Source organism: Streptomyces sp. NPDC001410 (assembly GCF_042895235.1).
Classification (GTDB): domain Bacteria; phylum Actinomycetota; class Actinomycetes; order Streptomycetales; family Streptomycetaceae; genus Streptomyces.
Map to the genome: position 1 here is coordinate 1 of NZ_JBIAWE010000029.1, position 56,293 is coordinate 56,293.

The 56,293-nt window shown below is 68.5% G+C and carries 51 protein-coding genes and 4 pseudogenes (1 of these 55 cut by a window edge); 25 read left to right on the top strand and 30 right to left on the bottom strand.

Annotated features, from left to right (window positions below; translation table 11 throughout):
- On the bottom strand, nt 1-373 hold a 373-nt coding region (locus ACFY3C_RS42240), incomplete at its 3' end, for a hypothetical protein (protein WP_390774673.1).
- Nucleotides 374-458: 85 nt separating this feature from the next.
- Between ACFY3C_RS42240 and ACFY3C_RS42245 the strand changes: the two genes are divergently transcribed.
- Nucleotides 459-1,115: a class I SAM-dependent methyltransferase gene (locus ACFY3C_RS42245; RefSeq protein WP_390774674.1), complete on the top strand. Its 657-nt coding sequence runs from the start codon at nt 459-461 to the stop codon at nt 1,113-1,115.
- A 249-nt stretch (nt 1,116-1,364) separates the two neighbouring features.
- Here the strand turns inward: ACFY3C_RS42245 and ACFY3C_RS42250 are convergent.
- The 3 genes and pseudogenes from ACFY3C_RS42250 to ACFY3C_RS42260 all read right to left on the bottom strand — a co-directional run.
- Nucleotides 1,365-2,093, bottom strand: a pseudogene (locus ACFY3C_RS42250) (DUF6192 family protein); the annotation flags it as partial.
- Nucleotides 2,094-2,117: 24 nt separating this feature from the next.
- On the bottom strand, nt 2,118-2,300 hold the full coding sequence (locus tag ACFY3C_RS42255; protein ID WP_390774675.1) for a hypothetical protein: 183 nt from the start codon (nt 2,298-2,300) through the stop codon (nt 2,118-2,120).
- A gap of 147 nt (nt 2,301-2,447) precedes the next feature.
- A complete protein-coding gene (locus ACFY3C_RS42260) occupies nt 2,448-4,349 on the bottom strand; it encodes a lamin tail domain-containing protein (protein WP_390774676.1) in 1,902 nt (633 codons plus the stop codon).
- A 584-nt stretch (nt 4,350-4,933) separates the two neighbouring features.
- Here ACFY3C_RS42260 and galE point away from each other — a divergent pair.
- Nucleotides 4,934-5,929, top strand: a complete 996-nt coding sequence (galE, locus tag ACFY3C_RS42265; RefSeq protein WP_390774677.1) for a UDP-glucose 4-epimerase GalE — start codon at nt 4,934-4,936, stop codon at nt 5,927-5,929.
- 627 nt (nt 5,930-6,556) lie between these two features.
- On the opposite strand, the gene ACFY3C_RS42270 is transcribed toward galE, so the two are convergent.
- Complete coding sequence (locus ACFY3C_RS42270) at nt 6,557-7,030, bottom strand: MarR family winged helix-turn-helix transcriptional regulator (RefSeq protein ID WP_390774678.1); 474 nt, start codon at nt 7,028-7,030, stop codon at nt 6,557-6,559.
- A gap of 76 nt (nt 7,031-7,106) precedes the next feature.
- Between ACFY3C_RS42270 and ACFY3C_RS42275 the strand changes: the two genes are divergently transcribed.
- Together ACFY3C_RS42275 and ACFY3C_RS42280 are read left to right on the top strand one after the other, a co-directional pair.
- A complete protein-coding gene (locus ACFY3C_RS42275) occupies nt 7,107-7,481 on the top strand; it encodes a cupin domain-containing protein (RefSeq protein ID WP_386581619.1) in 375 nt (124 codons plus the stop codon).
- 240 nt (nt 7,482-7,721) lie between these two features.
- On the top strand, nt 7,722-8,351 hold the full coding sequence (locus ACFY3C_RS42280) for a nucleoside deaminase (protein WP_390774679.1): 630 nt from the start codon (nt 7,722-7,724) through the stop codon (nt 8,349-8,351).
- Nucleotides 8,352-8,480: 129 nt separating this feature from the next.
- On the opposite strand, the gene ACFY3C_RS42285 is transcribed toward ACFY3C_RS42280, so the two are convergent.
- The 3 genes from ACFY3C_RS42285 to ACFY3C_RS42295 all read right to left on the bottom strand — a co-directional run bounded on the left by ACFY3C_RS42285 (nt 8,481) and on the right by ACFY3C_RS42295 (nt 9,859).
- On the bottom strand, nt 8,481-8,657 hold the full coding sequence (locus ACFY3C_RS42285; protein ID WP_390774680.1) for a transposase: 177 nt from the start codon (nt 8,655-8,657) through the stop codon (nt 8,481-8,483).
- Nucleotides 8,658-8,764: 107 nt separating this feature from the next.
- On the bottom strand, nt 8,765-9,241 hold the full coding sequence (locus tag ACFY3C_RS42290; protein WP_390774681.1) for a transposase: 477 nt from the start codon (nt 9,239-9,241) through the stop codon (nt 8,765-8,767).
- 114 nt (nt 9,242-9,355) lie between these two features.
- Nucleotides 9,356-9,859, bottom strand: a complete 504-nt coding sequence (locus ACFY3C_RS42295; RefSeq protein ID WP_390774682.1) for a hypothetical protein — start codon at nt 9,857-9,859, stop codon at nt 9,356-9,358.
- A gap of 395 nt (nt 9,860-10,254) precedes the next feature.
- Here ACFY3C_RS42295 and ACFY3C_RS42300 point away from each other — a divergent pair, with 395 nt between their 5' ends.
- On the top strand, nt 10,255-10,578 hold the full coding sequence (locus ACFY3C_RS42300) for a hypothetical protein (RefSeq protein WP_386581608.1): 324 nt from the start codon (nt 10,255-10,257) through the stop codon (nt 10,576-10,578).
- 568 nt (nt 10,579-11,146) lie between these two features.
- Complete coding sequence (locus ACFY3C_RS42305) at nt 11,147-11,650, top strand: hypothetical protein (protein ID WP_390774683.1); 504 nt, start codon at nt 11,147-11,149, stop codon at nt 11,648-11,650.
- A gap of 53 nt (nt 11,651-11,703) precedes the next feature.
- On the opposite strand, the gene ACFY3C_RS42310 is transcribed toward ACFY3C_RS42305, so the two are convergent.
- From ACFY3C_RS42310 to ACFY3C_RS42345, 8 genes are all read right to left on the bottom strand, one after another.
- Nucleotides 11,704-12,336, bottom strand: a complete 633-nt coding sequence (locus ACFY3C_RS42310) for a BlaI/MecI/CopY family transcriptional regulator (protein WP_390774684.1) — start codon at nt 12,334-12,336, stop codon at nt 11,704-11,706.
- Nucleotides 12,337-13,618: 1,282 nt separating this feature from the next.
- Complete coding sequence (locus tag ACFY3C_RS42315; protein ID WP_390774685.1) at nt 13,619-14,530, bottom strand: NAD-dependent epimerase/dehydratase family protein; 912 nt, start codon at nt 14,528-14,530, stop codon at nt 13,619-13,621.
- On the bottom strand, nt 14,527-15,669 hold the full coding sequence (locus ACFY3C_RS42320; protein ID WP_390774733.1) for a cytochrome P450: 1,143 nt from the start codon (nt 15,667-15,669) through the stop codon (nt 14,527-14,529). Before ACFY3C_RS42320 ends, ACFY3C_RS42315 begins: the two co-directional genes overlap by 4 nt.
- Before the next feature lie 2 nt (nt 15,670-15,671).
- Nucleotides 15,672-16,367: a glycosyltransferase gene (locus ACFY3C_RS42325; protein ID WP_390774686.1), complete on the bottom strand. Its 696-nt coding sequence runs from the start codon at nt 16,365-16,367 to the stop codon at nt 15,672-15,674.
- The gene (locus tag ACFY3C_RS42330) at nt 16,364-17,842 is read right to left on the bottom strand and encodes a class I adenylate-forming enzyme family protein (protein WP_390774687.1); all 1,479 of its coding nucleotides are present in this window, start codon (nt 17,840-17,842) and stop codon (nt 16,364-16,366) included. Before ACFY3C_RS42330 ends, ACFY3C_RS42325 begins: the two co-directional genes overlap by 4 nt.
- Nucleotides 17,842-18,582 carry a glycosyltransferase family A protein gene (locus tag ACFY3C_RS42335; RefSeq protein WP_390774688.1) on the bottom strand — a complete coding sequence of 247 codons (741 nt, stop codon included), beginning with the start codon at nt 18,580-18,582 and terminating at the stop codon, nt 17,842-17,844. Before ACFY3C_RS42335 ends, ACFY3C_RS42330 begins: the two co-directional genes overlap by 1 nt.
- A complete protein-coding gene (locus ACFY3C_RS42340) occupies nt 18,579-19,607 on the bottom strand; it encodes a 3-oxoacyl-ACP synthase III family protein (protein WP_390774689.1) in 1,029 nt (342 codons plus the stop codon). The genes ACFY3C_RS42335 and ACFY3C_RS42340 overlap by 4 nt, the downstream gene beginning before the upstream one ends.
- 49 nt (nt 19,608-19,656) lie before the next feature.
- A complete protein-coding gene (locus ACFY3C_RS42345; RefSeq protein ID WP_390774690.1) occupies nt 19,657-20,067 on the bottom strand; it encodes a hypothetical protein in 411 nt (136 codons plus the stop codon).
- Nucleotides 20,068-21,219: 1,152 nt separating this feature from the next.
- Here ACFY3C_RS42345 and ACFY3C_RS42350 point away from each other — a divergent pair.
- The 3 genes from ACFY3C_RS42350 to ACFY3C_RS42360 are packed head-to-tail and all read left to right on the top strand — an operon-like array spanning nt 21,220 to nt 23,803.
- Nucleotides 21,220-21,447 (top strand): alpha/beta hydrolase, encoded by a 228-nt coding sequence (locus tag ACFY3C_RS42350; RefSeq protein ID WP_390774734.1) that lies wholly within the window; start codon nt 21,220-21,222, stop codon nt 21,445-21,447.
- A gap of 44 nt (nt 21,448-21,491) precedes the next feature.
- Complete coding sequence (locus ACFY3C_RS42355) at nt 21,492-22,637, top strand: hypothetical protein (RefSeq protein WP_390774691.1); 1,146 nt, start codon at nt 21,492-21,494, stop codon at nt 22,635-22,637.
- Nucleotides 22,634-23,803 carry a hypothetical protein gene (locus tag ACFY3C_RS42360; protein WP_390774692.1) on the top strand — a complete coding sequence of 390 codons (1,170 nt, stop codon included), beginning with the start codon at nt 22,634-22,636 and terminating at the stop codon, nt 23,801-23,803. The genes ACFY3C_RS42355 and ACFY3C_RS42360 overlap by 4 nt, the downstream gene beginning before the upstream one ends.
- A gap of 1,475 nt (nt 23,804-25,278) precedes the next feature.
- Here ACFY3C_RS42360 and ACFY3C_RS42365 read toward each other — a convergent pair.
- Complete coding sequence (locus ACFY3C_RS42365; protein ID WP_386581588.1) at nt 25,279-27,105, bottom strand: alkaline phosphatase family protein; 1,827 nt, start codon at nt 27,103-27,105, stop codon at nt 25,279-25,281.
- Nucleotides 27,106-27,535: 430 nt separating this feature from the next.
- Between ACFY3C_RS42365 and ACFY3C_RS42370 the strand changes: the two are divergent.
- Nucleotides 27,536-27,901, top strand: a pseudogene (locus ACFY3C_RS42370) (HAD-IA family hydrolase); the annotation flags it as partial.
- A gap of 354 nt (nt 27,902-28,255) precedes the next feature.
- Complete coding sequence (locus ACFY3C_RS42375; RefSeq protein WP_390774693.1) at nt 28,256-28,759, top strand: hypothetical protein; 504 nt, start codon at nt 28,256-28,258, stop codon at nt 28,757-28,759.
- A gap of 117 nt (nt 28,760-28,876) precedes the next feature.
- On the opposite strand, the gene ACFY3C_RS42380 is transcribed toward ACFY3C_RS42375, so the two are convergent.
- From ACFY3C_RS42380 to ACFY3C_RS42390, 3 genes are all read right to left on the bottom strand, one after another.
- A complete protein-coding gene (locus ACFY3C_RS42380; protein ID WP_390774694.1) occupies nt 28,877-29,131 on the bottom strand; it encodes a hypothetical protein in 255 nt (84 codons plus the stop codon).
- Nucleotides 29,132-29,478: 347 nt separating this feature from the next.
- On the bottom strand, nt 29,479-29,913 hold the full coding sequence (locus ACFY3C_RS42385) for a hypothetical protein (protein ID WP_390774695.1): 435 nt from the start codon (nt 29,911-29,913) through the stop codon (nt 29,479-29,481).
- A gap of 57 nt (nt 29,914-29,970) precedes the next feature.
- Entirely contained in the window at nt 29,971-31,290 is a 1,320-nt protein-coding gene (locus tag ACFY3C_RS42390) for a serine/threonine-protein kinase (RefSeq protein WP_390774696.1), read from the bottom strand.
- Between the two features lie 103 nt (nt 31,291-31,393).
- Here ACFY3C_RS42390 and ACFY3C_RS42395 point away from each other — a divergent pair, with 103 nt between their 5' ends.
- The 6 genes from ACFY3C_RS42395 to ACFY3C_RS42420 all read left to right on the top strand — a co-directional run bounded on the left by ACFY3C_RS42395 (nt 31,394) and on the right by ACFY3C_RS42420 (nt 34,537).
- Nucleotides 31,394-31,804, top strand: coding sequence for a restriction endonuclease fold toxin-2 domain-containing protein (locus ACFY3C_RS42395; RefSeq protein WP_390774697.1), 411 nt, complete (start codon nt 31,394-31,396; stop codon nt 31,802-31,804).
- A 28-nt stretch (nt 31,805-31,832) separates the two neighbouring features.
- Nucleotides 31,833-32,267, top strand: coding sequence for a hypothetical protein (locus ACFY3C_RS42400; RefSeq protein WP_390774698.1), 435 nt, complete (start codon nt 31,833-31,835; stop codon nt 32,265-32,267).
- Nucleotides 32,268-32,505: 238 nt separating this feature from the next.
- Nucleotides 32,506-32,823: a hypothetical protein gene (locus tag ACFY3C_RS42405; protein WP_390774699.1), complete on the top strand. Its 318-nt coding sequence runs from the start codon at nt 32,506-32,508 to the stop codon at nt 32,821-32,823.
- Between the two features lie 36 nt (nt 32,824-32,859).
- Nucleotides 32,860-33,534: a Type 1 glutamine amidotransferase-like domain-containing protein gene (locus tag ACFY3C_RS42410; RefSeq protein ID WP_390774735.1), complete on the top strand. Its 675-nt coding sequence runs from the start codon at nt 32,860-32,862 to the stop codon at nt 33,532-33,534.
- 273 nt (nt 33,535-33,807) lie between these two features.
- Complete coding sequence (locus ACFY3C_RS42415) at nt 33,808-33,993, top strand: winged helix-turn-helix domain-containing protein (RefSeq protein WP_390774700.1); 186 nt, start codon at nt 33,808-33,810, stop codon at nt 33,991-33,993.
- An 82-nt stretch (nt 33,994-34,075) separates the two neighbouring features.
- Complete coding sequence (locus ACFY3C_RS42420; RefSeq protein WP_390774701.1) at nt 34,076-34,537, top strand: transposase; 462 nt, start codon at nt 34,076-34,078, stop codon at nt 34,535-34,537.
- Here the strand turns inward: ACFY3C_RS42420 and ACFY3C_RS42425 are convergent.
- Complete coding sequence (locus tag ACFY3C_RS42425; protein WP_390774702.1) at nt 34,524-34,934, bottom strand: hypothetical protein; 411 nt, start codon at nt 34,932-34,934, stop codon at nt 34,524-34,526. The genes ACFY3C_RS42420 and ACFY3C_RS42425 overlap by 14 nt on opposite strands.
- A gap of 880 nt (nt 34,935-35,814) precedes the next feature.
- Between ACFY3C_RS42425 and ACFY3C_RS42430 the strand changes: the two genes are divergently transcribed.
- The 3 genes and pseudogenes from ACFY3C_RS42430 to ACFY3C_RS42440 all read left to right on the top strand — a co-directional run bounded on the left by ACFY3C_RS42430 (nt 35,815) and on the right by ACFY3C_RS42440 (nt 39,269).
- Complete coding sequence (locus ACFY3C_RS42430) at nt 35,815-36,444, top strand: hypothetical protein (RefSeq protein ID WP_390774703.1); 630 nt, start codon at nt 35,815-35,817, stop codon at nt 36,442-36,444.
- 313 nt (nt 36,445-36,757) lie between these two features.
- Nucleotides 36,758-37,588 (top strand): annotated as a pseudogene (locus tag ACFY3C_RS42435) (IS5 family transposase); the annotation flags it as partial.
- Nucleotides 37,589-37,736: 148 nt separating this feature from the next.
- The gene (locus ACFY3C_RS42440) at nt 37,737-39,269 is read left to right on the top strand and encodes a hypothetical protein (RefSeq protein WP_390774704.1); all 1,533 of its coding nucleotides are present in this window, start codon (nt 37,737-37,739) and stop codon (nt 39,267-39,269) included.
- A gap of 23 nt (nt 39,270-39,292) precedes the next feature.
- Here the strand turns inward: ACFY3C_RS42440 and ACFY3C_RS42445 are convergent.
- Nucleotides 39,293-39,472 (bottom strand): annotated as a pseudogene (locus tag ACFY3C_RS42445) (IS5/IS1182 family transposase); the annotation flags it as partial.
- Between the two features lie 1,070 nt (nt 39,473-40,542).
- On the opposite strand from ACFY3C_RS42445, the gene ACFY3C_RS42450 reads away from it, so the two are divergent.
- Nucleotides 40,543-41,067: a hypothetical protein gene (locus tag ACFY3C_RS42450; RefSeq protein WP_390774705.1), complete on the top strand. Its 525-nt coding sequence runs from the start codon at nt 40,543-40,545 to the stop codon at nt 41,065-41,067.
- A gap of 262 nt (nt 41,068-41,329) precedes the next feature.
- A complete protein-coding gene (locus ACFY3C_RS42455) occupies nt 41,330-41,944 on the top strand; it encodes a hypothetical protein (protein ID WP_390774706.1) in 615 nt (204 codons plus the stop codon).
- A 1,126-nt stretch (nt 41,945-43,070) separates the two neighbouring features.
- Here the strand turns inward: ACFY3C_RS42455 and ACFY3C_RS42460 are convergent.
- A complete protein-coding gene (locus ACFY3C_RS42460) occupies nt 43,071-43,367 on the bottom strand; it encodes a zeta toxin family protein (protein WP_390774707.1) in 297 nt (98 codons plus the stop codon).
- Between the two features lie 135 nt (nt 43,368-43,502).
- Here ACFY3C_RS42460 and tap point away from each other — a divergent pair, with 135 nt between their 5' ends.
- Nucleotides 43,503-45,680, top strand: coding sequence for a telomere-associated protein Tap (tap, locus tag ACFY3C_RS42465; protein WP_390774708.1), 2,178 nt, complete (start codon nt 43,503-43,505; stop codon nt 45,678-45,680).
- A 6-nt stretch (nt 45,681-45,686) separates the two neighbouring features.
- The gene (gene tpg, locus ACFY3C_RS42470; protein ID WP_390774709.1) at nt 45,687-46,241 is read left to right on the top strand and encodes a telomere-protecting terminal protein Tpg; all 555 of its coding nucleotides are present in this window, start codon (nt 45,687-45,689) and stop codon (nt 46,239-46,241) included.
- A 46-nt stretch (nt 46,242-46,287) separates the two neighbouring features.
- Here the strand turns inward: tpg and ACFY3C_RS42475 are convergent, their stop codons facing one another.
- From ACFY3C_RS42475 to ACFY3C_RS42490, 4 genes are read right to left on the bottom strand one after another with little or no spacing between them, the layout of a single operon-like run.
- Nucleotides 46,288-48,141 carry a TniQ family protein gene (locus ACFY3C_RS42475; protein ID WP_390774710.1) on the bottom strand — a complete coding sequence of 618 codons (1,854 nt, stop codon included), beginning with the start codon at nt 48,139-48,141 and terminating at the stop codon, nt 46,288-46,290.
- On the bottom strand, nt 48,138-49,391 hold the full coding sequence (locus tag ACFY3C_RS42480) for a TniB family NTP-binding protein (RefSeq protein ID WP_390774711.1): 1,254 nt from the start codon (nt 49,389-49,391) through the stop codon (nt 48,138-48,140). The genes ACFY3C_RS42475 and ACFY3C_RS42480 overlap by 4 nt, the downstream gene beginning before the upstream one ends.
- Entirely contained in the window at nt 49,388-51,436 is a 2,049-nt protein-coding gene (locus ACFY3C_RS42485) for a transposase (RefSeq protein ID WP_390774712.1), read from the bottom strand. Before ACFY3C_RS42485 ends, ACFY3C_RS42480 begins: the two co-directional genes overlap by 4 nt.
- Nucleotides 51,429-52,127 (bottom strand): TnsA-like heteromeric transposase endonuclease subunit, encoded by a 699-nt coding sequence (locus tag ACFY3C_RS42490; RefSeq protein ID WP_390774713.1) that lies wholly within the window; start codon nt 52,125-52,127, stop codon nt 51,429-51,431. The genes ACFY3C_RS42485 and ACFY3C_RS42490 overlap by 8 nt, the downstream gene beginning before the upstream one ends.
- Nucleotides 52,128-52,413: 286 nt before the next feature.
- On the opposite strand from ACFY3C_RS42490, the gene ACFY3C_RS42495 reads away from it, so the two are divergent.
- The gene (locus ACFY3C_RS42495) at nt 52,414-53,616 is read left to right on the top strand and encodes a hypothetical protein (protein WP_390774714.1); all 1,203 of its coding nucleotides are present in this window, start codon (nt 52,414-52,416) and stop codon (nt 53,614-53,616) included.
- Here ACFY3C_RS42495 and ACFY3C_RS42500 read toward each other — a convergent pair.
- From ACFY3C_RS42500 to ACFY3C_RS42510, 3 genes are all read right to left on the bottom strand, one after another.
- Nucleotides 53,596-54,126 (bottom strand): hypothetical protein, encoded by a 531-nt coding sequence (locus ACFY3C_RS42500; protein ID WP_390774715.1) that lies wholly within the window; start codon nt 54,124-54,126, stop codon nt 53,596-53,598. The genes ACFY3C_RS42495 and ACFY3C_RS42500 overlap by 21 nt on opposite strands.
- 519 nt (nt 54,127-54,645) lie before the next feature.
- The gene (locus ACFY3C_RS42505; RefSeq protein WP_390774716.1) at nt 54,646-55,119 is read right to left on the bottom strand and encodes a hypothetical protein; all 474 of its coding nucleotides are present in this window, start codon (nt 55,117-55,119) and stop codon (nt 54,646-54,648) included.
- A 343-nt stretch (nt 55,120-55,462) separates the two neighbouring features.
- Nucleotides 55,463-56,293: the 3' portion of a hypothetical protein gene (locus ACFY3C_RS42510; RefSeq protein ID WP_390774717.1), read on the bottom strand. Its footprint extends 210 nt past the window's final position; 831 of the gene's 1,041 nt are visible here — the last part of the coding sequence; its start codon lies beyond the right edge, outside the window; the stop codon is at nt 55,463-55,465.

Sequence of the window (56,293 nt, forward strand, 5' to 3'; positions counted from 1 at the left end):
GCCACAACGTCCATTGCCCACCGGCAGGAACGGCCGCAACCGTTCCCACTCGGCATCCGTCAGATCGCCCCGCCCCGTGCTCGTGCTCGTGCTCGCAACAACGACCCAGGCACGGGGCAGTCACATGATCGCCCGGACAGCTCCTAACTGGTGCACCCTGGAACCCTCCTTCCTTCCACACGCCACCGCCGCCCACCTCACGCGCCAGCCCGGGAACACGCTGACCCTGACCGTGCCCGACGACGTTCAGCATCTGGGGAAAACCGTGCACGGCGACGCCGAGGAACTCGCCCGCACCGACGCCGTGCTCCAGCGACGTCACACCGCATACCAGGCCCGACGCAGCACCGAGGAACACCACAGCGCCCTGCACCTGCTCTCCACCTGGCAGCACATCCTGTCGCTGTCCGAATATCCGGAACAGAGTGCTTGCTGCCGGGACTTGGTGGAATGGGTGGATGAAGATCCTGTCGCCTCGTGTCCTGCGAGCCCTCGAACGGTTCAATGCCGCCTATCCGTGGGATCACAACGCCCACTACCACCGCTGGATCCTGCGGCAACTGCCGAGACGCTTCAACCACGCCCTGGACATCGGATCCGGCAGCGGTGACCTCGCCAGGCTCCTGGCCAGACGTGCCGCCGCCGTGAAGGCAGTCGATTCCGATCCGGTGATCACCGCCCAGGCCCAGGAGCTGACTCCTGCTGCGCTTCCCGTGACGTTCACCGTCGCGGACGCAGTAGCCGAGTTCCCTGCGGGCTCTTACGACGTCATCACTTGCGTCGCCGCGATCCACCATCTGCCCTTCGTCCAGGCGCTCGCCTGTTTCCGCCGTCATTTGGCGCCGGGAGGGACCTTGGTGGTCGTCGGCCTGTCTCGCGCCCAGACCCCTGGGGACCACCTGCTCGGTGTCGTCGCCATTCCGGCCAACGCCGCCATGGGCTGGCTGAAGAACAGAGGCCGTCCCACGGCCCGGCCCGTCTCCATGACGGCCCCTACGCGCTCAGCGGACATGACTTTCGACGACATCGTCCGCGAAGCCAGAGACGTCCTCCCTGGGGCGCGCCTGCGAAGACGGCTGTTCTGGCGCTATACGCTCGTATGGAATCACCCGTGAGCTGACTGGGACCTCTTCGACCAGTTGTCGCCGCGGAGGGTCTTGTGGGTTGGGCGCCGGGTCATCATGGTGATGAGTGCCCAGTACCAGGTGGGCCTCGGAGTGCTGCGGGAGACGTTCGTAGTCGCGTGCGTTCATGCACCAGCCGATCGTCCGCTCGACTTTCCAACGGCGGGGCAGGACGACGAAGCCCTTGCTGCCCTTGGGCCGGGAGACGATGCGCAGGCAGAGCCAGAGGTATTCGCGGGCTCAGTCCACGAGGTCGTCGGCATCGCCTCGGTCCGCGGTGGCGAGCTGGGTCCATTCGTCGTCGGGGTAGCGGGCCAGGTGAGGATCGAGCGTGCCCGTGCCCACCCGGGTCAGCCGGCCGAGGTTCTGCCGGAACTGCCGCTTGTCGTACTCGATCCAGTCTGCGGGGTCGTCGGAGAACATGAACCCGTCCTGCCGTGTCCAGGTGGTCGGCGTCAGGTGATCGGCGGCGACGACGTCGCGGACGTGCCGGATGCCCCGGCCGACCTGCGAGCGGGTCAGGCGGGTTGCTGCCATGAGCTGGTAGGTGCGCAGGCCCGCTGGCCTCGCTTCCATTGGGGCGACGCGGACTAGGTCGCCGTAGTGCTCGGCCAGCGGCCGGGCCTGTCGGCGTAGCGGCACGGCAGTGGTCAGCTCCGTGACGACCCGCACCCTCTCGGCCGGGGTGACGTGCTCGGTCACCGCCGGCCGCTTCGGCAGATCGGTGGCGAGCTGCGCGGCCACCTCGTCGTCCCGGGTCAGGTCTGCCACGGCCTGGACCCTCTCATCCACGGTCACCGGCCGGTCGACGCGCTGGCCAACGACCCGCTTCGCGCCGTCCGGCGTCCACTGCCGAGCCCCCGTGCGCGGGTTGAACGGCGCGTCCTCCATCGCAGCCCACCGCTCGTCCTCGTCCGCTACCGACGCGAGGATGCGGTGAACGGTGAACGACACTCCCTCCTTGCGGCGCTCCTTCGGCCACCGGTTGGCGGTTTAGCGCCAGCCCTCCACCGTCCGGCGCTCAACGCCGATGTCGTCCGCGAACAGCTGCAACGACTCCGTCAGGGTGCACAGGTCGTCCGTGCCGTTCGGAATCGCCCCGCCCACCGACCGCATCGGCTCGATCTCCAACGCCATGCCGCCCAAAGCGAACTGCGCGGTCCCGGGGACAGACACGACGAAGCCCCTGGCAGTCAGCGGGTGGTCTTGTCGGCACCCCGTCTGCCAGGAGCTTCATCGCTGCGTACTGCTTGGGTGCGTCACCTTGGAGGCGGCCCCGTGAGTGAGCCGTCCTGCGTGAGCCGTCCTGCGTGGTCGGCGGGATCAGCAGGGGAAGGTGCCGCTGTAGATGGCGTGTCCGTAGGAGGAGCTTCCGGAGCCGAAGCCGTAGATGCCGTCGTCGCTCCAGACCGCTTCGCGGAAGCCGTTGACGCAGGTCGACGTCGGCGCGATCGCGAAGCCCTCCAGGTTGTCGGTCGGCATGACGGCCGGGTTCGTGTAGGTCACGTCCGTAGCGACCGCGCCGCCGGCGTTGACCTTCAGGAAGGTGTGCGTCTCGCCGCAGGTGTTGTCGCAGGTCGCGATGATCCGCTGGGTTCCGGCGTCGAACATCACGTCCATCACGGAGGCCTTGCCGGTCGCGATCGTGCCGAACGTGGTGAACGTTCCGTCGGAGTTCAGGCCGTAGACGTGCAGCGTGCCGTCCCACTCCAGGCCGGCGAAGAACAGGCCCGACCCGTGCAGCGGGTAGTTCGCCGGGTTGTAGGCGGCGCCGGTGAGCGGGTCGACCCAGCCGTTCGCGGTCAGCCAGCTGTCCGGTACGTAGCCGACGCCCTCGAAGCCCAGGTTGGCGTCGTCCTTGCTGCCGGTGTTGAGCTGCGGGAACTGCGAGGACATGTCCCACTGGTGGATCGGCGTGAGCGTCGAGCCGGTCGCGGCCGGGTCGAACTCCATGATCGTGTCCTTGGGGACGGTGTTGTGGGTGTTGTCACGCTCGGAGGTCACGTAGATGTGGCCGTTACCGCCAACCGTCAGCCCCTCGGAGTCCGGCTCGCCGGAGCCGCCCAGAAAGCGAATCTGCTTGCCAGTTGCGCTCCATGACGCGTCCGGGATCCACTTGCCGTTGCTCTTGACCAGCTTGAACAGCCAGTCCTTGTTCTTGGCGGCCCACAGCACCGACGGGTTCGCAGGGTCGAACGCCAGACCGCTCAGGTCCCGGCCTTCAGGACCGGTGGACGTGGTGAACGCGCAGACGTTGTCCGCGATCGTGACGTCCAGCCCGCCCGGCCACGCCAGGGTGCCCGCCGGGGTGGAACCCGTACCGGAGGGCGCCTCGGGGGTGCAGCCGCTGGTGAGCGAGCCGCCGCCACCCAGCAACTGGCCGGTCTGACCGCCACCGCCACCGCCACCGCCACCGCCGCCTGAGCAGGAATTCGCGCTGCCGAGCGTCGCGGTCGTGGAGGTCTGGAACCAGCCGGTGCCGTTGGCGCAGCGCTCGTCCGACGGCTTGGCGCCACCGGCCGCCCAGGTCACCGAGTCGACCGTGTTGCCGTTGCTGTCGAGAAGGAAGGCCGAGTCGTTGTCACCCAGACCGATGGTGGAGTTGAACGTGACATAGCCGCCCGCGGGAATGCTGGTCGCGCTCGGCGAGGAGGACGAGACCGATGCCGCGGAGTGGCCGGTGTCATTGTCGACGTACTTCCACGACCCGATGCTGACCGCGCTCGTTCCGCCGTTGTACAGCTCCACGGTGTCCGCGCCGTCCGAGGTGACCTCGTTGATCCGCACCCGGCTCGCCGGCGGGATCGACGACGGGCAGCCCGAGGCGTTCGAGGCGCCGAACGTGGACGCCGCGGTCGTCGTCACCCACCCCCCGGATCCGTCGCCGCCGCAACGCGCCATCGCCGGCTTCGCCCCGTTGGTTGCCCACTCAACGCGGTCGACCACCGTGCCGCTGGACGTGTAGATCACCAGCTTGTCCGAATCACCGAGCCCCTTGGGCGAGTTGAAGGTGACGAAGCCGCCGGCCGGGATCGTGCTCGAGGAAGGACTGAACGACTGCGGCGAGAAGCTGTCGTCGGACATCTTCCAGCCACTGATGCTCACCGCGGTCGAGCCGGTGTTGTACAACTCCACCGTGTCGTTGTTCGACGAGGTGACTTCGTTGATCCGAACCTTCTGATAGTCGGCCGGGTCCGCGGCAGCCGCAGGCTGAGCGGCAAGCATGCCTGTGACGAGCAGCCCTGAAAGCGTGAAAGCCGCGGCGCATACAGAGGCGACGCCGGCACGCGAGTGTGAGGTAGACACGAGGCGGGACTCTGGCGACGCGATCTTGAAACAGCGTGTACGTCAGCTGAATTCCAGCTGCTGGCCACCGGAACGCCCGGCGCCCGTCGCCACCCGGCGATGCGACGGCACCGCCGAAAACGGTCACGAACACCAGCCTGGACTACACAGACCTGGCCGGTGTCGAAAGTCGTGAACAAGTGCTGTCGGAAGTCAGGTTCTGGCTCAAGCTCAGTGGTGGACCGTCGCCGTGCAGCGGATCGGTCCGGTGACGACTGAGAACGGGCACGTCAGCGGCTGAGTGCCTGATTCCGAACCCCGGAGCAGGCCCTGTCGCGCTGCGGACCAAAGCCTCGGCCCGCCGGCTGCGTCGGAGGCGGCGGGCCGGGCGCTGGCGCCAGCATGTGTCCGTGAGCCGGTCCCGGCTGTGGCAGCCGAGCTGTCGTGCTCTCCCACCCGGCTTCTCCGCTAACCTTGCCGCCGGTCACCAACTGGGGTGCCAACGAGGCCGGGAGAGAAACTTCGTGGTGAAGGTCCTTATCGCCGGGGGAGCCGGTTACATCGGCAGCACGGTCGCCTCGGCCTGCCTGGACGCAGGCGTCACCCCCGTGATCCTCGACAGTCTCGTTCGGGGCCGCCGTGAGTTCACCGAGGGCCGCACCTTCTACGAGGGTGACATCGCGGACGGGGCACTGGTCGACCGGATCTTCTCGGAGCACCCGGACATCTCCACCGTGGTGCACTGTGCGGCGCTGATCGTGGTGCCCGAGTCCGTCGCGGACCCGATCGGCTATTACGAGGCGAACGTGGCCAAGAGCCTGGCCTTCGTCAGTCACCTGCACCGCAACGGCTGCGACCGCATCATCTTCAGCAGCTCAGCCTCCATCTACCAGGCCGAGGACGGCTCGCCCGTCGACGAGGACTCGCCGCTGGCGCCGCAGAGCCCTTACGCACGGACCAAGGCCGTGTGCGAGGAGATGTTCGCCGACATCGCCGTGGCAGGGCCGCGCGTGTTGTCTCTTCGCTACTTCAACCCGGTCGGGGCCGACCCTCAGCTGCGTACAGGGCTCCAGCTCAAGCGGCCCAGCCATGCCCTGGGCGTGCTCATCCAGGCACACGAGGAAGGCCGTCCGTTCCCGGTCACGGGAACGGACTACCCGACACGTGACGGCTCGGGCATCAGGGACTACGTGCACGTCTGGGATCTCGCCGCGGCCCACATCGCGGCGATCGAGCGTTTCGACTCCATCCTCGTGGGACCGAAACGCTCGATCGCGATCAACCTGGGCACTGGCTCGGGCACCACGGTTCGGGAGCTTTGCGCCGCGTTCAACAACGTGGTCAACACGCCCCTGGCAACCGTCGACACCGACCGGCGGCCCGGTGACGTCGCCGGCAGCTACACGAAGAGCGACCGGGCGGCCGAGTTGCTGGGGTGGACGCCGATGCTGTCCCTGGAGGACGGCATCCGGTCTGGCCTGGACTGGATGCCGGTGCGCGACGAGCTGTTGAAGGACTGAAACTGCGCTCTGCTGCCAGCTCGGTGTGGCCGGGCTGCGGCGGAAGAGGCGTGGCCGTGCTCACGGGCGGAGCCGGCATGCTCAGTCGCGTTCGTGCTCCCGTGAGGTCTACTGGCCGCTGCAGCGGACGTTCCGGCGGGTGATTCGCCCGGTCATCAGGGGATCAGGGCGGACTGCATTACGACGCTGCCAGCAATCGCTGAACCTGCCGCGATCAGTGCTACCCCCACTCACCCGCGACGGCAACCTCTCGCGTGCGGGCGGTACTCGGACACGCGGGGTGCCCGACGGGGGAACATCCCCACCTGCTGACGCGTACTCTCCAGCCGCAGCGGAGATCAACTGGGGAAGGCCCTACTTGTCTCTTTCGCGTCCGCCGGCGTCTTTGCTTGCTTGACGCTCTGCTACGCGCTTACACCCCCGAGGAGGTCACGGTGGCGGCCGCCCGGCGGACCAGACCGCCGCTCTGAGCACTCCGCGAGCCGCTTGCCTGTGCCAGCCCGTGTACCAACCGCCCGTATACGTATGGCGATTGGCTGCATGAGCTTGGTGCGCAACGCCCTCAGCCCGCGGTTGACTCGCTGCAGTCGTTGCGACCGTGACCCTTCACCACGACGCCGTCCTGTTTCACCAGATGGGGCGCCATGGCGGGATCGAATCTCCCGCCAAAGTGCGGATGACTGCCGCGAGTTCGGCTCGGGGAACCTGTTGGCCGACTTCGTGGAGTTGCTTGGTCAAGTGTGCCTCTAGTTCATGCAGGATCCGTCCGGCCACAGCGAGGTGCTCCACTGCCTTCTCGGTCAGGACAACGAGTTTGCGACGGCCGCCGGCAGGGTGTGGTCGACGCTCGACGTAGCCCCGCTTCTCCAGATCGTCGATGATCTGGCCGGCGGCCTGCTTGGTGACCCCGAGTTGCTCGGCCAGTTCGCTGCTCGTCGCGCCGGAGCCGCGTAGCGCCTGGAAGACGAGCCCGTGCATGGGGCGCAGATCGGCATAGCCAGCGGCGTCAAGACGGCTCACGAACTCGGAGAGGACAAGCTGGAAAGCCATCCCGAGCAGGAAGGTGAGCTCGGCACGCTCGAGGGGGTCATGAGTCTCCACCGGTCCATCTTGACACACTTGAATAAAGTCACTTTACTGGCCGCGAGTAAAGACGCTTTACACGGGAGGCGCGCACATGCACGTGATCAGCGAGAGCGAGCAGCGGACTACCAAGACGCCGGCCGGCTCGATGTTCGGCCTGGCCGCCCCCAGCCAGGGCAGTGCCGAGGTCAGCGCCTGGCGGGTGGAACTCGGCGCGGACTCCGCCACGCCGGTGCACATCATCGACCGCGAACAGGTGTGGATGCCTCTGTCGGGCGAGTTCGAGATCGAGGTGGAAGGCAAGGCCGGCCGCGCCAAGGCCGGTCAGGCCATCATCGTGCCCGCTGGTGCGGTACGGCAGCTGAAGGCCGTGGGTGGCCCGGCAGAGGCTCTGGTCGCCATGGCCGTGGGCGGCAAGGCGATGATGCCGGGCCGCGAGGACAAGATCCCGCTTCCGTGGGCCGAGTGACCCCTTCCCCGTGAACAGCCCGACCAGGCAAACCCCCGATGGATCTGGTCGGGCTGTTCCTCTCTTCGAGCTCTGTCCCGCCACCCGTACGTGACCGCGAGTCCAGAGACATCGGACATCGACCACAACCGGATCAACTCGACTAAGTAGCTGATTTCCAACGTGGGCGGTGAAGCCCAGACGTCCGGGTTGATAACTAACGGAGTTCTGAACGGGCTTCGCGCCGGGCAGAATCGCTGCATGCCTGGTGACGAACCGTCGGCGCTGCCAGCGATCTGGCGACTGCCCTTCGAGCTGGCTTGGGAGGCGTTCAGGGCAGGCAGTCGGCCTATCGGAGCCATGTTGATCAATGCTGACGGTGAGCTGGTGGCCAGCGGGCGGAACCGCAGCCAGGAGGCAGTCGCCCCACCTGGGCAGCTTGCTGGGGCAGCTATTGCTCACGCGGAAATCAATGTGCTGGCTCAGCTGTCGTCCCGGCGCCGGTATGAGGACCACGTTTTGCTCACCACGCTTGAGCCGTGTCTGCTCTGTAGCGGCGCTCTCCTTCACGCTCATGTTGGCACTGTGGTCTATGCCGCCGCGGACCCCTTGTGGCGCGGGATCGAGCAGGTGCCCTCCGTGGGTGGTGCCATTGCAGCACGCTGGACCCGCCGGGAAGGGCCTGCGCAGGGGCCCCTCAGCGTGTTCGGCGCGGTGCTCATGCACCTCTGGACTCTCTTTCACGCGCCGGAGACGCGCGAGCCGGCACGCAGCGACGGATTGGCCGCACTGGCGCGGCAGTGCCTTGCCACGCCCGGCTTCGCCGAGGCCGAAACGGCGGAGACTGCCTATCAGCTCGCCTTGGCGCGGATCACGGACGTCGAGCTTTAGCGGGAGGGCTTCTCTGCCCATGAGGCAGTGGGGCCTTTGCGGGCCAGGCGTCGGGTCATTTTTCCAGCGGCGGGGCAGGATGACGAAGCCCATGGTGCCTTTGGGTCAAGAGACGATGCGCAGGGTGAGTCAGAGGCGGTCGCGGGCCCAGTCCACGAGGTCGCCGGCGTGGCCGCGGTCGACCCATACCTGGGTGATCTGCGGCTGGGTCAGACGCAGCCGCCTGAACACGTGGCGGGCGGCGTCGCGGTCCTGGATGTCGGCGGGTGTCACCGTGATCATCACGGGCAGGCCGAGCGTGTCCACGGTGATGTGTCGCTAGCGGCCGTTGATCTTCTTCGCGGCGTCGTAGCCGCGGGTGTCTCTGCCGACGGTGGAAGCGCCCTTGACCGACTGGGAGTCCACGATCAGCGTCACCGGGTGCGGGCAGCGGCCCTTGCCGGTACGGATCCGGCGCCGCAGCTGGTCACGGTTGTAGGTGACGACCCCGGCCCGGTTCCACCGTCAGAAGAACCCGCAAACCGTCTCCCACGCGGGGAACCCACAGGCAGAGCCCGCCATTTCGCGCCGTTGTCGACGATGCAGCGGACCCCGTCAACGATCTCCTGCAGCGGCCACTTCTCAGGGTGCCCGCCGGTCTTGGTCTGGTAGGCCGGGACCGGCAGCAAGGGTTCGAGAAGGGCCCACTCGGCAACGGAGGTGTCGGGCGGATAGCGGCGGCGACGGGAGGCAGCGGGATGACGGACTCGGCAGAGGTGATCGGCGATGGGGGCTATTTGGAGAGCTGGGCGAGGGTGGCGCGGACCCCCGGTGAGCTGGGCGATGGCGAGCTGGGCCCATTCGTCGTCGGGGTAGCGGGCCAGGTGAGGATCGAGCGTGCCCGTGATCACCCGGGTCAGGCAGCCGAGGATCGCGGGCGAGGTACGGCCGGGCCTCGTTCGAACTCGTCCGGACCCGAATCCTGACCCAGCCGTGAGCTTTGTCAACAGCCCGAAGGGCTGGCCTCACTGCCAGAGGTCAGCCCCATCGCGCCCGCTGGGATCCATCGTCAGGAGGTCTTCGTGCAGGCCCGACAGGGCTCGCCCAGTCGGGGAGCCATCTTCACTCGACTCCATGACGACCCAGCCGACATCCACACCCGACGCGTTCACATCGCCGCCGGCATCCAGCTCGTCAAGCGTCGCGGACACCGCCTCATAGGCAACAGCTCGGACCAGGCGAACAAGGTCCTCCCTGTCCGACCCGGCGGCAAGAAGACGCTGGGCGGCAGGCAGTTGATCGAGTGAGCCCGGATCGGACCAGCCGTCAATCGCACCCCGCCACAGACTCCGCAGCAGCACAAATCGCGCGAGCTGCGGAAGGTCTTCCAGGACCTCCGACTTGATCATGTCGACAGGATCGGTCACGCCGAGTGCGCTGAACTGGGCACCCAGCCACTCCGCAGCGGCCTTACGCGGCACGTCCAGGCTGTTCAGCCATTCCTGCCATGTTGGTTGAGGATCACTCACCGCAACAGAATGCCCTACGGTCGGGGAGACGGGCGATCGGTCGGTTGGGTGCGGAATGGAACGCCTGGGCGCACCAGCCAGCTACCCCGGTGACTGCATGGACCTCGTCACCTGCGAGCCTCTTCCCAGCGGTGCGGGAGCATCCGTGGCCGTAATTGGCGACCGTGCGATACCGAGGGATAGTCTCGCGCTCGCATTGATCACCATCCGCGACTCAACAACGGGGATTCCCAGGCATGTCGACGCCTCCACCGCAGTACCAGAATCAGCCGCCGTACGGGCAGCCGCAGCAACCCTACGGGTACCCCCAGCAGCCACAGGCGCCGTACGGACACCCCCAGCAACCGCAGCCTCCCCGTGGGCCGCAGCGACCGCAGCCGGGCGGTCTGGGGCGGATGCTGAGGTCCGCCGTCATCGTCATAGCGGTGTTCGGCGCCCTCGGCTATTGGGTCTGGGACTACAACACCGATCCCAACGGCGGCAAGGCGAAGAAGGAGGCCGAGGCGGCGTCGCACAACCCCACCATCGGCGACTGCGTCAAGGTCGAGGACCCTCAGGGCAGCCCGGTTCCGACGGTCGTCGACTGCGACTCTCCCGAGGCCGAGTACAAGATGGGCGACCTGGTGGTCGCGAACCAGCAGTGCGGGGCCGAGTACGACTACGGCATCAAGGTCACCCGCCGGGGCAGCGGCTCCACGATGTGCTTCACCAAGCTCTGAGCCTCTGATCCCGTTCGGGGCCGCCGTTCGCAGGAGCGGGCGGCGGCCGCGCGGGCCCTCGGACCAACCGGCCTCCCACCCGCGGGACGTCTGGAGCGCCTCGCCCGGTACGCCGTTGAGTAACTCGGCGAGTGCCGTTGCCGTGTCGGTGTCGGGAGCGCCGGCCAGCCACCAGGCGCCGGACTCCAGCTGGAAGGGACACAGTGAAGCCCTCCAGAGCGGTCGTAGGCCGTGGCCTTCACACCAGTGCCGGTGTTGGCGTTCGGCCGTCATCCTCATGCTCACGCGCCCCACGCACGCCGACCCGGCTCGCTGGGCCGGACCCTGTGGTGCGGGAGCGGCGCCCTGGCTGCGGCCTCCCTCGTCACCGGCGGCGTTGTTCTGGCCCTGTCCCAGACGGCCGAGCGGAACGAGTGGATCGCCGGGGCGGTGTCGACGTAGTCAGGTTGTGGCCGCGAGACAGCTCAGCGTGCAGGGGGCACCAGGGGTGTGTATGGCTTACTGGCCTGCGGCGCAGTCGATAGCTGTAAGCGAGCCAGTCAACCGCAGACCACCCAGGACACACACCATGAGCCATCAGGTCCAGCAGGGGCGCGGGCTCGTGCCCGTGCACTACCACCGGTTCCACATCACCGACGAGGACGGCCCCGCCGGCCCTGACCTGCCCAGCGGGCACAACGGTCTCGTTCAGGTCCAAGACGGCATCGCGGCGGTCCTCACCGGCATCCACACCGGCGATGTCGACGTCACCGTCACCTTCCACACCGAAGCCCCGCAGCCAGGGGACACCGGGTGGGAAGAGATCGTCGAAGTGTCACTGCACTCGGTATCTGCAGAACTCACGGTGCGAGGTCTCATGGCCGACCTCGACGAAGAGTTGCCCGTGCTGTCCTTCAACGGCCCAGGCGACTACCGGCTACGCATCCATGCCCGTGGCCGGGACACCGCCATCGATCTTGCCCTGGACGAGATCACCGAGTGGTACCTCATCCAGGTATGGTCCGCGCCGGGGCAGGAGGCGTCGGTGCTCCGCCAGACCGACAGCTACGGAGCCTGCGTACGGGCGCGCTGACCAACGCCACACGGCAGACGAGCACGCTCGTGCGAACCTGCACAGGCCCGGGCCTATCCGGCAGTTTCGGGCTGGGCATCGCCCGTGGGTGTCGTCGGCTCCGGGGGATTGGCAGCGGTGTAGAAGACGGACCTGCCCTGCCTGGTCCGCTGAACCAGGCTCTTGGCCACAAGGTTTTCGAGAGTGGTGCGCACAACATTGGTCGCGATGTTGCGGTCGGGGTGCGCGTGGCCGAGTGCCTCGGCGACCTCCGCCGAGGAGCGGGGTTCGCTCTGCTCGGTGAGGTGGCGGTGGATGAGGTCGACCAGGGTGGGCCGCGTACTCTTCGCTTCCGCCTTCTTGGCTGCGGGCTTCGCGCCGGGTTGCTTCTTGGCCCTGGGCTGTTGCGCAGTGGCGGTCTTCGTCGACCGGCGAGCGCCAGACGCAGGCGTGGTCTTCTTCCTGGGGGAAGGCACAGAGGCGCTGTCGGCGCTGGCAGGCTCAAGGGCTGTTGCGGGGACACCGAGGGCCTGTTGGATGCTCACCAGCACGGTGTGGTCATGCTGCAGTGTGGCCAACTGCTGCTGTAGTGCGGTGAGTTCCGCCGTGATCCGTTCCTGCTCCTTGATGTTGCGTTCGAGGTCGCTGGCCACCTGGCTGATGTACTGCGAAGTCAACTCTGTGGCGGTATCTGTGCCTTCGGACATCTTTCTCTCCTCGGTTCGTGGCCGGACTGAAGCCCCTCAGGGGGCCGTTGCCGCGGGTCAGGGAAGATGATCCGGGCCGCAGCTCGCCCTGGTGCAGCGATAATACGGGCCGGAAGCCCTGTTTCTGCTGTGCGAGCAACGCCTTCCGGTGTAAGGGGTCTGGTGTGGGGGTCTGCGGCGAGGGCGGCGCCATCGGATGGTCAGCCGCGGATGGCGCACACCTGGCGCGACGACGGCACCGACCAGACCATCCACGACCTGCTGCGCTGGCAGGTGCGGGAGAAGGCGCGCCGGATGGCGGACCCGAGCCTGGTGGTGCTCGACGCCCAGAGCGTGCATGCCGCGGCCGGGGTGCCCAACAGTCGACGGGGCGTGATGCGCGATCCCGGATTCTGCGCCCTGTACTGTTCGGCAGCATGTCGTGCCAGGCCGTGTGCTCGGCGGATCCCGCCTGGGTGCGAGTCGGCGGGGCGGCCGGCGTTGGCGAGGGTCAGGAGGCAACGTAGGTCACCCTGTGGATCCCGGCCACGGGCCCCGTCCTACTTGCGTGGGCGGAGAGCCGCGACACTGATCTTGCGGCTCGCGACGGGTGCGGCCCACACGGTGCTCTTCCGTGCCGTCCGCGCCGCAGGGGCCCTGTTGCCGCGGCCCGCGCGATGCAGCCCGACATCCGCGAAACCCGCTGGTCGACCGTCAGGGGGCTGCCCAACCGCGACGGAGACGGTGTATCCCGTAGGTCTGGCAGGGCTGGTCGCGGCCGTCATGGAGGGGCAGACGTCGGAGTGGCCTGTCCTGCTGCACTGATCCCCGGACCGTCGCACGTCGTGGCCGAGGGTTTGGGGTGGTCGAGGTGGAGAGCGGCATTGCGGTTGCTGCGCAGGCGTTGCCAGCGGCGACATGGGTGAGCGGGTGGCGCAGTCTGCCAGGGCGACGACGTGCCGGGCAGTGCCGACGCCACCCTGACGGGTGATCACCGACATGGGTGACCATCCGGAATACGGGGGTGACTTCGCTCGGTGAACCGTCACTGGGGGAGACATCGGGGGGCGTTGCGCCAGGTATGAAGAGGCTTCTTCGTCTGGGTGCGGCGCCGGCTCTAGCGCTTGCGGTTCCGAGTGACGTAGTCGGCCGGGGCGGCCGCGATGTGCGGGCGCAAGGCCGAGCCTTCAGAAACACGCACGAACACGGGGGCCGATGTGTTGTGAAGAAGCTTCTCAGCACGCGAGATCACCGGCACTCGCCGCCTTCGCTTCGGTCAGCCGTCCTGCCGAGTTGCAGCCGTTCACCTGCTCAGCAGGGAAGTCTCGTAGTCCTTGAGAGAACGGCCGGCCACCCATCCTTGAGACTCGGCCCTGGACACGTCCAGGACGACGGAGTACGCGAGTTGGTCGACGGCGTAGCGGGTGAGCGGCGGCTCCGCGTGCGGGCGCAGCCGGGCCAGCGCCTCAGCGGCGCCCGCCGCGGCCCGAGCCACCGGCAGGGGGATGTGGCCTATGCGCGCCCGTACGCCGTGGGCGCGCAGGACCGTCCGGATCGCCTCGTCCCGGTCGTACGGCGCCGGGTCGGCGATGTTGTACGCGCCCGGCGGCCAGCCGGCGGCCGACAGGCATGCGTCGGTGAGGTTCTCGACGGCCGTGAGGCTGAGGCGGACGCTGGGTCCCGGCAGCACGAGCAGCCCGCGGCGGACGCGGGACAGCAGCCGGGGCACCAGGTGCGGGTCCCCGGCGCCGTAGACCGCCCGCGGCCGCAGCACCACGGCGCCCGCAGCGAGCGCCAGCGCCTCGCCGGCGGCCTTGGTGCGGCCGTAGGCGTTCAGGTGCCCGAGCACCGGATGATGCTCGGTGATCCGGGAACGCCCGGGGCCGGGCGCGTAGACGCTGGCGCTGCTCACCCACACCACCGGCCGGCCGGCGGCCGCCTCGAGCAACCGGGCCGTGCCGTCGACGTTGACGGCATGCATGGCGGCCTCGGCCCGGGAGCCGGGCACCGGGTCGCCGACGGCAGCCGCGCAGTGCACGACGAGGTCGGCGCCGGACAGATCCGGCACCTCGCGCGCGGCGTCCCAGGGGACGTGTCGGCCGACCGGGCCGGGGCGTCGACCGGCGCACAGGACGTCGGCGCCGCGGGCGGCGGCCGTGGTGGCGACGTGCGAGCCGCAGAATCCGCTCGCCCCGGTGACGGCGATCGTTGTCATCGGTTCTCCGAGGATCGACGGGCGTCAGCCGCCCGGACGGTGAGGGAGCGCCAGCCCGGCAGGGCCGCGCCCCGGTCGACGCGTGCGCGCAGGACGGTGGGCCGGTGGGGGGCGAGCGCGGCGAGGGTGTCATCGAGCTGGGCGCGGGCCAGACGCGCGCCGGGACAGGCGTGGGTACCGGCGCCGAAGACGAGCTGGGCCACGGCGAGCGGAGCCGGGTGACGGGCGTCGGGCAGTCGGTCGTGGGCCCGCGCGGCGTGCCGTGCGACCAGGATCAGGCGGCCCCCGGTCCGTACCGGGCAACCGCCCAGCTCCGCGTCGGCCGCCGCCACGCGGGGCAGCAGCGGGGAGGGGGCGGTCACCCGCAGCAGTTCGCCCACCAGGGCCGGGCGTAGCCGGTCGTCGGCCGCCTGCTCCCACAGCCCCGCGTCGGCGCACCAGGCGGCGGCGCGCGGGAGGGCGGCGACGGTGGTGTTGACGGCGGCGACCGCGAGCATGGCCCGCAGGGCCGGCTCGGTCGCTTCGCCGGACGCCGGGGCGAGCAGCGCCTCCAGCCGCGCGGTCGCCGCGGCGGCCGCGCGTGCCGTGCACGGCGGCCGGGGGCCGGGCAGGTGGTCGCGTACGGCGGCGGCCGCTGCCTCGGCGGCGGCCGCGGCGATGTCTTCCGGGTCGCCGGTGGTGCGCAGCAGCGCGCGGACGGTGGCGCCGGCCAGTTCGCGGGCCAGTGGCACGAGGTCGACGTCGCGGCCCGCTCCGAGCGGGGCGAGGCGGCGGGTCAGGACGTCCAGCCACACCGGGCGCAGTCGCTCCACCCCGACCGCGCCGAGATCGTCGGCGACGGCGCGCCGGGTGGCGCGGTGTCCGGTGCCCTCCTGGTCGAACAGCGTGCCGCCCGAGGACAGTTCCCGGGCGGCGCCTCCGGTGGTGCCGGCGGCGGTGCGGTCCAGCGGGATACGGGTGAGGGCCTGCCGGTAGGGCTCGGTGCCGTGCACCAGCACCGCTCCGCCGATGCGGGTGACCGCACGGCGGCGGGTGGCGGCGAGGAGGGCGAACAGAACGGGGTGGGAGTGGGTGTACACGCGCCGGTCGCGGCGCCGGGCGGCTCGGAGGGCGGATGCGGCTGGGGCGGCGGGCACCATGGTCACCTGACGTGCACCTGCTTCGGGTCGGCGGGGCGGTAGCGGCGGTCCCAGCACCACAGCAGGGTGCGGCGGGCGCCCCAGGCCCGCAAGCGGCGCAAGCTGGTGTGCACCACCATCCGCTCGGCCCGTGCGATCCGGTCGCTGTGCTCGCGCGCCCGGTTGAGGAGGACGACGTCCTCGGGCGGTCCTTCCAGTGGGGTGCGGGGCGTGCCGCCGCAGCGCGGATAGATTGCGGCCGTGATGGCGAGGTTGTGGCCGTGGCACAGCACGTAGGGGGCACGGTAGCGCGGGTGCCGGTGCTCGGCGCGGTAACGCCCGTGCACCGCCGTGGCCTTGACGACCGCCGGGAGCAGATAGCGCTCGGTAGGTGAGGGCGGCTCGTCCCGGCGCGGAAGACTGCGGCCGCAGGCCATCTCCGCTCTGCGCGTGAACTCCCTGCGCGCCGCGGCGATCCAGTCGGCGGCGGGCAGGCAGTCGGCGTACGTGCGCACGAGCAGTGCGGCGCCGTGCGTGACGGCGGCGAAGCGGCGCACGACGGCGGCGGTCGCGTCGGTGGAGGCGTTGTCGACGACGGCGAGGGCGAAGCGGGTGTCGGTCTGGGCGGCGAGCGCGGCGAGGGTGGCCCCGATACCGGCCTCCTCGTTGTAGGCGGGCAGCACGGCCCACAGCGACAGCGCGCTGCCGGGCGCGGTCATCCTCGGCTCCGTTCGGCCAGGCGCCGGGCGGCGAGGCGCGCGGTGGCGGCGCGGTCGGGCTTCAGGGAGCGGCCGGACAGAGGGATGTCGGTGAGCATCACCTCGTCCGGCCGGGCGGCACCCATGCGCTCCAGCGGTCTGTCCAGAGCCGACCGCAGCGCGTCGCGGTCCGCCCGGGGGCTCGGTTGGACGACGGCGACCAGGTGCTCGTCGCCGTCGCCGGCCGGTACGCCCACGAGCAGGGCCAGTTCGACGCCCGGTATGTGCAGCGCCGGCTCGTACAGCCCTGGGTAGATGTTCTCCGCGTGCCGCAGGATCATGTCCTTGCGGCGGCCCTCCAGCACGATCCGGCCGCCGTCGAGGCGTGCCCGATCGCCGGTGGCGACCCACGGGTCCGGGTCCTCGCCCAGGTAACGGTCCCGGGCGGCGGGGCCCGACAGCAACAGCTCACCGGAGGCGTCGGTCTTGGCCGCCACTCCGGGAAGAGGCGCGCCGACCAGGTCCCCCTCGCCGGTGAAGGCGGCCTTGTCGGCCTGCTCGGCCGCCGCGGCCGGGAACAGCTCGGTCAGCGCGTAGACGCCCCACGCCTCATCGGCGCCCGCCCGCTTGACGCGGGTGAGCAGTTCGGCGCTCGCGGGAGCCGATCCGGTCCACACGCGCCCGCAGAAGTGGCCGCCCTCCGCCAGCAGCCGCCTGAGCTGCGGCGGCGTCAGATAGGTGGCCTGCGGGGCGAGACGGCGCAGTTGGCGGGACAGCACAGGCGCGGAACGGGCGGGCAGCGCGACCGGCGCCCCGCTCGCCAGCGAAGGTACGAGGACGAAAAAGGTGCCGCCGAGGACGGGCCGCCCGGCCTCGGGCCGGACCAGCTCGGCCACCGTGGCCATGCCGGCGGCGAGCGAGGAGCGGGTGTGGACCACCGCACGCGGTCGCGAGGTGGTGCCCGAGGTGAACACGATGACCGCGTCGCCGTCCTCGTCCACCGGGGGCGGCAGCGGTACGGACCGGAGGCCGGTGTCCAGGGTGGGGGCGCAGCCGGGCAGCCGCGGCCCGACCGTGGCCACCGGTCCCAGCTCGGCGAGGTCCGGCAGGGCCAGGCGGGCCCGGCGGGCGAGCGGCCGGGCCCATCCGGCGACTGCCTGGGCGGTGGCGTCGGCGAGGACGACGTCGGGACGGGCCAGGGCGAGCCGGGCGCGCAGTACGTCCGGCCCGGCGCCCGGGTCGAGCACCGCGGCCCGCGCGCCGAGCCGGTGCACGGCGAGCATCACGGCCAGGGCCCGAGGCCCGGGCCGTACGGCGACGCCGACGGTGCCGCCGCGAGTGACGCCTCGGGCGTGGAGGGCCGTGGCGTAGCGGTTGGCGAGGTCGGCCAGGTCCCCGTAGGTGGCCTTGGTGCGTACGGCCCCAGTCCGGGTCGTGCCGAGGACGGCGGACCGGTCGGGGTGGCGCCGCAGGGTGTGGGCGAGGGTGTCGAGCATCAGCGCGGGTCCTCCCCGTGACGGCCGGGGCCCTTGTCGAGGTACCAGCGGGCGGTGCCGACGAGGCCATAGGCGCTCAGCCGGCGCGTGGAGTTCTCCACGACCATGTCGTGGGCGCGGACGATGGCGGTGGTGCGGCGGCGCACCCGGTTCATGAAGAGCCGGTCGGTGGGGGAGGGGCGGCGCGGCATCCCGCCGACGGCCTCGTAGAGCGCCGCGGTGATGGCCATGTTGTTGCCGGCGTGCATCCGGTAGGGGGCGCGGTAGCCATGGCGGCGGTGGTGGGCCGGGCGTATCCGGCCGAAGAGAGCGGCGATGCGGACCAGCGCGCGGAAGGCGGCCCGCCCAAGCGGTCCGTGCTCGTCGCGGCGCGCGTCGATGCGTCCGCACACCAGGCCCGCGCCGTGCCGCAGAGCGTTGCGGGCGCCGGCGGTCCAGCCGGGGTGCGGTAGGCAGTCGGCGTCGGTGCGGGCCAGCAGCGTCGCGCCATGCTCGATCGCGTACCGGAAGCCGGTGTCCACGGCGCAGCCCACGCCCTTCTCCGGCTCGCTGAGGACGTGGACAGGGAAGGGCGCCCAGCGGGCGAAGTCGTAGGCGACCGCGGCGGTGCCGTCGCTGGAGGCGTTGTCCACGACGACGAGCGTGAAGTCACGGTCGCGCTGGCCCGCGAGCGCGTCCAGCGTGGCGCCGATCCGCGCGGCCTCCTGGTGCGCGGGCACCACCACCCACAGGGCGCTCATGCCTTCTCCCAGACCATCGTCATGATGCTCACGCCGCCGCCCAGACCCACGAACAGGACCCGGTCGCCGGGGCGCAGGTGCTCGTGGACGCGGTCGAGCTGCACGCCCAGGGTGGCGCTGGCCATGTTCCCGAGCTCGGGGACCGTGACGACGAGACGGTCCCGGGGGACGCCGGTGAGCTCCACGAACCGCTCCAGGTACGGCACGGTGACCTGGTGCACCAGGATGTGCCGGAAGTCGTCCCACGCCAGTCCGGTGCGCTGCCGCATCCGGTCGAGCACCGACGTGCCGACCTTCTCGAACACCTCGCGCAGCTCGCTGCCGTCACCGCGGAAGTACGTGTGCTCGTCCCCTCGAGGGTGGCGTGAACCGCCACCGAAGATGCCGCCGACCGACCAGTGTTCGGAGTGGGTCTCGGTGTCCACGTCGAGGATGCCGCCCCGGTTCACCGCCTCCAGGACGACCGCGGCTCCCGCGTCGCCGAAGGTGTAGCCGGCGAACCCGTCCCGGAGCTGGTTGGGGCCGGACGGGTCGTGCCGCACCGCGCGGCTCGGGGTCTCGCCGGTGACGACCAGGGCCCGGCGGGCGCGGCCGGCGAGGATCATCGCCCGCGCCGTGTCGATGCCGTTGACGAAGCTGTTGCACGCGTTGGTCACGTCCAGCGCGTGTGCCCGAGAACCGAGTGCGGCCTGGACGATGTGCGCGGTCGCCGGTTCGGCCACGTCCCGCGTGGCGGAGGCGAACACCAGCAGGTCCACGTCGTACGGGGTGAGCCCGGCCCGGTTCAGCGCGGTGCGGGCCGCCCGCACCGCGAGCGTCGAGGCGTACTCGTCCTCCGCGGCCACCCGGCGCGAGGCGATGCCGGTGGCCCGTTCGAGCATCCGTGCCGGCAGGGACAGCCCGGAGGCCGCGGCGATCCGCTCCTGCAACTGCCGGGACGTCACTTCGCGCGCCGGCAGGCTGGAAGCCACTGCGGTGATGCTCGCCCGGCGCACCGGGGCGGGAGCAGCGTGGTCTATGTGCATGGGCTGGACGCTACGAGCGAATCAGGACGGGCCGCCTGAGTGCTGGTACTCATCTGGAATAGGCGATCCGGTCGGCTCGGCCATTGCCTCTCTGCAGTAGCCGAACCCGCATCCATGCCGTGGTTGGCCTCGAGGCCGCCCGTTGGGGTGCTGCTGGGCAAGCTCGAAGGTGTATCTCGAAGGTGTATGTCGTACCGCCCACCAAACGAACGGGCTTGTTCTTCGGGCCCTTTGTCGCTTCCAGGATCAGATCCGCACGGTGTTCGTGATGGTCGAGCTTGCTGTCCTGCATGTCGTGGTGCCTGATGTCGACCAGCTGCGTCACCCCAGTGTGCTGCTGCATCATCTGCCACGCGGTGTAGAGCACGCTGGCCCAATCGTGCGGGGCCGGCTGGGGCTGATCCTCGAAGCATTCGCCGATCGGCAGCAGCGCCTCGTCGTGCCACTGGAAGGGTTCCACAGGTCGGTGTATCGGCGGGAGAACACGGCGTCGTGTGCCCGGGCCATGGCAGCCGTCACGGGCAAGCCGTCCGTCATTGCGACCGGAGCGTCGGCGGGCAGGTCCGGGATGTCGCCCGGCCGGGCGGAGTAGAAGGTGACCCATATCCCGCGCGTCGTTGCGGGGAGCCGGGCGGGCTCCCCGGATTCCCCACGGCCGAGCCTCGCGATGGGGTGGCCGGGTCCAAGGTGCTCCATCTGCTCCGAGGCCCACAGCGACCAGGAAGCCGCAACGATCGGTGTATGGAGCTTCATTTCGCGGCAGTCGGCAGCATCACCTTCTCGGAGTGATGGCCGATCGGATCAGCGGAGACGATCAAGCCGGAAGGACCGGGAAGCCGAGAGGCAGTGATTCTCTCCTTCGGAGGCGATCCGGCGGCCGACGCTACGGCCATGCCCGTGGCGTTCGATCCGAAGGAATAGGTGCGGGCCTGCTCCAGCCGCAGAGACAGGACAGACGGCTATGGCGAGCTCTTCCATGCAGAGGTCCGAGCGGGTGAGGCGTTCCTGCCGCTGCAGCCAGGTGGGAAGCGTGGCAGGCTGCGGCGCCGTCCAACGTGCTCCGTGCGCCTGCCTGGCAGTACCCGTGCTCTCGCTGCCCCGTGATTCCCGACTGCACCCCCATCAGCGCGGTCTCGCGTTGGAGCGGACTGAACAGGCAGGAGGCTCGTCGGGGCATGCCGTGGCGAATCCGGAGCGGAGGCGTACGACCCGGCCTCTCCGCGGATAGGCGGATAGACCGGGTCGGGGCGTGGGGCGTGACGCTGGTGGCCGTTCCGGACGGCAGGGTGTTCGGTCAGGACGCAGCCTTGGCGGCGCGGTGAGCACGGACCCGGCAGGCCGTCGAGCAGTAGCGGGCACGGCGACCGGGACCGGCACGCACCGGGAACGATCGCCCGCAGCCGGGCGCCTCGCAGAGGACTGCGTTACGCATTTCGTTACGAAGCTCCGAGACGCTTCCTGGACACCTGTTCGACTACGGTCGGCACCTGCCTCGACAGTGCGAGCCGCCGCTGCCGAGCGCGGTCGCAGAGGAGGCCCGAGTCGGAAGGCCAGCAGCAACTGGCAAGCCGAGTGGGCAGTGCCGCCGAGTACCTGTCTGCGGGGATGACGCCTGCCTGCGACTTTCAACGCTTCACGGCGTGTTGCCCCGGCGCCCCGGAGAGACCCCGTACGAGGGGGCCGCGCGCACGGCGGAACAACTGGGCGGCAAGACCACGGTGAAGCTGACGTACAGGGCCAGGATCACGGCGCGTACGACCACCCCAGCTGCGTTGCGCCCGCCGCGGACGACTACCTGCTGAACGGCAAGATCCCCATGGACGGGGCGGGCTGCTCCTGAGTGATGACGGGGGATACACTCCTGCGCCGGAGGGGGATCACGGGGTGAGTGAGATAGACGAGACGCCCGCGGAGCCTGGTTGGCCGCGCCGGGCGCTTCCGCACAGCAGGCGCGGCCGGTTGCTGCTGATATCCGCGCTGGTGCTCGTGCTTGCGGGTACCGGGCTCGGTACGTGGGCGGCGGACACGTGGCCGTGGCCGAAGGACCGCTACTGCTGGGGCGCCTGGGAAGAGGACAGCGGTCCGGACTTCCTCGGCGACGAGGCCTTCGGCGATGATGACGACGGGTCACGCACCAGCAGGGAGACGGCGCCTACCCGCGAGCGCCCGACCGGCAGTTGCGAGGTCTCCATCGCCAGCGACTACAAGAGCAGTTACGACGGCGACAAGGTCTCCACCGACCAACAGGTGAGCGTCGAGTACGGCCCGGTACCCAAGGCCGCGGAGGCCCGGCTCGCGATGGTCCAGGACGGTTTCCTGGGCGGTGACATGGTCCCGCTCCCGGACGGCCTGCCGGGCACGGTGAACGGGCGCGGTGGCCTGCTGGTGCTCCCGAAGTCCTGCGATGCGAAGGACGGCCGGCCGACCATCGTCACCATGCAGGCGTCCGGCACGTACGCCAGCGGCCCCTCGTACACCCAGAACGATCCGGCCGACCTGGGTGGCGCCCGGGAGGCGGCGGTGCTGCTCGTCGCGGCGGCCAACCGCGGGATGGCGGCGGCGGGTTGCGCGCCGGACGAGCCGCTGAGGGTCAGCTCGCCGCTCTACGACCTACCGGGCAGGAAGGAGCGCGTCTTCAGCGCCTCTGACGACGTCTGCGGCATCCGCGGCCTGCGCCTCGACACGGACGACATCGAGGACCAGATCGGCGCGGTCACCCAGGACCTGCAGACGTGCAGTGTCCGTGGCGATCGCGACGGTGTGTCGTACCTGGAGCTGGCGATGGTCGCGCAGCCCCGGCTGGCCGCGGTGTTCGACGGCATCGCGGGCGAGCGGCCCGCGGCCCGTGGCTGGCGCGGCACGGGCACCCTCGGCGAGAAGCACGCGATCGTACGGGCCGACTGCGCCGGCCGGCCCGTCACCTTCCTGATGGGCGCGTCCACCGACCCTGGCCACCTCGCCGTCTTCGCCAACGCGGCCGCGGCCCGCCTGGGCTGCGCCCCCATCGCCCCCAAGGGAGCCGGCCGGTGAGCAGCACTGCGGACGAGCCGAACCGATACGAGCAGCCCCTGCCCGCCGAGCGGGAACTGCTCAGCGAACGGCGCCTGCGCCGGTGGCACTGGCGCACGCTGCTGCGCGGCCGGGTCCGGCCGCTGCTGGCCGCGGGTCTCGCCGGGATGCTGCTCGGCGCCGGCGGCATGGCCTGGCAGACGCAGGCCGGGCCGTTCGCGCCGGACGAAGTGTGCTGGGGCGCCCTGTCCCGCGACGACCTCGCCGCAACGTTCCGCAAGCCGGAGGACGTCAAGGCGGTCGAGGCTCCCGTGCTGCACGGTGGACGATCCATGGACGGCCCCACCGGCAGTTGCCAGTTGACGAACAGCGACGGCGACGCATGGGCGCTCACCGCCCGGGTGCACCGGCTGGAAGACCGCAATGGCGACGACCGCAAGTGGGCCGACGAGTTCCTCTCCGCCCGTCTCACCCCGCTCGGCGGCGGCCTGCTGGGCATGGCCTCGGACAACCGCGCCTGGCTCGCCATCCCGGACGGCTGCCTGGGGCGCCCCGGCGACTTCGACGGGCCGACCGTCGTGGACATCGCCCAGGGCAGCTGGATCACCGACATGGAGCCGCGTACCGAGGAGCGGGACGGGATGGCCCGCATGGTCGTGAAGCTCGTCAACAAGGTCAGCGCGGACCTGGGCTGCACCGGCACGATCGCCGATCCGGTCGAACGCCTGCCGAAGGCCGCCCGCTACACCCGCACAGAGAAGCCGGACGCGCTCTGCGGCATCAAGGGGCTGACCCTGGGCAAGAAACGCAAGCCGGACCGGTACCCCATGATCAGCGACGGGCACGGCCCGGTGCACACCTGCGACCGGGACATCACCGGCTCGCAGCCGAAGCAGCGCCTGATGACCGTCGAGGACCCGAGGCTGGCCGGGATCTTCATGAGAATGGCGCTCCACGAGGGCGACCGGGTGCGCTCCGCAGCCGGCTACGGCGGCCTCAGCCCCAACCTCGGCATCTTCCAGGCCCGTTGCCAGGCGGGCGAGACGGTATTCGTCGTACAGGCCAACCGGGACGGGGCGAGCGCGGACGTGCGTACCCTCTTCCCCCGCTACGTCGAAGCCGAGGCCGCCCGCCTCGGCTGCGGCCCGCTGAAGCTGAAACTGCCACGGCCGGGCGAAGGTCGCTGACTCCCGCCCGGCCGCCGTGCCGTAAGTCGCCGCAGATCCTGTCGGCCAGGGCGAGGCGGTGGCGTGGGCGACGGCGCTTCACCGTGCAAGCCGTACCGCAGACCACACTGATTGCGCCACAACACCGCCGAGTAACACGCAATGAAACGTTGGAAGGCACACGCCTGCCGATTCGCGACCTTGTTTCGGCCGAAACAAGGTCACCCAACTTCGTTCGGGCGAACCGAAGTTGGGGGTCGGTACCTACGTAACGAACATGCCATACGTGCCTGAACAACCCGCTGATATGTGTCAGGCACCGACCACTTGGGCCACATGACAAACATGCCTGACGGTCAATCTGCACCCGAGACAACGCTGCCTGCGGTGCAACCTCGGCCGCTGGGTCGGCAGGCCCAAGGTCAAGGCGGCCGAGGGCGGGCTCGAGAGCCTGTGGGCTGTACCGGGCCCTCCGTACACACACGCGGCACTCATGGACACCCGTGCAGCGCTGAACCACGCCGCCGTGCAGGAACTGGACTACCGGTCCCCTGATGATGCGTTCCAGCACGTTGCGGACCTGGCCCACGCGGCGTTCGTCATCGCCGGGGAGCTGTCACGACCCCGCACCACCGGAAGCCGACGCCACCCCGGTGCGCCCGTTGACCCAGTCGCCCCAGGCGGGCCACAGCGCATCTTCTGCGTTGCCCAGACCCGCCGCCACCAGCTCTGGCCGCCGACCGTCTCGGTCCGGCCCAGCCGTCCACGGCCGCGTGTGCGTCCTCCCGCAGTGCGCCACTGGCAGACACCCCACCCGCCCATCAACCCCTGACCGGCACTCTCCCCAAGGCCTCCATACGCCGATCCTCCTGTCCCGTGACGGTGACCAGCTCACCCGTGAACGGGATTTCGGGCACCCACCCGGTCCACCCCTTGATGTAGCGGATGCGATTAAGGTGCCGCCGGTGGTCCAACAGGACCGCAAGCTCCCCGACGGGCCCGACGCTTCACCAGACGGCTTGGTGCCCCCGCATGGCATCAGCAGCGGGATGTCGCCACACGTTGTGTATCGCGGCATCGGAACCAGCAGCGAGGGGGCGGAGATTCATTGGTGGCAGTCGCCTCCGGGACTCCGGAGCCAAGCAGCCCGAAGAGCACTACCTTACCGGCCCTTACCCAGTCGAATTCCGGTGGCAATTCGTCCAGCGGCCGTGCCATGGGACATCCGGTGCCGAAATGTGCACCACGTGCCTGGCTGTATCGGGCCTGGCCGAGTCGGAGCAGGGCGCCGAAGACAACGCCTGCTGCCGCGGCCCAAGCCCACGAACCCCTGACCCCCGCGATGCTGGGGGCGGCACTCAACAGCGACTCAAGCGACCAAGGAAACGAACTTGTCTACCTGCCGTAGCAACTCCGGGAACCGGCCGACGGGCCTGTGACCACGGCACCTTGCCTCGACGTGGTGAGCAGTCCACGGCCGCCAGGGCCGCGCCCGGTCACCGGCGATGGAGTCCCAGGCGGTGGTGGTCATTGCGCCGGTATGCGGTGAACAGATCGGTGACGCGTGCGTCTCGGGCTCTGCTGCCGTCCGGAAGCCTCAGCGAGGGCAGTCCGTACCGGTGCTCGATGGTGGCCAGGATGGAGGTTGTGTCGTGCTGGGTGTGGTCGACGCCACTGTTCAGGCCTGGCGCGATCATGAGAGCCGGAACCCGGCTTCCGGGGCCGAAGACGTCGTGCGGTCCGCGGTTGCCCGGCGTACCCGGTGGCGGAACGTGGTCCCAGAAGCCGCCGTTCTCGTCGTACGTCACGATGATCATCGTGTGTTCGGCGTCCGGCCCGCTCTCCACCGCCTTGATGAGCTTGACCAGGTGGGCGCTGCCCTCGTACTCGCTGCCGCCGGGGTGCTCGTCGAACTCCTCCGGCTTGACGAAGCTGACCGCGGGAAGGCCGCCGGGGCGAGCGACGTCCTGGAGGAACTTCCTCTCGTCCGCGAGGTGCTCGGCCCGCGCGTCCGTCCCGTCGGCGTAGTTGGCGAAATAGCCGAGCGGCACATGGTGGACCGAGAAGTCGTCCGGCACGCAGTAGGGAAACTCCGCGCCCTCGCGCGCCGAGTTCGTGCAGGTGCCCGTGCTGGTGTGGGTGGGGCCCGCGGTCCAGCCGGGACCCAGCGGGTGTTGGGGATCCCGGCCGTTGTTGCCGACCGCGTTGTCCCAGCCGGCTGTGTACCAGGCCCAGGAGACGTGGTGCCCGGACAGCAGGTCTCCGATGTTGTCGCTGTACAGCAGCGGCAGCCGCTTGCCTTTCTCCCTGTGCGGCTTATAGGGCTGGGTGAACGGGTCGATGCTGTTGACCGCGTAGTCGCCGCACACCGTGCCTCGGGGCGCGGGCACCGCCCCGTCGAAGCTCGGGGCGCAGTGCCCCGAGGAGTCTGCGGCCACGGTGAGGCGCCCGTCGTGCAGCTGGCCGCCCGGTGAGGCGTAGTAGGGCAGATCCTTCGGGCTGTCGCCGTCCGGCATTCCATTGACGTCCACGGTCGAGTGCAGGTCGCAATTCTCCGTACCGGTCTTGCAAGCCGCATCCGACGTCTTGCCACTGTCATCGGCGTCGGCGAAGATCGGCGTCTGCGCCGCCACCAGCCACTGGTGGTTGAGGAAGGAGCCGCCGAACGCGGCCTGGAAGAAGTTGTCGAAGACCACGTACGGCGGGGCGTCATTGCCGTGCAGGTAGGTGTAGATCGGCAACTGCTTCGTGTCGTAGAAGCCCATGGTCAGACCCGCGGACGCGTTGGCGACGACGAAGCGGTCCTGTCGGCCGCCGTGGATCTGGTACTGGTGCTGGTAGAAGCGATGTGTCAGGTCCTTTGTGCAGCCGCCGGGCTCTCCCGTGCCGTTGGGCCGACCGCCGGGGCACGTTGTGGCGTCGTGCGGGACGTAGTCGTCGATCTGCCAAGGACGATTGGGGAACCCGCTCTTGACCCAACGCCACTCGTGCTTGCTGCCCTGCTTCGCCGGATGTCCGGTATCCGTGCAGGTGGTCGGCACCGGTGACGGCGAGGTGAGGTTGGGGTCCGTCTGGAACAGGCAGTGCAGCGGCCTGCCGTCCTGGCCCACTTGGACCGTGTGAGCCGGTGTGGCGCTGGACAAGCCCCTCACGCGTTCGCCGCCGACCTCGCCCCAGTTGCCGTAGACGTGATCGAAGCTGCGGTTCTCCTGGTAGAAGACCACGATGTGGTCGATCCTGCTGGCCGGGTCGCTGTCGGCGGGCAGAGCGGCCGTGGCGGGCGCCGCCAAACCCGCCAGACCCACCGCCGTCACGAGCAGCACAGAGGCACGGTGCACCAACGGTCCCAACTCCTGTCGAAGAGATCCCCGTGCACGATGACACCCCCGGCGCCACGAGACGGTCAGGCCGGGCCGCACGTCATCCTCACCACCCGAACAGCCGACCTGACACAAGGCTTCTGACCTGGATTGATGTCCCAGTCGAGCTAGTCATGTGGGGCTCAGACACGGCTTCTCAGCACCGCCCGACCCACCCATCGATGCCGTATGCCCCGCTGACACCGAGATCGAACACGCTCACGGGCTACCCGCCGGCGCACGCGCGGCCGCAGCCTTCGCCCCGGCCCGCATCCACCCCGCCGTCACCGGGCAGATCGCCGACGAGCAGTGGAGATCCGCCGTGGCGGCCGACCTCGCCAACAGTTGAGGCTCGAAGGAGTAGGCCCGCGCCGCCGTAGCCGCCTGGAGCGAACTCCTCCCGCTTGCCGACCTGGAACTTGTGGACCTGCTCACCCGCGTCCGCGACGTCGCCTCCGTGTCCCTGGTCTCCAACGGAACCACCCGGCTGGAGCAGGACCTCGCCCATCAGGGACTGGACGGCTTTGCCCACACTGTCGTGAACACCGCCCGCATCGGCGTCGCGAAACCCAACCCCCGCGTCTACCGCATCGCTGCCGCACGCGTCGGGGCCACGGCTGAGCGCTGCCTGTTCATCCACCTGTTCATCCACGACACCCAAGCCAACGTCACCGCAGCCCGCGATGCAGGAATGGCCGCCCACCACTGCCGCGGCCCCGACGGACTGTGCATGACGCTCGCGCCCCTGCTCAACCGGTAGCCCGCGTAGGGCTTTCTGCCCGCTGCGCTGGGCCGCCCGCCTTTGAGAAGGTTGATGTCGAGACCTGGGTGCCCATCCCAGGGCGCCGCATACGCGATGCACGTCCGCGATTCAGTGATGGTGAGCCTCCGCCTTGTCGCGCCGGCCGATCGTCGTCCCGAGCCCGCTCGCTGAACGGTTCTCCGGAAGCGCGGGGACCGAGGTGACGTCGACCTGCCAATTCAGCCGTGGTCACCCTGTACGTCAACTACGGTGCAAACGCTGCCGAGCGGGTACCGGAAACTCGACCCCGTTCCCTCTCGTCCGGGCCTGGCCTGTGACTGCTTCCGTTGAGGTGTCTGGTTGGATTCGGACATGGGCAACGGTAGCCACGAGGAATCAGGGCTCTCCAAGAGCACCTGGAGCGACGCAGATTTCGAGGAGATGGGGTGGCACGACGCCACGATCCACGGCTTGTCCGTCCAGCCGACCGACGACATCCTGCCGCGTCTTCTCCTCGACCTTGACTACATCGTCCGCTGGGTCCACCCGGTCCCGCCCGCAACACACTTTTCGTTCTGGGTCTCACCGGCGACACTCGTCTTTGAAGATGTCTTCGACCTTGAGGGCGACCTCGACTTCAAGGGTTTGGCCCTGGACTTGGAGGTCGACAGGGTGCACCGGCTGGTGCCGGACGATGCCCGCCCGAACTTTTCGCACTGCCCGCTCTGGCACATCGAAGGCCACGCGTTCGACTTGAAGTTCCGGGCCTCCGGCTTCCATCAGCACTTCCGGCAGCCTCCGAGGCTCGTATCCCGACAGGCACTGCCCTATGCCGAGCGCGGGGGTTGCGCCTTCACCGAGCTTGGCTTCAGCTGACTTGTGACCTTCCGAGCCATCTGCCAACAGTGAGCACAGCAACCGTGCCGACCCAACCTGGGTCGGCCAGATCTCAGACGCAGTCTGATGCCGCCCAGCGCCACTACAGCACTGGGTTCAGGCCGCGATGCCGAGTTCGGAGCGGGTGCGGTGGATGAACTCGCGGACGGCCGGCTCGCGGCGCCAGGGGGCGAGGGCGGTGTTGAACTCGCGGACGTAGTCCTTGGCCCGGCTGGACTGGACGCGGGCGAGGATGTCCACGGACCGGTTGCCGAGTCCCAGGCCCTGGTCGAGGTCTCGGGCCTGGAGGTGGGCGGTCCCCACGATCGTGAGGCGCATGCCGACCGAGCGGGTGAACACCCCGGTCGGCATGGCGGCGGCCTGCTGGTTCCAGGCGAGCGCCGTTTTGGGGTTCTTCGGACCGCGGAAGACCTCGGTGGCGTCGGCGGAGAGGCGGACGTGGTGATAGAAGTCGATCCAGGCGGGCTCTGCGCCGCTGGACGCCTCTGCCCGGCTCAGGAGGGTCTAGGAGGGCCTTGGAAGCCTTCAGGACCCGTGAGGCGGCCATGGCATCCCTGTCGCGGGCATGGGCACGGGCCTCGATCAGCTTGGCGAACGCCAGGACCTGGGAGCGGCCTGGCCCCTGGCCCGTTCGAAGGCGCCCTGGGCCATGTCGACAGCCTCGGAGGCGAAGCTCCGCAGCAGTGACTGCATCGCCATCAGGGCGGCCAGGGCGACTTCTGCTCGCCGTTCGGGTTCCGGGCGGCGTGGCGGCGGGGCTGCGGGCGAGGGCGTTGCGTACGGCGTACTCCCAGGACCTCTGCGGTCCGCCGGGCATCGTAGATCGGGACTTTGTCGCGCTCTGCCAGGTACAGGGCGCCCGGTGCGGAGGCGGCGAAGTCGAGGATGCCTGCCTTGGTGGTGGTCCAAGTCGTGCGCCCGGTCGTGGGTTCGACTGACGTGATCACCGTCCTGCTGGGTTGTTGATCATGTTTCAGCGAGGTCCGGATGGCGTACAGGCCGTTGGATGTCGCGGCGAAGACCTCTCCGCGACTCAGCGGCCGTTTCCACCGGGTGCCGCGGGTGGCCACGTCGATCGCCCGGATCTCGTGCCTGGCCGGATCGGTGAGGTACAGGGTCTTGGTCTTCCGCACGATCTGCGCTGCCTGAAATCCGGGGGTGTCCAGAAAGCTGTCCGGGATGAGCCGGGTTCACAGCGTCCTCCCGGTGCCGGCATCCAGCGCGTAGAGCCGGGAGGGCAGCATTGCCCAGCCGCCGGGTTCGTGGCGGGCACGTTCTCGCACGATGAACACCATGCCGTGGGCGATGCCGAGCACGGCCGTGCCACCGTTGGGGGGAGTGAAGTTCCGGTACTGGTCGGCCGGGGCGCCGCTCGTCCAGGCGATGCGGCCGTCGTCGTAGGTGTTGATGCGGGCGATGGAGCCGTTGCCGGTGGCGCAGTAGATGACTTCGTCGTACGCGGAACACCTCTGAAGGCCACCGTTTCCGGCGAGCGTCGTCTCCCAAGGGTGCCAATCTGGGTGGGCACGGCGGGTGGTCGGCGCGGAGGTCGGGGAGGAGGGCCAGGCCGCCACGGTGGCGATGCCGGTCGCCGCGGACGCCAGGACCGTGAGAGCCATCAGCCACGCGGGGACTCGCCGATTCAGCCCGTGGACCGCGAGCGCACGGAGTGTGCGGAGCGCCGTGGCGCGGATGGCCTTGCGCGGCGGTTCGGAGGGAGCGAGGGCTGCCAGCACTTCCTCGGGGGTGGGCCGTTCGGCCGGAGCCTTTCGCAGACAGGCGGCGACCACGTTGTGTAAGGACTCGGGCAGGGCGCTGAGATCCGGCTCCTCGTGCTTGCTCAGGTGGGCCGAGGCGTAGGGGCTGCCGGCTTCGAATGGACTGCGTCCGGTCGCGGCGAAGACCAGCACACAACCCAGGGAGAACACATCGGCCGCCGGTCCGGCGTCGGAGAGCGTCGTGAACTGCTCGGACGCCATGAAGGCGGGAGTGCCGACGATCTGGCCGGCGGCGGTGAGGGGTCTTCCGTCGACGGCGCGGGAGACGCCGAAGTCGATGATCAGTGGGCTGTCGTCGCTCAACAGCACGTTGCCCGGTCTGAGGTCGCGATGCACCACCCCCGCCCGGTGAATGTCCCGCAGGCCACCGGCCAAGGCCCAGGCCAGCGCCCGGAGTTCCGGCTCGTCGAGCGGTCCACGCTCCCGTACGCGGGCAGCGAGGGATTCTCCCAGGACGTAGGGACTGGCCATCCACGGATCCGGTGCGTGTGGATCGGCGTCGATGATCGGCACGATGTGCTTGCTGTGGACCATGCGGGCGGCGGCGACCTCCAGCTCGAAGCGGGCCCGGAACTCCGGGTTCTCGGCCCACTGACGGCGTATCACCTTCAGGGCGACTGTCTGACCAGACGCGGAGTATGCCCGGTACACCACTCCCATCCCGCCCGACCCGAGCCGGCTCTCCAAGCGGTAGCTGCCCACCCAGGTGGGATCGTCCTTCAGCAGCGTCACCCAAGCTCCCCCTCGCATACGGCTTCTGCCGGAGACAGAGAGTGAGCGTAGAGCCCCCGAGTGGCCGTCGGTGGCGTGTTACGCGGATCAGTGGACCCCGCCAATGCCTACCAACTGCGGACCCCCCGGCTATCCCGAGCGGCTGATACCGCTGCCCGCGGACGCCCGCAAAGGCGCCATCGCCGCGGACGGGATGCGGCCGGCCGACGGCTACATGGTCGATGCAAAGTACGTGCAGGACACGGACGACGAGTACAAGAAGACCTCGTGGCGCACCCCGGACACCTTCGCGCTCGAAGACCAGTACGACAAGAACGGCAAGAGGAAGTGGAGCAAGAAGGACATCCTCGTCGGCAAGGACGAGGACGAACTCGACCACTACAGGCAGGCCATGACGCACCACGAGCAGATCCGCGGCCTTGAGATCATCACCAACGACTACGACGCGGTCGCCTACTGGCAGGCGCTCATGGCGGCACAGGGCGTCAAGGGCACCTCCCGGTACGTGCCCTAGCCCCGGACGACAAAGGACGCACCCCGCTGTGGACCTCGACGAATACCAGACGACCTACCTGCTCTACGCACCCGCCAAGAATCCCGGTGGCTGGAACCTCGACCTTGCCGCCTTCGGCGCCGCTCTCGAAGCGGCGTTCCCCGAGGTGCGCTACGAGACCCGGCAGGGCAGGCAACTGCGCCTGTCCTTCTGGGCTGTGACGGAGGACGGAATCGAGTTCACCGGCCTCGCCAGCAACGAAGGCCGCGACACCGTCGTCCTCACGGACAACACCGCCGATGAAGCGGCCGTCTTCATCGCCTGGCTCCGCGACTCCTTCCTTCCCTCCCCGGACCTGATCCGCTTCAGCTCGGAGCCCGCCGTCGAAGCGGGCATCGAGACGGACTGCCGCATGCCCGCGAGTGGAGACACGACGCGCATTGCCGAGGAGCTGAAGCAGTACATTCAGGTGGTCGAACGCTGACCGCCACCATGACCGCTTAAGTTGGCGGCCCTGGTTGACGCCAAACGCCACCGTTTTCCAGGCCGCCTACCTGCCCATGCCCTCAGCACGCGCGGGCTGGTGGGCTGCCGTTGACCGGCGGGTCCGCACCGGCCCAGCAGTGGCGCAGGTTGCCAGCCTGGCTATGCCCATGAGATCGGGCTCTGGCCCACTTCTTGTGGTGGGCTCACTGACGGTGATGTCAGTGGCATGTGGTGAGATGACCGCGCGCTATCAGCCGCCTGGTGGAAAGATCGTTCCGATGCCTGTGTACCCGTCGCTGACCCGTGCTCTGGCGCAGGCTTTGGTCGATGTTCTCTGGTTCGTTGAGGGGTGCGAGGACGAGCAGATGGACCCAGATGACGCGGTCAAGGTCTTGGAGGGTGTTGCCCATCTTGTGACTCAGCTGACGAGTTATCAGCGAAGCGAGTTCATCGACCTACTCGGTTCGATGGCTGCTGAGGAGACCGATCCGTCGCGCCGCGAGTTCTTGGAGGGCTTCCCCGAAGGTTTTGGACTCGTTGAGAATGACTCCTGACCTGGGATCGATTCATAATTCCTCGGGAAGGACATGATGAAGCTTCTCCTCACCGACTCCGGTATCAAGAACACGAGCATCCAGGATGCGCTGGTCGACCTTCTGGGTAAGCCGATCGCCGATTCCAGCGCCCTCTGCATCCCCACCGCGGGGTACGGGGCCCCCGACGCCGATCCGGGCGGGCCATGGCGATTCATCAGCGGACGATCTCCCAGCCCCATGACCGAGCTGGGGTGGAAGTCGGTGGGCGTGTTGGAACTCACCGCGTTGCCCAGCATCGACGAAGCACGCTGGGTCTCCTGGGTCCGGGAGGCCGACGTCCTGCTGGTCAATGGCGGTGACGCGCTGTACCTGGGGCACTGGATGCGGGAGTCCGGGCTGGCTGAACTCCTGCCGTCGCTGCCCGACACGGTCTACGTGGGACTCAGCGCCGGGAGCATGGTGATGACCCCCCGAATCGGGCAGGACTTCGTGGGCTGGAAGCCGCCCACCGGCGGCGACAGCACGCTTGGCGTGGTTGATTTTTCGATCTTCCCGCACCTGGATCATCCGGCCTGTCCGGAGAACACCATGGCCGCGGCAGAACGATGGGCGGCCGGGATCGCGGGTCCGGCCTACGCGATTGACGAGCAGACCGCTATCAAGGTGGCCGACGGCGCCGTCGAAGTGATCTCCGAGGGCCACTGGAAGTTGTTCAACCCGACCCCATGAAGCGTTCTTCCGGAGCGTGTTCGTGGCGCAGCACCGGCCTCGTTCGATAACGACCAAGGGGCCATCAGCAGGTCACGCCGGAGCCGAGGCGTGCCGGCATGCCCTTGCCTCCAAGGGGCCCGGCGGCACCCGGTGCAAGCTCGACCCGCAACAACTCCGCCTGCTGGAGACGGTGCTGGATGCCGGCCCTGCCGTATTCGGCTGGCCTGACCAGTGCTGGTCGCTGGCGCGGATCGCTGACGTCGTGCGTCGCCGGTTCGGCGTCGAGTACCCGTGGCCGGGCTGGACCTGCTGCTGCACCGCATCGGCTGGAGCGTGCAGGTCCCTTCCCGCAAGGCCACCGAGCGGGACGAGGCGAAGATCGCCGCCTGGAAGGACGAGCAGTGGCCCGTCATAAAAAGAGGGCGGCGGACCTGGGCGCCTGGCTCTGCTTCGAGGACGAAGCCGGCCAGGGCCTGAGGCCGCCGAAGGGCCGCACCGGGGCCGACGGGGCCGCACCCCGGTAGTAAGGGTCACCGCCGCAGGCACCAAACGAGTCTCCATGGCGGCTCTGATCTGTACCAAGGCCGGTCACCGGCCCCGGCTGATCTACCGCGTCCACCTCGACCGAGGTCCTGCCAAAGGCCGCCGCAAGGGCTTCACCGAGACCGACTACCCCTGCCTGCTGGATGCCGCGCACCAGCAGCTCGGCGGCCCCGTCGTTCTGGTTTGGGACAACTTGAACACGCACGTCAGCCGCACCATGCGCGAGCTGATCGCCGCCCGATTATGGCTGACCGTCTACCAGCTGCCGCCCTACGCTCCCGAGCTCAACCCCGTCGAGGGCGTGTGGTCGCACTTGAAGAGACCGCTGGCCAATCTCACCAAACACAGCCTCGACCAGCTCACTGCGCTGGTGAAGACACGGTTGAAACGGATGCAGTACCGCCCCCGCCTCATCGAGGGTCTCATCACCAAGACCGGGCTCGACTTTCAACCGCCGTCAGCTGTTAAAGATCTCTAGTCAGAATGCAGTGGGGATCGTCGTTGTCTTCGTCGCCCACGCGGGTCCAGAGCATCAGAGTCTTTCCATGCCGCAGAGCGCCAAGGACGTCTCCCACGTCATCCCCCTTGGGGCCTTTGGCGTCGAACGACCGCCAGACGGCGGTCCCTGTCTTGCCGGAGTCGTCTTTCCAGGTGCCCGATCCTGACCGGGGTCCTGTCCAGTTCCAGTCCGAGGCGCCCATCCAGTCGCCGCATACGTTGTTGGCGGTGAAAGTTCCATCTGGCTTCAGCGTCAGGGTGCCGCCGTTGGCGTCGGTCCATGTGGTCGTGAGTTCGGCTGGCTTCAGCACGACGGATTCGCCCTCGGGCGGCGGCCGGTTCCAGATCCTGCCGCAGGCCGTGAGTGCGAGAGCCATGGCAAGGAGGACCAGCGCGGTCCGGCAGGAACGCAACACACTCCACCTCCAGCGGTTTCTACAGGTCGCGTGCGCGACCGGGGAGATCAAGGACGTGTTCCGCAGCCTGGCATAGAATTTGAACACGTTCAAGTTTGAGTTGACGGAGACGGAGCCCCACGGGTCGTCACGGCCGTACCGCAACGAAGTGCCGCAACCGCAGCGACCGATGGCGGTCGACCTAGACCCCCCCATCGCCCGGAAGCGGTCGTAATGGCCCTGAATGGCCGATCTGTCTAGAGCTACGGATCAGAAGATTGAGAACAGCCCAGCGGCAGCATGGTCCGCGCCAACCACCAGGCGCGCGAGCGCTGACTTGGCGGGCGCACTGCTGATCGCCCAAGCCAGTCGTGCCGGATCCGTTCCAGATGGAGCAGGATCCTGCGGGGAATGACGGACATGCACGGCGTCTAGGCCCCAGCGCGCCGAAGGCTCGCCGTTGGCCAGATCAGGCGCGAGTCGAATTGCGCACTGGGGTGACAGAGATGCCTGGTCGTGTGCGAGGATTCCGGCTCCGCATACGTGTTTGCCGAGGTCGACCGGAGACCCGTGCCAGCCATACCGCTGCCCACGCCGTCTGAGCCCGGCTCCAAGCGCAACCAGAAGGGCCGCGGACTAGCGATTGCGGGTGTGCTAGCGCTCGGTGGGGTCGTGCTGGCGATGAGTCGGATAATCGGGGCAATCTCCGGTGACGCCGACGAAAATCCGGACAAGTAGATGTCCGGCGCAGGCGACCGGTCGGCCGTAAGCCTCGCGGTGGGCGACTGCTTCACTAGCTCGCAGCACGGAGAGGTTCTACTCCGCGGTACCTGTGCCATGCTCCCGGCCACACGAGGGCGAAGTGTTCGCCACGGTCGCTCTCACCGGGTCCCGCGGCGCCGACGACTTCCTCGCAAAACAGTCATACCACCAGTGCAGCGATCGGCTGACCGACTACGTCATGGACGACTGGTCCTTGCCCCACACGATGGGCATCAACTACTACTACCCGACCCGTGAGGTCCAGCAGTCGGGTAACAGGACCGCCACCTGCTTTACGGCCGACACGGACGGTCAGACCACTGGCAGCGTACGCGAGCAGGAGACCAGCCTGGCAGCAGACCAGCTTGCCTTCCTCAAGCTGGAGCTGGCCTCAGCGCGCGTCTTCCAGACCTATCCGCACCTGGGCAGCGTGGCCGCCAGTCGTGCCTGGGCTGCGAAGATGGCGGACGCGCTGGACCATGAGGCAGATGGCCTCGACGTCGCCAACTGGTCTGCCGGTGCCAGGCCCAAGGTCACCGCCTACGTCGGGGAGCTTCGAAAGAGCGCCGAGCTGTGGAGCAAGGCCGTGGCGGCACGTTCGGACAACAGTTACTGGGACCGTTCTGACGACGCCTGGGACCACCCTTCCTACAAGTACCAGCGGGACGTCCGAAAGGCTCTGCGGCTGGCTTCGGATGTCCCCGCCACCTCTTTCGGGCCTCCGTTCTAGGTTCGACACGCCTCGGGTTGCTGATCGGGCCTGCCTGATTGGGCCGCCTCTCGAACCGAAGCGCCGTCAGCACAATTCGGTGCGTTCGGGCGCACGGTGGAAGCGGTGGCTGGCCCCATCCTGTTGGGCAGCTACCCGGCGTGGGTGGCTGCTCGCCGATCCCTAGCGCTGGATGCCGCAACCTCAAGGCCTGGCGGATCCTCACCAAGCTCCGCACCGGCCCCGACCGCGCCACCGCCCTAGAAGGCGTCTGAAATGCCTGTCAGGGCAAGCCGCCTGGTAGCGGGGCGGTGACGCACGTTCGGGGGCTGGGGTGTGCGGGCTGCGTACCCGTTACTCGACGTATCTGTCTGATCCGGATTGGGAGATCCTCTGTCCGCTGGTTCCGGCGGTCAAGCCTGGTGGACGGCCGGCGAAGCACGCGCGGCGGGAGATCCTCAACGCGCTGGTGTACTGGCTGCGGGCCGGTTGTGCCTGGCGACTCCTGCCGCATGACTTACCGCCGTGGCAGACGGTTTACCACTACTGGCGGCGCTGGCAGAAGGATGGCGTGTGGGAGCGGATGCTGACGGCGCTGCGGGAACGCGAGCGGTGCAGCTGGGCCGGGATCCCACTCCCAGTGCCGCCATCGTGGACAGTCAGAGTGTTCGGGCCAGTGAACGCGGTGGTCTGCACGGCTACGACGGCGGCAAGAAGGTCAGCGGCGTCAAGCGCCACCTGCTCGTCGACACCCGCGGCACTGTCCTGGTCACCTGCGTGAGCTCGGCCAGTGTGGGTGACCGCGATGGCGCCGTGGTGCTGTTCTCCCGGGCTGCCGACGCTTTCCCGCGCCTGCGGCACGTGTGGGCGGACCAGGGCTATCGCGGCGCCGACTTCCACGCCTGGGCTCTGGAGGCCAGGCATCACCGTGGAGATCGTGCAGCGCCGCGACGGTGGTTTCCGCTCGACCTGGGCCCGGGTGGGGGCACCGCAGCCGGCAGTGCCCCAGTTCGCGGTGGTCCCGCGCCGTTGGGTGGTGGAGCGGACGTTCGCCTGGCTGGGACGGTGCCAGCGCCTGTCGAAGGACTACGAGTACCTGCACGTCTGTTCGGAGAATGCCATCTACCTTGCCATGGCCATGCTCCTGGTGCGTCGCCTCGCAAGATGGGCCCGCTGCCAGGCTTTTCAGACGCCCTCTAGCTCCAGACGCAAGCGCGAGGTTCGCCAGAGACGGCCTCGACGGCGTACGGGGTCTTCAACTTCTTGGAGTTCGTGACTTCCGGCAGTCTTCGACCATTGCGAAGATCATTGCCATGACCATCCCGTTCCGCATCGACCGAATCCTCAGTGACCGTCCCTTCGCCGAGGTTGGTGAACCCACTCTCGCGGTCGACGACGAGCGTCGCCGTCTGCTGGCAGTGGCGGGCACACACACGGCGGTGGCGGGCATACAGGAGTTCGGCAGCACTGCGCCGGTTGGTGTCTACGGCACCGATGATCTGGCCTGCCGAGCCCTTCTCCGGGCGCGCTACCCCGTGCACGCAATGGCCTTCCACCCCGCGCTGCCCCTACTGGCTGTCGGCACGGGCAGCTACGACGGCGGCTACTTCTTTGAAGGGGAACTCCTCCTCCTGGATTTGGAGACGGGCGTGCCCACGTCGCTCATCGAGCACGATCTCGGCCGCCAGGTCCTGGGCCTGGAATGGCTCAACGAAGAGGACCTACGTGTGCTGATGGCACCGCCTGACGACTGGCAGGACAAAGATGCATGGGGCGAGGGGCACGTGGCGGTGGTGCGTCGGCCCGACTGGAGGGCCGTATCACCCCGGTCGATCACCGCATCCGACCTGGCCGGACCACGCGTGACGGTTCCGCGCCCCGACGGCCGAGAGGACGCCCGTCGGACGGTCTCCTCTCTGAGCGCCGACTGGGATCCGCGGTGCAACGTCCGCGCAGTCGAGGAGCTGTCCGACGGCAGGATCCTGGCAACCCTTGACGGGATCCAACTGGAGTCCTGGCTGCCGTCGGGACAGCGGCAGTGGGCTGTTCCGGACGACGAAGGCGGCCGGGACCTTGTCATCGCGGCAGATGAGCAATCGGCCTGGGTCGCTCTGGTCCGGCCCGAGTGGGGAAAGCATCCTCAGGCCGTGGTCCGGCTCTCGCTAGCGGACGGGGCACAGCTCGACCACCTCACTCCCTCCGCCCCGGTGTCCCTGGTGCGCGGCGCTGACGGCATACCGGCCCTCGCGCCTGCAGGATCAGCCGGAGAACGGAGCAGGCTCCGCATCCGGCGTGGCAGCCGCATCTACTCCCGGGAGGCCGTGCGCGCGGAGGGCGAGCGGAACCCCGGCCCGAAGGAAACGTGGCTCGTCGCAGCCGACCTGGAGGCGATGCCGGTTGCCGAACGCCCGCGCGAACCGACGAAGGCGGAAGTCATACGGCTGTTCCCCTACTCCTGGATGCCAGGTGAGACACACTTCGCCGGCCCTGGCGTAGAGACCGCAGATGGTGGCCTCGTGCATGCCGGCACCGTCTACCACGGCCACGGGTTGCAGCCCGACGGCTCGTTCGTCGTACGACGCAAACCAACGAATGGGCAGCCGGCCTGGGTCTTCCGGACGAACCGGAAGGCCACCGGCCTTGATTGCGACGCGGACACCGTCTATGTCACCTACGACGATGGCGAGATCGTCGGGCTGAATCTTCATGACGGCACCGTGCGCTGGCGTCGGCACCTCACCGTAGCCGCAGTGCCCGCCGTACCGACGGCACTGACCCTGGCCCAGCCTGGTCGGTTGCTCATCGGCACCAGCGACGGGCGACTTCTGGATTGCTCGATCACATAGGGGGTTGCAGCGTGCGTGTCGGGCCTGTTGATGCGGCGCTCGACGGCGTTTCGCTGCTTGTAGGTGTCGCGGTCGAAGGCCGGTGGTCGGTCACCGGACCGGCCTTCGCGCCTACGTTCGGCGATCTGGTCAGCCGGCTGCGGGATGACCGCACGAATGCCCCGTCCGCGCAGGTGGGTTCTGACGGCGCGTGAGGAGCACGCCTACTGAGCTGGCTTCGTTGATTTCTAGGGGCTCTGGTCCACTTCTTGTGGTCGCGGACGCAGCGTGACCGTGGCGCCTGACTGCGAAGGCGGTGTCAGTGCAGCTGGTGATGAGAGCGGACCTGCATGTATGGCTTGGCCCGCCAGTCGTCCAGGCTTGAATCAGGCGTGAGTTGCGGCGTGTGAAGAGGTGATTCTTTTGGGCTGTCTCGTCTTCCCGCGCAGTACTGGCGCCAATCGCACGGGGAAGGCAACGTAGGAGCAGCCCTCGCAATTGCGGCCAACTGTGCCTCAACACAGCAGTGTTGAACTCTGCGATCCAGCTGAACAACTGGAGATGACCGCAACGTTTGAGCAGGTCAGAGCCATCAGTTCTTCAGATCTGTCTCGCACTGTCTCACCGGCTTCCGGTTCTTTGAGCTCCTTGCCCATGCTGAGGAACCGAAGCGAGTCGCGTATGGTTCGCTTCAGGCACGGCTGTTGGCACCTGACATAGGGGGCCTTCCTGTGCCCGGCTCTTCGTCATTCTTCATCTGTTGGTCCAGACGGGGTGACGGAAGCATCGCGTGGGTGCTGGTTGCAGCCTCATCTGCGCCTCTGTGTGTGTGGCGGGGGCCATCTGCTGGGCCCCGCCCATGCGTCGAAAGTGGAGGCTGGCTGGCTCATCGGGACGGTGTCGTGGCCTGCAGTGTCGGGTCCAGCACCTCGGAGCAACGTGAACGGCCCAGCCACAGACCTGTCTGAGGACGTGAGTATGAACTCTCAACGGCCCCGTCAGGGGCACGCTACGGCGCCCTTGCCGCCTGATCCGGCTGTTGCGCGGGCAGCTCCACGACAGCCACCACTTGTGAGGGAGGCGCTATGGAGCTGACGTGGAGGACTCCCGCAGTGACCAATGAGCACGCGGAGTTGCCTGACCGCGCGAGTCGTTGATGAGGATCTTCGAGAACTCACCACTCCCACTCTTCGCCTCAGGCGGGTTCTCGCCCAACAGGGCACTTGCTGGTGCTGCTTGCAAGTGCTCGAGCGCACTCTGGCGGCTGTAGCGCCGGTCCCCGACACTGCCGGGCGTGGCTGACAATACGTTTTGGATTGCTGCGCTCACCGGCGGAACTGCTGTTCTGGCCAGCTGGGTGACCAGCCGAGGGAACACCAGAGCAGCCCGCATCCAGGCCGACGCTACGACAGCGTCGCAGCGCCTGCAGCGGCTGTACGAGGCTCGTCGGGCGGTCTACCTGGACCTCATCCAGCAAGGTCAGCGGATGGCTGAGCTGTACTGGAAGGTGCCCGAAGTCCACCGCTTCAGCGCCCCTGAGAGCCGGTCGGTGACGCTCGAGGATTTCCGGGACCGTATTCGGGACACCTACGGGGACCTGAGGCGGGCTGTGCGAGTCATCGAGCTGGAGGGGCCGGACGAGGCGGCTGCTGCAGCGTACGCGGTGAAACAGGCAACAACTGATCCGTATCAAGCCCTCAACTCCGTCATTGCCGAAGAGGCAGGCGCAGAGGCCCGCTTCGACGCCTGTTACGGCCCCTACTGGGCGGCACTCGGCCGCTTCGTCGACGAGGCGAAGAGCGCTCTCCATGACACGTAGAAGCCACGGTCTCCGCGGTCTGGCGGATGAGTAATCGAGCTGAGCAGGCCCTGTCGGGGACCTGAGGCAGGACTCCAAGGCGTGCCGGCATCGTCTGCAGTATGAGGCTCTATCGTCTGATCAATCGCCCGGTGTCGACGTTCACGTAATTGGCTCTGACCGCAGTTCCGTGAATCCCGAACACGGGGCGGCTGGCCTGGTACCCGACGCTGCCGTCGGTGAACGCCACCTTGGATTATGGGCGATCGGTACGCTGACCCCCATGGGGCTGGACATCACGGTGATGATCGCAGACTGGTCATGGCTGGGGGAGGTTCCGCCCCGGGAGCGACTGCCGCGGCTGAGGAACGCCTGGTATGCCGACGAGACGGGGCTGTGGAATCACGACGCGCCGGTGGTCGAGGGCGACTGGGGGTGGCCACGGGGACCCAACAGCGCCTTCTTCGCCATATACGAGTTCCTGCACACCTGTGGCTCGTTCAAGGCGCACTTCTGGGCCGGGCAGCGGTGGGAATCCGTCCGCGACCATGTTGATCCTCTGGTGCGGGCTGAGTTGGACACGTTGTTGCTCGGGTTGATCTGGGTCGGGCTGGACGGTGAGGCGCAGCACATGGATCCGGGCTTCTTCAGCGACGACCCCAGTGTCTATGGGCTGCTGCTCGCACGGTCACCAGACGGCGTACGGGAGCTGGCCGCGACCTGGGAGCGGGTACGGCCTCGCCTTGACAGGATGCAAGGAGCCTTCACCGAACATGCCGCCGATCCCGAAGGATGGGTCGGCATCTTCGGCGCATTCACAGACCTGCTGGCGGAGTGGGGCCACGTCCTCACCGAAGCCGCCCGACGAGGCTGGGGCATCGTGGGGCTGAGCGAGTAGAGCAAGGCCGTCCCTCCGGAACCAGGACAGTCCTCAACCGTCCTCCTCGCCACGACAGGAGACACCCTGTCTGAATGATCCCCTGTTCGCGCCACTGACCTGGGGATTCACGGAACCGCGGACAGAGCCACGTAATTCCCCAGCGGCAGGCTCAACGAAGCCCGCTATGCCCAGGGTCACGCCGACCTTGTCGCCGTCGTCGACGGACCGCCCGTGACAGGCGGGGACCGTTCGCGGCGTTGGCGGCAGCGGGGGTTCTCGTAGCGAAAGGTTGGAGGTTCGAGTCCTCCCTCGCGGTCTGCAAGAGGCCCACTGCCCGCGGTGGGGAACTCGACCTTCCCTGCTCTGCCGTCCCGCCGCTCTACCGGGGGTTCCTCCCCGCCGGCTTCGGGAGCGGGCTCTTCGCGCTTTGGTTGCTGCTGGGGATTGTGGCCCTGCAACGCGGGACAGGCCCGGCGACCGCGTATGAGCGCAGGCTTGCCCGGGAGTACTTTGAGCGCTGGATCCATCATCGGGACCACGAGGTGCAGACAGCCCTGCGCGAGAACCGCCAGCCTGTCCCAGACCGACGGTTCCACGTGAAGCACAACCGTCTGCCCGTCCTTGAGACATATCTGCTGTGGAGCTTCCTTGCTCTCGGCCTGTTCGGTCTGCGGGCCGTGCTCTCCTCCCTCGATACCTCCGGCCATCTGGGTCCTGCGGACGCGCCAGCCATCGTGAGTGCCGCGGTCGGCCTCCCAGCTCTAGTGGCCGCAGGGATCGCAGTCATCCCGCGCGTCATACGTGCGTGGGGAGCACAAGCCAGAGTCTCGGGGGCAGGGGATGCTGCCGAGGCAGCCGGTCGCGCCGAGATCATCCGGGCGGAAAAGGAAGGTGAAGCAGCCATAATCCGTGCCCAGGCTGAGCTGCGCCGGGCAGAAGCCGAGTACAAGCGCGCCGAATTGGGCCTCGACCCATTGCCGCCCGCAGCTCCTCTGTCTGGACCAGACACGCCGGCCGCTCTCCCCGCGCCGAGCAGCAACGGAGACGTCGCCTCCGAAGGCTCACGCCCAGACACCAGCCCCGCCCCGTAAGGCCGGGGGCCAGTCCTCACATGCGGTTCCCTCCCTGCGCGGCCTCAAGTCCTCTACGAGGTCAGCAGTTGCAGCACGGCAGATGCCCCCGTGATGCGGGGGTAACAGTCATGGCGGCGTGCCGAGGCAGAGCCCGGGAGCTGCAGCCTCGGCACGTGGGATGGTTCAGCGCCTGGTTGTGGCTCGTCGCAGCAGATCCGCACAGCCCCACCGCGCCGCTCGAGCACTGCCTCGATCAGGTCACCCACCATGGTCTTCCCGGTGCCGGGCTGACCTCCGACGATCACCACGACCGGTTGCTCCTGCGGTACGGCCTGGCGAGCAACCGGCAGGATCACCCGGTCCTGCATGTCGCGGCGCTCCTGCTCCGACAGCGCTGCCGTTACCAGCCGCCACCTTGATCACACACCAGAAGGTAAATCCAAGGATAAACTGAACGCAAATCCATGGATAAGTTGTGGTAGGGTTTGTGGTGGAGGTGGAGCATGCCGACGGAAGATGAGCTGTTCGCCGCCGTGGAGGCGCTGCTCGCCGGGGAGCCGGAGATGCCTGAGCCTGCCGAGCGGGCACGGCTACGCGAGGCCGCTGGGGTCACCCAGGCCCGGCTCGCGCAGGTGTTGCAGACGACGACGCAGACGGTGAAGAACTGGGAGGCCGGCCGCGCCGAGCCGCGCCCCCCGCGCCGCCAGGCCTATCGGCGGCTCCTCGACGGATGGGCAGAGCGGTTCCCCGCCGACCCCGGCTCTGCCACGCCCGTGCCGTTCACCGGCCGGACGACCCCAGCGGAAACACAGACCCTGTCTACGGGGCAGGCGCCCCAACGCGCGGCCATCGTGGAGGACACCCAGTCCCGCGTAGCCGCCGTTCCCGCGCCAGCCGCCGCGTCGCGTCCGGCGCGCACCGCCAGGACGTCGTCGACGTCCCGGCGCCCCGGCGCGAAGAAGGCAGCCCCCGCCAGCACCCCGGTGGGCGGAGCCGACCCGCGCTTCGAGAACGGCCCGCTGGCGGTCGTCGACGTCGAAGACCACCAGGTGCTGGCGTACTGCACGGGTGGCCTGGTTCTGGACGTGCCCGCGAAGAGCATCCAGGCCCTGGTGGACTGGACCCTGAAGGAGGCGAAGCTCGGGCAGCCGAAGCTGTCCGGCCCGGGTAAGGACGCTGACCCGCTGCTGGTGTTGACCGAGGCGGCGTGCGAGCACTACGGCCTGCCGGCCGCCCTCACCGACGAAGAGCGCCTGGCCGGGCGCCTGCCGGAGGACCACAAGGTCATCAAGCAGCTGGCGCGCGCGGACTGGAAGTTGACCGGGCGCGGGTTCGGACCGTGGGCGCGGATCTACCGCCCGGCGCAGGGCGCGCAGCGCAACTGCGTGCAGCTGTGCATCCCGTCGTGGAACGCGCTCGACACCCGACACTGGGCCGACGCCGCACAGCTTCCGCCGGCCGAACTCGCCCAGTTGCTCGGGACGTACGCGTCCCGGGTGATGACGCCACGCGGGTCGACGGCCGTGACCGGCCTGGAGCTGATGACCGCCTTCCACCCGCCGACCCGCGCATCCGAGCCGGACGAGAACGGCAACCGGCACAGCGAGCACAACCCCGGCAGCCTGGGCAAGGACCCGGTCGATCCGGCGCCGTGCGAGGTTCCTGACGGGCACCCCCTGCTGTCGGACATGCCGCGCTTCCACCGCCGCACCCCGGCGGAGGTCCTGGTGGAGGAGGCGTATGACTGGGCGCGTCCGCTCACCGACGCCGAATGCACCAAGCGGTTCCTGGTCGGCATCGACGTCAACATGGCCTTCGCCGCGGCCGCCAACCGGCTCACCGTCGGCCTTTCCGCCCCCGTCCACGTCCACCGGCCGCTCTTCGACCCGAAGCTGCCCGGCTCGTGGCTGGTCGACCTCTCCCATATCCGCCTCGACGAGCGTCTGCCCAGCCCGTTCACCCCGCACGGCGAACGCCCCACCGGTCCGGCCTGGTATGCCACCCCGACGGTCGCCTACGCGGTCGAACTCGGCTACCCCGTCACCCCTCTTGAGGCCTACCTGCGCTACGAGCACGGCCCCTACCTGGACGCCTGGTACACCCGGCTGCGCGACGCCTACGTCGCCACGATGGCCGACCTCGGCATCACCCCTGGCATGCCGGCGGAGCAGTTCCTGGCCGCGATGGCCGGACACCAGCACACCGACCCCGTCCTCGCCGCCGTGCTCAGCGCCATCAAGGCCACCGTCAAGGGCGGCCTCGGCAAACTGCGCGAGCGGGCCCGCAGCGGCGGCTGGCGGCCGGGCGAGCCCTGGCCCGCGCTCGCCCGCCCGACCTGGCGCCCCGACATCCGCGCCGCGGTCATCGCAGGCGCCCGTATCAACATGCACCGCAAGATGCTCAAGCTCGCCACCCACGCGGACCTGTACCCGGTCGCGATCCTCTCCGACTGCGCCGTGTACGCCGCCGACGGCCCCAGCCCGCTCGACTTCCTGCCCTACCGGGACGGCAAGCCCCTGCCCGGCACCTTCCGGCTCGGTGTCTCGCCCGGGATGGTCAAACACGAGGGCACCCAGAGTGTGCTGTGGGCCGAGGGCCTGCTCGAGGAGCACGGTCCGGACGTGAACCTCGCCCGGCACATCAAAACCGGCATCGTCGCCGGCCAGGACGAGGGGGAGTAGACCCCGATGGGCCTCATCGCCGACAGCCTCGACAAGGCCGACGCCGCGCACTTCACCCGCCCGGTGCCGAAGTCGGCTCAAAAGCAGATGCAGTTCCTGGTCAAACAGACCAAGGGCACCAAGGGTGCAGCCGACCTGCTCGGCGTCACCCAGCGCACCGTCGAGCGGTACCTCACCGGACAGCTCAAGCAGCCCCGCCGCCACCTCGCGGACCGGCTCGCCGACGAGGTCCGCAAACGGTGGCAGCCCCGGGTCCGCGACCGGGCCAGGAAGCAGGCCGCGACGACCGGGGGCATCATCATCGACACCCGGGCACGCTTCGGATTCACCGCCGCCCCCGGCACGACCGACGACCCGCGGCTACGGCCCATCACCCAGGGCCTTCCTCCCGTCTACGCAGCACGGCTCTTCGACGCCCACGCCGCCGGAGCCACCGAGGAGCAGCTCCAGAGCATCGTGGCCGAAGGACTCCAGGACATCTACTTCAAGGACCGCGGCCGGCGCGCGCAGGGCCTGTTGGTGGACTTCACCGACATCGATTACGTCGACGTCGATTACTGATTGAACCCTCAGGTCGTGAGCGGTGAGCCGGCTGTGACTGAGCGCTTCAGTTGGCGAGTGAGTGCGCGAGTTGGCGAGTTGAGCGGCTTGCGTCGACGGCTCGGGTGAGCTGGGCGGCGTAGGCGTCGAGAAGCGGCTTCATCTGCTGGTAGAAGGGCACCTTGTTCTGCCGGATCCAGTGTCCGATGGTGAACCGGTCCTGGCTCCATGCTGCGTCGAGCTCGGGATCGTTTCGGGCTTCGGCCGGTTGTGGGGCGAATTGGGTCTCGCCGTGGGTGACTTGGGTCCAGATGTAGGCCGTGGCGGCGAGGCGTGCGCGGTCGTCGGAGAGGTAGCGGGGGCTGGGCCGGCGTTCCAGCTGGTCGGCGATCTGGTGCCATGCATCTGGTGGCAGCGCCCAGTCGGCGAGAAGGGTGCGTCGGTGCCGGTAGTCGATCAGTGGTGAGGAGGCGAGCTCTGCGGCGATCGCGTCCAAGGCTCGTTCGTATGCCTCCGGGGTGCCCTGCCGGCGGGCCCATCTGGCGATGGGCCCGCCCAGACCCTTTCCATCGATGCCGAGTCCGAGGAACTCGGCGGCGTCGACGATGGTCTTCCCGAGGGCTCGTCGGACGAGGAAGGCGGAGGTGGTGCGCCGCAGGACCGGCATGCTGAAGGCGACGGTGAAGTCGCCGAGGTGGCGTTCGGCCCACTCGAGGGAGAGGAACGCCGGAACGTGCTGGGGGCGGTAGTCGAGGCCGCGTTGGGGCAACCGGCTGCCGCCCCTGCCGCTTCGTCGGTGCGTGGAGACCAGATACTCAGCGGCGTCTCGGAATCGTTGGGAACAGTCGTCCCGATAGCGGCGGAACGCGGTGTCCCAGCTGCGGTGACGTTTCGGGGCGATGCCGCTGCGGGTGCGGTTCTCGATCGGTGCCAGGGGAGCCAGTGCGGTCTGCAGGTCGGTGGCCGACAGGATGGCGTCGGCGGCAAGGAGGATGCTCGCGCAGGCCCGAGCGTCCTGGGGCGGCGTGCTGACATGGATGGAGCGTGAGGGGTCCTGACGGGCGGCCAGAACCTGATCAGTGCAGCGGGTGTCGACGTCCGGTGTGGTGGGACGGGCCCTGGGCCAGGTGATCATGACGAGCCCGCTGACCATCTGGAGGTCCGTGAAGTACTCGCTGGCCGTCGCCGCCGGGGTGTCGGGGCTGAGCATGGCGGTGATGTTCTTCTGCAGTGTGGAGAGCGCCTCGGGCAAGGGCTCCGCCGGTCCGAGCGGCTGCTGGTCGAGGCGGGCTCCGCAGAGCTGCGAGGCCCGTTGTGTGCGGCGGGACCCGTGGGTGAGAGGTGATCGACACTGGGCGGGGTGGAGTCCGGCGATGGTCGGGCGGGCGATCAGCTGTCCGGGGCGGTCGGTGAGCGGTCGCTGGCATTCGGGACAGAGGTGTTCGAGGAAGCGCTGGTGGTGCTCGCAGGCGAAGATGACGGGCAGTCTCCAGTCGGTCTTCCAGGGGCCGCCGTGGTCCGTCTGCAGCGGCGTCCCATCGCTGGCGAGGCAGTCGGGGCAGTAGCGGGCTGCTGCGGGGAAGAGCCAGTCCAGTGCGGGGACGCGCTTGCCGGCGCGGACGACATCGAGGCTCTGGGCGATAGGTGGGTAGCGGGGCGCGAGCGGCAGCAGGGTCAGAGCCGTGGCCTCGGCTGCGGTGAGCCGGGTGGCGGTCTGGAAGTCGTTCATCCGCGCGGCTGGCAGTTCGAGGGAGAGGGCGGTGCGGGTGATGGCCTGGGTGTTGGGCTGGTACTCGGCCAGGCCGGTGCGTCGCAGGACCGTGTCCGGGGCGACATCGAGCCGGTGGGCGAGCCGCATCACGTAGCCGGCCAGCAGTTCGCCGGGCAGCGGGTCCAGGCTCCTGGGCAGCGGTGTGATCATCGAACGCCTTCCTGGGCCGTGCCGAGGGGGCCGCGGTCATCGAAGACGGTGTTGCGGCCGCGGCGGGGCTTGCGCCGGGCGGGCTTGTCAGGGACGGCGGGGACTTCGCCGGCGCCGGCGTCACGCCGGTCGCTGTCGCGCAGGTCGATGGCGATGCCCTCAAGAAGTTCTTCGTCCAGGCGCTCGCGGCCGGAGTCGATGGCCTCGCGGCAGCCGTCCTCGATCAGCCGTTCCAGGAGGCCGACGACACCGTTGGTGCGGTGGTAGAGGTACTCGGGCATCGTGCCCTCGGTGAGCATGCCAGGGACCGCGTCCAGGAGCCGCAGGCCGCTCTGGACGCCGTGCAGGTGCTGGACCCAGGCGGTGATCTGCGGTGCGGTGTCGTAGTGGAAACGGTCCAGCTCGATCAGGTCGAAACGCCGTTCGGTCTGAGTGGCCTCCAGCCCGTGGGCTTTGGCGTGCCGGGAGGGCGGGAGCTGCCACTGGCCGGTGGCCGGGTCGTGGCGCCCTTCGCGCAGCAGTCCGGAGCCCGGGATGTCGACGCCGACCAGGACCAGGGTGACGTTCATGCTCATGAAGGCGCGGATCAGGTCGAGGGTGTCCTGGTCGTCGGCCCGGTGCATGCGAAGCCTCGTGATGTCGTCCAGGATCAGGACCTTGGTGCCGTGGTCCCGCAGTGACGCGGCGACCTGGCGGATCAGGTCGGGCAGGTCCATGCGGGGGCCGAGCGGTGCGTCGAAGAAGTTCAGGATCGCCTTGCAGGTGCTCTTCGGCTTCGCGGTCACCGGGGTCTGGACGTAGGCGACCGGGATGTGCAGGTCGCGGCTGCCGGGGCGGGCGTCGGGGTTGAGGTAGTCGTTGAGAGCGAGCCACCGTTCCTGGAAGGCGGCGGCGATCTCGCAGACGCATTCGGTCTTGCCCTGGTAGCCGCCGCCGGAGACCATCACCCCGGCTCGTGTGGTGGGCTTGAGCTTCAGTGCGTTGGTCTCGATGCGGCCGCTGAGGAGTTTCTCCACCGCCCGGCTCATCGGGGTGTCGAGCAGTTGTAGGTTCGCGTGGGTGGCCGTGCGGTGCAGGTTGTGCAGCATCTTCTTGCGCCGGCTCAGCTGTCCGAAGGCCGCGCGGTCCATCACCGGAGCCGGGACGAACAGTTTGCGGGTGCGACACCAGTGCTGCCAGCCAGCCGCGGTGTCGCGGGCCGGTGTGGGGCCGGTCAGGACGAACGGCAGCGTCTCCATCTCGCCTGTCACTGCGGTCCTTCCTGTACCGGTTGAGAAACAGAACCGGCCTCGTCGTCGGCGTCGGGCAGCGTGAAAAGCGAGTGCTCGCGCAGGCCGTCGCCGAGGCGGGGCGGTGAGACGAGCGGAGCGGCGACCGCGGCCTCGCGTCGGCGGCGCCGTTCCGCGTCGACGGCCTGCTGGTTTTGGCGGATGAGCTCGGCCGGCTGCGGCGCGACGGCCGGCGGCGTCAGGCTGGCGGGCGCCCTCCGGTCGCGTTCGGCGGCCCGTGCGCGGGCGACTTCGCGGGCCCGTTCTGTCCGCTCGGCCTTGGTCATCTGACTCGGCCAGGAGTCCACCGGGGAGCGGGCGCCGATCAAGTCGAGCAGGACGGGCAGGAGTTCGGTGTCGTCGCGGGGCGTCAGCCCGGCCCGGGCGGCCTCGCGCAGGACCTGCTGGACTCGCGCGTCGGAGAACGCGAGGACGTCCTCGCCGGTGGGCAGTCCGTTCCAGGGCAGGGTGTGCCACTGCCCGGCGAGCTCGATGAACGCCTGCCGGCAGTCGCGGGGGTCGCGGTGCACGACCCATTTGTCCCGGTGCCGGCCGCTGCGAGGGGAGGGAAACAACCTGAGTTCGCCCAGGACGGGGTCGTCGCCGCCATACCAAAGTCCGCCGATCTTGACCCCGCGACGGCCGTGGATCTTGACGAAGTGCGCGGGCAGAAGGCGGTGGTAGAGGCTCGCGTCCGGGATCTGCAGAGCGATCCCGTCGCGGGCCGCCGCCGTGGCGAACAGGGTGTTCGGGCTGTGCCGACCGCCGGGGTCCCAGGCGGGCGCATACTGGTCCAACCTGCGGTTTTGCCAGATCCTCACGATCCAGGTAGCCAGCAGATGCTCCATCTCATCCAGGGTCCAGACCGCGTCTCCCTCCGGGTCGGCACCCCGGTCGGCGACATCCCGCCCGCGGTAGCCGAGAAGCAGTTCCAGCAGCAGCGACTGGATTCCCAAGAACGCGCGTTCGCAGGCCGCCTTGTCCTGAGCTCGCATCGCCCTCGCCGGCAGCACCACCGTCCCCAGCGTGCGGGCGACCTGCACCAGATGGTGGTTCCTGTAGACGCTGCCGTGATCGCTGGTCACCGTCTCGGGCGCGAAGAACGGCCGTCCGGCGACCGGATGGCCGGCGAACTCGGTGACCAGCGCGGCCGGGACACCGGGGTAGTGCCATTCCATGTCAGGCGTCCAGTCCGGGCGCATCGGCAGCGGCAGCATCACGTCCCGCAGCAGCATGGCCACCTCGATGGAGGAGTCCGATTCCGGGGTGAGCCGGAAGGCGACCAGGGAGTGCGTGAACGCGTCCAGTCCGAGGGAGAGATCGACGGTGATCGGCTCACCGAACACGTCGTCGCGCAGCTTCACCGGGAACGGCGTGGTGTCCAGCACCACCACCTGGCCGGGACGGGTGATCGTCACGGTAGAACCGCCGGTGTCCACCGCCGCGGCTGAGCGGAGGTAGCGCTGACGTCCGCTCTCGGGCCCGAACCACTCCTTCCAGACCTTCAACAGCGTCGTGTAGTGCGGGATCTTCTTCTCCGCCTCCGTGCCGAACTTCTCCCGCACGAACTGGTGGATCATCCGTTCCTTGGTCTTCATCCCGACCCGGGAACGGTGCAGACACTCCGCGTGGACCGCGTGAATCGCCTCCGCCACCTGCAACGTGATCTTGTGGTGCCCCCGCAGCACGGGGGTGAGACGGCCGTCCGCCAGCCCCATGATTCCCTGCTCAAGCCAGGCTGCAGACCACCGTTGCAGCGTGCGCTCGCTGACCTGCCCCAGACCCAGCTGACGGGCGTCGTCCGGGTGCAGAGCCTTCAGCTCGGCCACTTTGGCGAGCCGCCGCTCGGTCAGCGTGGTCCGCTCCGGGTCGTACTCGGGCCGGGGCTCACCCTCCTGGGGCCAGTGCCGGCTGCCGCTGCGGAAGCCGCTCTCGGCCTCCAGGAAGTGGGCCACCCTCAGCCGGAGCCGCCTCTGGTCATCGTCCTTCAGGTCCTCGAACCGGGCGGGCTGCTGCTTGTCATCCATCACGGCCTCCCGCCGGATAGACCCAGGTCGCATCCCCGAACGGCAGAGTCAGGTCGACGGCCATCTGCCGGCGCCAAAGGAGATGGACCGCGTGCGTGCGGGCCACCGCCGGAACGTGCGTCTGATCCACCAGCTCGGCGAACCGCCACGGACGTCGGCCAACCGCAGTCAGCAGCTGCCGCTCAAGCCCGAGCGGATCGGCCATCGGGCGGCGCCGCACCGACAACGCGTCGATCCCCGCCAGCACCTGCCGGCGCCAGCCGGTCACCACCATGTAGCGCCAGCCCGCGGCGGCCGCCGCCTGCGCTGCCGCCGCGAACCGCACCTCGTCCTCCTCGCCGATCAGGCCCCCGGGACGCACGTCCACCAGCCACGAGGCTCCCGCCGCGAGCACGAGGAAGTCCGGAATGTGTGAGCCCTTGCCCTGCGAGGAGGAAAACCGCAGACGGAACGGCTGTGACAGCACCTCGTCGAACCCGCCGACGAAGTCCAGGACCAGAAGCAGCCAGCGTTCGGCCAGACTCTCGAAGCCGTGCTGCCTGCCGGTCGTCACCAGGCACTCCAGCCCGGGCCGGTGACGCTGACCGGTCCGCCAGGCAAACCGCCGAACCGGCACCGACGCCATCGCCGGCCCTGCCGACAGGTCCTTCACCGGGACGATGACCTCGGACTTGCCGGTCTTCCACGTCACCGTCCACGTACGCGGCCATCCCGGCCCCAGGTCAAGGCACTCGGTGGCCCGCTCGGGCAGCGCGTACGGCAGCGCGAGGTCCTCCAGGCGGCAGGCGTGGGACCACACCGGACCTGCCGGAACATCGACGACCTGTACGTGACCCATGGCGAGAGCACACCGCAGAGCACGAGCCGTGCGTATGGGAAATGCCGATCCAGCGTCAGAGCCAGACTCTGTCGGTATCCTACCCAGCCAACACTTGGGTGACTGGCAAACTGAAATGCTGTCGCAACATACTTAGCCCATGGAGAGGAACTTGAGGTTACACTCACGAAAGAAAACCCGGAAGATCGCCAGGATCCTCCTCAAGATACTTTCCCTCTATCTGCGGGGGCTGACCCTAGATAGGGCAAGAAAGAATTCTTGCTGCTTCGTAGCCCTGCTTACCCTTGCTTCGCCCATCATTTACCTCTTCACTGGCGTCAATGCATTCTCCTCCCCTCCCGATTGGCTCATCCTGGGCATTGCCATTTCGATGATTATTATTGGATTCTTACGCGTCGAATGGATCGCCTACGAGCTGGAAAGATTGGCGCGCAGGCTGGACGCGGAGCACCTTGATTGCCCTTCGGATGTCGAGGGAAGTTTCGTCCTCTACCTGCGCACCTTTGGGACGGATCGGAAATCGGCGAGATTCCAGTACAGCAAATATGATTTAGAAGAGGAACGTATTGCATACACGGAGGAGGAGCTGCTCTGCCTAACCATGGAACGGGCTTATGGTCAAGTTGTCGCCCTCGGGCAGCCCGGGGAAGTATTGTCGCAAGCTGGCGCAAAGCGTATGTACGCTTCAGATGAACACTGGCGTGACTGGGTCGCAGAACTCGCATCCAGGGCATCGCTGGTCATGATTCAGGTAAATGAAGGGAAACACACCAAATGGGAGCTTGAGCATGCCGCCAAGCATCTCCCGCGAGAGCAGGTTGTCCTCCTCGTATCACGCAAGATTCACGAGTACGACTTCCTCCAGGACGTTTTCGGCTACTTCGCAACCTCACCTAGCTTGACCGTAGCGTATGAGAAACACATCGCCGCGGTTCTAAAGCCTCAAGCTCACCAGCGTGGCGATATCGCGGAGCAGGAGGAATACTTCTCGGTGATTTGCTTCGATGGTGCGGGAGTCGCTTTTCATGACTCTGTGAGGTGGGAAAAGAAACGGCCTGCCAGAGAGCAGAATTTGGTGACGGCTCTTGCGTTGCACACACTGTTCCGCTTGAATCACCTACCCCTTTGGGCATCGCTGACGAGGGGGTTAGGGAACCTGGCATGTTGTCGCCGCCCCTTGACGAAACCCCACTCGCGCATGTACTGCACAAGAACCGATGAGCAGTGCCTGGCGGAAAGTGCCAAAATACTGCAATGGAACTCCACCTGGCCTCAGTTTCGTCTCGATTCATGCTGCCCAGATTGCCTCAGGGAAAGGCGCTTAAGCGACGGATCCAAGTAGGTGCTGTTGCTGATTCTTCAGGCGAATGTAAGAGTCGTGAACATAACTGGTGAAATCATCCCCAGGGTGTGCAATCAAGGCGCGGCGGTTTACCCCTTCCGCTTCCTCCATGATTGCAACTTCCAGAGAAAGGACATGGGCGCAGAAATCAACCAGAGGCTTCGGGGTCTCCGTTTCAATAATCAGGTCTGCATGCTCGACAACTAGGTCACGTATGCGTCGATTGGTGGGCATGAGTGCCTGATCACGCCATCGCAGCCACTCGCTTGTCCCCGCCTCTGGGTTCCGCTCATCTCGCCCCGGGAGGATCGTTGCACGCAATGCCTCCCAAATCTGCTCATTTGCGTCAACTAGAGTGTTTAGTGGTCCATATAGGTCTCGCAGTTGGCTATTGATGCGTGCGAGGCGTGCCTGCCGACGTTCTTGTCGGATTTGGGAGTACTGGCTTAGCAGGAAGGCAAGCACTGCAACAACGATGCTCGCGCTGGCTGTGATGATGGCAGCTGTCACACCCCGAGTGTGTCCCAACTTCCTTGGTTTCGGGGCCGTAGCCGGACGACGAGGCGGTTCCTCACCTGCTGGGGCGACAACCGAGGGAGGGTACAAGGTCTGCGGGCTGGACGATCCTTCGCTGCCGTACGCGCTACCCGCCTCGTGCTCAACTCGCCAAATCAAGTGCTCAGTCACACCGGCGGACCGGCGCTGTGTGTGCAAGCAACAGCAGGGACCGGCCTGTCGCGCGTCTGAGCACGCGGACCACGTGAATCCTTGTGGGTGAGAGTGGCGAGCAAGGCACGGGCGCGTGGCCCAGCTGTGAAGGGACCTCAGGCCAGGCTGTGAACTGCTGGGTGCTGCCGCCCCTTGCCGTTGCCTGCCCACCAGGCGGCCCACTGCCTTCGCTGGCCCGCCTGATCCATCTGTTCTGCTGCGGCGGCCGAGTGGTGGCGGAGAGCCCTCGAGCCCCTCGGGTGTGATGGGCGCGGCGCAGGAGACCGGGGCGCCCTGGCCGGCAGCTGCATGCCGACCGGGTCAGGCGGCGCCGAGTTGGGGGGTGTGCCGCTGCTGCATGGTTCCGAACACCTCGTCGAATACGAGGGAGCGTCTCGTGGGCACCAGGTGGTAGGGGGAGCCTGAGCCGGCGGCGGGTTGCGGACCTGTGCGGCCCAGCATGAGGACGTCCAGGGGAGTGAGGACGTCGAGGTTGTCGAAGACGTAGCAGATCGGCAGCTGCGTCCATGCGGCGAGCTGGAGGTGCGCCATGACGGCAGCCCGCTCCACCGCATGGCGATGGGTGATGCGGCTGGTCATGCGGCTCTTGCAGTCGATCAGAAACACCTGCCGGTCCTTGGCGGCCACTAGATCGGGTGTCCAGCGCAGTGAACTCTCGGTGCCCCGCAGGGCGACTCGCACCGCTTCGGTCAGCACGCCCTGGCCCCAGGGGCTGACGTCCCATCCGCGCAGGGCGAGTTCCTCGGCGACGCGCCTTTCGTGTGCGTCGCCCACGGCCTTCCTTTGCTGAAAGCTCGGCATACCGGCAAGTGTTGCTCTCCTCCTCGGGCTCGAAACAACCCCGTGCGCCGTCTCGGACACTCCTGGCCAGGGATGTTGGCGGTCGTTGTCGTTCGTTGGCGTTCATGGGTGTCCGCCGGTGTCTCTCTGCGTCTCATGGCGTCTCACGCTGTCTCGAAACAACATGACCGGATCTGATCCCTGCAGCCGTGCGCCGGAGTTGCGGCCCGCTTGCCGTACGTCTCTTCGTCCCACCGTGGCAGGACCGGACGATGGCGGGACGCGGATCCGACGTGCTGCCTCCCGTGCCGTTTCGGAGGATAGGGCTGTCAGGTGATCACCTTCCTGGTGTGGCGCTGCTCGGTACGCCGCGTTCGGGGAGGAGGTGCCAGGCGATCTCGTCGTGCTCCCTGAGGTGCTGCCAGGAGGCAAGGAGACGGCAGCGGACCAGTTGGTCGAGGAGTTCCTCCACCTGCTGCTGGGACTGACTGCCCAGCCGGGCGAGCACGTCGAGTTCCGCACTTCCGAAGCCGTCAGACGTGTGAGCTGCCAGGATCAGAGCGGTGAGCTGCACCGCGGGGGACATCCCGCGCGGTACGACCAGCGGAACAGGGTGCAGGGCCCAGTGCGCCGCGCGGGCGCGGGTGCCGCGGCCGGTTGTCTGGGAGTGCATGTCCGCATCGAGCAGACGCGCCTCCACATGGGGACGCCGCGGGCCGGAACAGCACAGCCACCCGGCGTGTTCCAGTTCGCTCCACAGTTCTGCACGGCCGTGCAGCCGCATGCTGCGCAAAAGGCCGCGGGGGAGCCGGACGCGGCCTCGGCCGTCGGCGCGCAGGGCGCACTGCAGGGCCAGCAGCCGGGCGGCGGGGGAGGAGAAGCGGGGCAGGGCGACGGCGAGGTAGGTGAGCATTTCCCGCACGCGCTGTTGCTCCGGCGGGCCGTAGGCGGGCGCCCTGCGTTCTGGCTGCGGCCCGCCGGCGGAGGAACGGATGCGAGCGGGACTGAGCAGTGTGGGCGGCACGATGGCGGTGTGGCTCATCGCGGCGGCGCAGGCGGCGCAGGCGTCTGCGAGCCGCCACGTGCGGCCGCTGCGATCCCGGGTCAGGGCGAGCAGGACGGGGCCGGCGCAGCCGCGGTGACGGGGGTGCCAGTGGCAGCCCCGGGC

Excerpts from the sequence above, each read along its gene's own strand:
- ACFY3C_RS42245 (WP_390774674.1), top strand. The coding sequence starts at position 459 with ATGAAGATCCTGTCGCCTCGTGTCCTGCGAGCCCTCGAACGGTTCAAT.
- ACFY3C_RS42260 (WP_390774676.1), bottom strand. The coding sequence starts at position 4,349 with ATGCTTGCCGCTCAGCCTGCGGCTGCCGCGGACCCGGCCGACTATCAG.
- ACFY3C_RS42275 (WP_386581619.1), top strand. The coding sequence starts at position 7,107 with ATGCACGTGATCAGCGAGAGCGAGCAGCGGACTACCAAGACGCCGGCC.
- ACFY3C_RS42280 (WP_390774679.1), top strand. The coding sequence starts at position 7,722 with ATGCCTGGTGACGAACCGTCGGCGCTGCCAGCGATCTGGCGACTGCCC.
- ACFY3C_RS42300 (WP_386581608.1), top strand. The coding sequence starts at position 10,255 with ATGCTGAGGTCCGCCGTCATCGTCATAGCGGTGTTCGGCGCCCTCGGC.
- ACFY3C_RS42305 (WP_390774683.1), top strand. The coding sequence starts at position 11,147 with ATGAGCCATCAGGTCCAGCAGGGGCGCGGGCTCGTGCCCGTGCACTAC.
- ACFY3C_RS42310 (WP_390774684.1), bottom strand. The coding sequence starts at position 12,336 with ATGTCCGAAGGCACAGATACCGCCACAGAGTTGACTTCGCAGTACATC.
- ACFY3C_RS42315 (WP_390774685.1), bottom strand. The coding sequence starts at position 14,530 with ATGACAACGATCGCCGTCACCGGGGCGAGCGGATTCTGCGGCTCGCAC.
- ACFY3C_RS42320 (WP_390774733.1), bottom strand. The coding sequence starts at position 15,669 with ATGGTGCCCGCCGCCCCAGCCGCATCCGCCCTCCGAGCCGCCCGGCGC.
- ACFY3C_RS42325 (WP_390774686.1), bottom strand. The coding sequence starts at position 16,367 with ATGACCGCGCCCGGCAGCGCGCTGTCGCTGTGGGCCGTGCTGCCCGCC.
- ACFY3C_RS42330 (WP_390774687.1), bottom strand. The coding sequence starts at position 17,842 with ATGCTCGACACCCTCGCCCACACCCTGCGGCGCCACCCCGACCGGTCC.
- ACFY3C_RS42335 (WP_390774688.1), bottom strand. The coding sequence starts at position 18,582 with ATGAGCGCCCTGTGGGTGGTGGTGCCCGCGCACCAGGAGGCCGCGCGG.
- ACFY3C_RS42340 (WP_390774689.1), bottom strand. The coding sequence starts at position 19,607 with ATGCACATAGACCACGCTGCTCCCGCCCCGGTGCGCCGGGCGAGCATC.
- ACFY3C_RS42375 (WP_390774693.1), top strand. The coding sequence starts at position 28,256 with ATGGGCAACGGTAGCCACGAGGAATCAGGGCTCTCCAAGAGCACCTGG.
- ACFY3C_RS42380 (WP_390774694.1), bottom strand. The coding sequence starts at position 29,131 with ATGCCGACCGGGGTGTTCACCCGCTCGGTCGGCATGCGCCTCACGATC.
- ACFY3C_RS42395 (WP_390774697.1), top strand. The coding sequence starts at position 31,394 with ATGCCTACCAACTGCGGACCCCCCGGCTATCCCGAGCGGCTGATACCG.
- ACFY3C_RS42405 (WP_390774699.1), top strand. The coding sequence starts at position 32,506 with ATGACCGCGCGCTATCAGCCGCCTGGTGGAAAGATCGTTCCGATGCCT.
- ACFY3C_RS42410 (WP_390774735.1), top strand. The coding sequence starts at position 32,860 with ATGAAGCTTCTCCTCACCGACTCCGGTATCAAGAACACGAGCATCCAG.
- ACFY3C_RS42420 (WP_390774701.1), top strand. The coding sequence starts at position 34,076 with ATGGCGGCTCTGATCTGTACCAAGGCCGGTCACCGGCCCCGGCTGATC.
- ACFY3C_RS42425 (WP_390774702.1), bottom strand. The coding sequence starts at position 34,934 with ATGGCTCTCGCACTCACGGCCTGCGGCAGGATCTGGAACCGGCCGCCG.
- ACFY3C_RS42440 (WP_390774704.1), top strand. The coding sequence starts at position 37,737 with ATGACCATCCCGTTCCGCATCGACCGAATCCTCAGTGACCGTCCCTTC.
- ACFY3C_RS42455 (WP_390774706.1), top strand. The coding sequence starts at position 41,330 with ATGGGGCTGGACATCACGGTGATGATCGCAGACTGGTCATGGCTGGGG.
- ACFY3C_RS42460 (WP_390774707.1), bottom strand. The coding sequence starts at position 43,367 with ATGCAGGACCGGGTGATCCTGCCGGTTGCTCGCCAGGCCGTACCGCAG.
- tap (WP_390774708.1), top strand. The coding sequence starts at position 43,503 with ATGCCGACGGAAGATGAGCTGTTCGCCGCCGTGGAGGCGCTGCTCGCC.
- tpg (WP_390774709.1), top strand. The coding sequence starts at position 45,687 with ATGGGCCTCATCGCCGACAGCCTCGACAAGGCCGACGCCGCGCACTTC.
- ACFY3C_RS42475 (WP_390774710.1), bottom strand. The coding sequence starts at position 48,141 with ATGATCACACCGCTGCCCAGGAGCCTGGACCCGCTGCCCGGCGAACTG.
- ACFY3C_RS42485 (WP_390774712.1), bottom strand. The coding sequence starts at position 51,436 with ATGGATGACAAGCAGCAGCCCGCCCGGTTCGAGGACCTGAAGGACGAT.
- ACFY3C_RS42495 (WP_390774714.1), top strand. The coding sequence starts at position 52,414 with ATGGAGAGGAACTTGAGGTTACACTCACGAAAGAAAACCCGGAAGATC.